Source organism: Arenibacter certesii DSM 19833 (assembly GCF_000429545.1).
In the GTDB taxonomy this organism is placed as follows: domain Bacteria; phylum Bacteroidota; class Bacteroidia; order Flavobacteriales; family Flavobacteriaceae; genus Arenibacter; species Arenibacter certesii.
In genome coordinates this window covers 1-57,671 of the sequence record NZ_AUCB01000023.1, presented here as the reverse complement: position 1 = coordinate 57,671, position 57,671 = coordinate 1, and the positions used below count along the sequence as shown (strand labels likewise).

At 36.9% G+C, this 57,671-nt stretch carries 52 protein-coding genes (1 of these 52 running past the window's edge); 35 read left to right on the top strand and 17 right to left on the bottom strand.

The features are described from left to right. A protein-coding gene (locus G466_RS0112845) for an acyl-CoA reductase (RefSeq protein WP_026814036.1) crosses the window boundary here: on the bottom strand, positions 1–964 show its 5' portion. The gene continues 98 nt to the left of window position 1, outside the view; only the first 964 of its 1,062 coding nucleotides appear in the window; its start codon is at positions 962–964; the stop codon falls past the left edge of the window. A gap of 84 nt (positions 965–1,048) precedes the next feature. Here G466_RS0112845 and G466_RS0112840 point away from each other — a divergent pair, with 84 nt between their 5' ends. After that, on the top strand, positions 1,049–1,399 hold the full coding sequence (locus tag G466_RS0112840) for a 4Fe-4S dicluster domain-containing protein (RefSeq protein WP_026814035.1): 351 nt from the start codon (positions 1,049–1,051) through the stop codon (positions 1,397–1,399). Between the two features lie 118 nt (positions 1,400–1,517). On the opposite strand, the gene G466_RS0112835 is transcribed toward G466_RS0112840, so the two are convergent. Further along, positions 1,518–4,193, bottom strand: a complete 2,676-nt coding sequence (locus G466_RS0112835; protein WP_026814034.1) for a TonB-dependent receptor — start codon at positions 4,191–4,193, stop codon at positions 1,518–1,520. Positions 4,194–4,363: 170 nt separating this feature from the next. Between G466_RS0112835 and ychF the strand changes: the two genes are divergently transcribed. The 5 genes from ychF (at position 4,364) to G466_RS0112810 (ending at position 11,925) form a co-directional block, all read left to right on the top strand. After that, complete coding sequence (gene ychF / locus G466_RS0112830) at positions 4,364–5,458, top strand: redox-regulated ATPase YchF (protein ID WP_026814033.1); 1,095 nt, start codon at positions 4,364–4,366, stop codon at positions 5,456–5,458. Positions 5,459–5,837: 379 nt separating this feature from the next. Continuing rightward, on the top strand, positions 5,838–7,694 hold the full coding sequence (locus tag G466_RS0112825; protein WP_026814032.1) for a DNA topoisomerase IV subunit B: 1,857 nt from the start codon (positions 5,838–5,840) through the stop codon (positions 7,692–7,694). Between the two features lie 31 nt (positions 7,695–7,725). After that, positions 7,726–10,407 carry a DNA gyrase/topoisomerase IV subunit A gene (locus G466_RS0112820; protein WP_026814031.1) on the top strand — a complete coding sequence of 894 codons (2,682 nt, stop codon included), beginning with the start codon at positions 7,726–7,728 and terminating at the stop codon, positions 10,405–10,407. Positions 10,408–10,425: 18 nt separating this feature from the next. After that, positions 10,426–10,857: a large-conductance mechanosensitive channel protein MscL gene (gene mscL, locus G466_RS0112815; RefSeq protein ID WP_026814030.1), complete on the top strand. Its 432-nt coding sequence runs from the start codon at positions 10,426–10,428 to the stop codon at positions 10,855–10,857. Positions 10,858–10,968: 111 nt separating this feature from the next. Beyond that, positions 10,969–11,925, top strand: a complete 957-nt coding sequence (locus G466_RS0112810; RefSeq protein ID WP_026814029.1) for a sterol desaturase family protein — start codon at positions 10,969–10,971, stop codon at positions 11,923–11,925. 85 nt (positions 11,926–12,010) lie between these two features. Here G466_RS0112810 and G466_RS0112805 read toward each other — a convergent pair whose 3' ends face one another. Both G466_RS0112805 and G466_RS0112800 read right to left on the bottom strand, forming a co-directional pair. Continuing rightward, on the bottom strand, positions 12,011–12,394 hold the full coding sequence (locus G466_RS0112805) for a hypothetical protein (RefSeq protein ID WP_026814028.1): 384 nt from the start codon (positions 12,392–12,394) through the stop codon (positions 12,011–12,013). A 110-nt stretch (positions 12,395–12,504) separates the two neighbouring features. Next, on the bottom strand, positions 12,505–12,879 hold the full coding sequence (locus G466_RS0112800; protein ID WP_026814027.1) for a helix-turn-helix domain-containing protein: 375 nt from the start codon (positions 12,877–12,879) through the stop codon (positions 12,505–12,507). Between the two features lie 294 nt (positions 12,880–13,173). Here G466_RS0112800 and G466_RS0112795 point away from each other — a divergent pair, with 294 nt between their 5' ends. Then, entirely contained in the window at positions 13,174–14,277 is a 1,104-nt protein-coding gene (locus G466_RS0112795) for a M14 family metallopeptidase (RefSeq protein ID WP_026814026.1), read from the top strand. Positions 14,278–14,387: 110 nt separating this feature from the next. Further along, positions 14,388–14,867 (top strand): Lrp/AsnC family transcriptional regulator, encoded by a 480-nt coding sequence (locus G466_RS0112790; RefSeq protein WP_026814025.1) that lies wholly within the window; start codon positions 14,388–14,390, stop codon positions 14,865–14,867. A gap of 194 nt (positions 14,868–15,061) precedes the next feature. Here the strand turns inward: G466_RS0112790 and G466_RS21985 are convergent, their stop codons facing one another. Both G466_RS21985 and aroB read right to left on the bottom strand, forming a co-directional pair. After that, the gene (locus tag G466_RS21985) at positions 15,062–15,322 is read right to left on the bottom strand and encodes a hypothetical protein (RefSeq protein ID WP_051315650.1); all 261 of its coding nucleotides are present in this window, start codon (positions 15,320–15,322) and stop codon (positions 15,062–15,064) included. A 161-nt stretch (positions 15,323–15,483) separates the two neighbouring features. Then, positions 15,484–16,545, bottom strand: coding sequence for a 3-dehydroquinate synthase (gene aroB, locus G466_RS0112780; RefSeq protein WP_026814024.1), 1,062 nt, complete (start codon positions 16,543–16,545; stop codon positions 15,484–15,486). A 93-nt stretch (positions 16,546–16,638) separates the two neighbouring features. Between aroB and G466_RS0112775 the strand changes: the two genes are divergently transcribed. Further along, on the top strand, positions 16,639–17,805 hold the full coding sequence (locus G466_RS0112775; RefSeq protein ID WP_026814023.1) for a proline dehydrogenase family protein: 1,167 nt from the start codon (positions 16,639–16,641) through the stop codon (positions 17,803–17,805). Between the two features lie 107 nt (positions 17,806–17,912). Here G466_RS0112775 and G466_RS0112770 read toward each other — a convergent pair whose 3' ends face one another. From G466_RS0112770 to porX, 4 genes are all read right to left on the bottom strand, one after another. After that, positions 17,913–18,296 (bottom strand): hypothetical protein, encoded by a 384-nt coding sequence (locus tag G466_RS0112770; protein ID WP_026814022.1) that lies wholly within the window; start codon positions 18,294–18,296, stop codon positions 17,913–17,915. Positions 18,297–18,299: 3 nt separating this feature from the next. Continuing rightward, positions 18,300–19,499, bottom strand: coding sequence for an alanine dehydrogenase (locus G466_RS0112765; RefSeq protein WP_026814021.1), 1,200 nt, complete (start codon positions 19,497–19,499; stop codon positions 18,300–18,302). Between the two features lie 278 nt (positions 19,500–19,777). Then, complete coding sequence (gene tsaE, locus G466_RS0112760; RefSeq protein ID WP_026814020.1) at positions 19,778–20,206, bottom strand: tRNA (adenosine(37)-N6)-threonylcarbamoyltransferase complex ATPase subunit type 1 TsaE; 429 nt, start codon at positions 20,204–20,206, stop codon at positions 19,778–19,780. 14 nt (positions 20,207–20,220) lie between these two features. Continuing rightward, positions 20,221–21,765: a T9SS response regulator signal transducer PorX gene (gene porX / locus G466_RS0112755; protein ID WP_026814019.1), complete on the bottom strand. Its 1,545-nt coding sequence runs from the start codon at positions 21,763–21,765 to the stop codon at positions 20,221–20,223. Between the two features lie 30 nt (positions 21,766–21,795). Between porX and G466_RS0112750 the strand changes: the two genes are divergently transcribed. The 19 genes from G466_RS0112750 to G466_RS0112655 all read left to right on the top strand — a co-directional run bounded on the left by G466_RS0112750 (position 21,796) and on the right by G466_RS0112655 (position 41,969). Continuing rightward, entirely contained in the window at positions 21,796–23,025 is a 1,230-nt protein-coding gene (locus G466_RS0112750; protein WP_026814018.1) for an HD domain-containing protein, read from the top strand. Positions 23,026–23,048: 23 nt separating this feature from the next. After that, positions 23,049–24,065, top strand: a complete 1,017-nt coding sequence (gene lpxD, locus G466_RS0112745) for a UDP-3-O-(3-hydroxymyristoyl)glucosamine N-acyltransferase (RefSeq protein WP_026814017.1) — start codon at positions 23,049–23,051, stop codon at positions 24,063–24,065. Between the two features lie 2 nt (positions 24,066–24,067). Beyond that, positions 24,068–25,468, top strand: a complete 1,401-nt coding sequence (locus tag G466_RS0112740; protein WP_034235579.1) for a bifunctional UDP-3-O-[3-hydroxymyristoyl] N-acetylglucosamine deacetylase/3-hydroxyacyl-ACP dehydratase — start codon at positions 24,068–24,070, stop codon at positions 25,466–25,468. Positions 25,469–25,471: 3 nt separating this feature from the next. Then, the gene (gene lpxA / locus G466_RS0112735) at positions 25,472–26,257 is read left to right on the top strand and encodes an acyl-ACP--UDP-N-acetylglucosamine O-acyltransferase (RefSeq protein WP_026814015.1); all 786 of its coding nucleotides are present in this window, start codon (positions 25,472–25,474) and stop codon (positions 26,255–26,257) included. A 5-nt stretch (positions 26,258–26,262) separates the two neighbouring features. Continuing rightward, a complete protein-coding gene (gene efp / locus G466_RS0112730; RefSeq protein WP_026814014.1) occupies positions 26,263–26,826 on the top strand; it encodes an elongation factor P in 564 nt (187 codons plus the stop codon). Positions 26,827–26,862: 36 nt separating this feature from the next. Beyond that, on the top strand, positions 26,863–27,795 hold the full coding sequence (locus tag G466_RS0112725) for a UDP-3-O-(3-hydroxymyristoyl)glucosamine N-acyltransferase (protein WP_026814013.1): 933 nt from the start codon (positions 26,863–26,865) through the stop codon (positions 27,793–27,795). A 72-nt stretch (positions 27,796–27,867) separates the two neighbouring features. Then, the gene (gene sucD / locus G466_RS0112720; RefSeq protein WP_026814012.1) at positions 27,868–28,740 is read left to right on the top strand and encodes a succinate--CoA ligase subunit alpha; all 873 of its coding nucleotides are present in this window, start codon (positions 27,868–27,870) and stop codon (positions 28,738–28,740) included. Between the two features lie 187 nt (positions 28,741–28,927). Further along, positions 28,928–29,677 (top strand): 3-oxoacyl-[acyl-carrier-protein] reductase, encoded by a 750-nt coding sequence (gene fabG, locus G466_RS0112710; protein WP_026814011.1) that lies wholly within the window; start codon positions 28,928–28,930, stop codon positions 29,675–29,677. Positions 29,678–29,795: 118 nt separating this feature from the next. Beyond that, positions 29,796–31,829 (top strand): vWA domain-containing protein, encoded by a 2,034-nt coding sequence (locus G466_RS0112705; protein ID WP_026814010.1) that lies wholly within the window; start codon positions 29,796–29,798, stop codon positions 31,827–31,829. Between the two features lie 12 nt (positions 31,830–31,841). Then, complete coding sequence (locus tag G466_RS0112700) at positions 31,842–32,657, top strand: prohibitin family protein (protein WP_026814009.1); 816 nt, start codon at positions 31,842–31,844, stop codon at positions 32,655–32,657. A 259-nt stretch (positions 32,658–32,916) separates the two neighbouring features. Further along, positions 32,917–33,774, top strand: a complete 858-nt coding sequence (hisG, locus tag G466_RS0112695) for an ATP phosphoribosyltransferase (RefSeq protein WP_026814008.1) — start codon at positions 32,917–32,919, stop codon at positions 33,772–33,774. Positions 33,775–33,827: 53 nt separating this feature from the next. Next, positions 33,828–35,108 carry a histidinol dehydrogenase gene (gene hisD, locus G466_RS0112690; protein WP_026814007.1) on the top strand — a complete coding sequence of 427 codons (1,281 nt, stop codon included), beginning with the start codon at positions 33,828–33,830 and terminating at the stop codon, positions 35,106–35,108. A gap of 71 nt (positions 35,109–35,179) precedes the next feature. Next, complete coding sequence (hisC, locus tag G466_RS0112685) at positions 35,180–36,238, top strand: histidinol-phosphate transaminase (protein ID WP_026814006.1); 1,059 nt, start codon at positions 35,180–35,182, stop codon at positions 36,236–36,238. A gap of 2 nt (positions 36,239–36,240) precedes the next feature. Beyond that, entirely contained in the window at positions 36,241–37,419 is a 1,179-nt protein-coding gene (hisB, locus tag G466_RS0112680; RefSeq protein WP_051315649.1) for a bifunctional histidinol-phosphatase/imidazoleglycerol-phosphate dehydratase HisB, read from the top strand. Positions 37,420–37,443: 24 nt separating this feature from the next. Next, positions 37,444–38,031, top strand: coding sequence for an imidazole glycerol phosphate synthase subunit HisH (gene hisH / locus G466_RS0112675; RefSeq protein ID WP_026814004.1), 588 nt, complete (start codon positions 37,444–37,446; stop codon positions 38,029–38,031). 14 nt (positions 38,032–38,045) lie between these two features. Next, complete coding sequence (gene hisA, locus G466_RS0112670) at positions 38,046–38,783, top strand: 1-(5-phosphoribosyl)-5-[(5-phosphoribosylamino)methylideneamino]imidazole-4-carboxamide isomerase (RefSeq protein ID WP_026814003.1); 738 nt, start codon at positions 38,046–38,048, stop codon at positions 38,781–38,783. A 66-nt stretch (positions 38,784–38,849) separates the two neighbouring features. Next, positions 38,850–39,605, top strand: a complete 756-nt coding sequence (gene hisF / locus G466_RS0112665) for an imidazole glycerol phosphate synthase subunit HisF (RefSeq protein WP_026814002.1) — start codon at positions 38,850–38,852, stop codon at positions 39,603–39,605. An 82-nt stretch (positions 39,606–39,687) separates the two neighbouring features. Further along, positions 39,688–40,308, top strand: coding sequence for a bifunctional phosphoribosyl-AMP cyclohydrolase/phosphoribosyl-ATP diphosphatase HisIE (gene hisIE / locus G466_RS0112660; protein ID WP_026814001.1), 621 nt, complete (start codon positions 39,688–39,690; stop codon positions 40,306–40,308). Positions 40,309–40,556: 248 nt separating this feature from the next. Next, positions 40,557–41,969 carry a Gfo/Idh/MocA family protein gene (locus G466_RS0112655; protein ID WP_026814000.1) on the top strand — a complete coding sequence of 471 codons (1,413 nt, stop codon included), beginning with the start codon at positions 40,557–40,559 and terminating at the stop codon, positions 41,967–41,969. A gap of 710 nt (positions 41,970–42,679) precedes the next feature. On the opposite strand, the gene G466_RS0112650 is transcribed toward G466_RS0112655, so the two are convergent. Both G466_RS0112650 and G466_RS0112645 read right to left on the bottom strand, forming a co-directional pair. Continuing rightward, positions 42,680–43,510, bottom strand: a complete 831-nt coding sequence (locus G466_RS0112650; protein ID WP_026813999.1) for a DUF1853 family protein — start codon at positions 43,508–43,510, stop codon at positions 42,680–42,682. Between the two features lie 222 nt (positions 43,511–43,732). After that, a complete protein-coding gene (locus tag G466_RS0112645) occupies positions 43,733–45,454 on the bottom strand; it encodes a sulfate adenylyltransferase (protein WP_026813998.1) in 1,722 nt (573 codons plus the stop codon). 437 nt (positions 45,455–45,891) lie between these two features. Here G466_RS0112645 and G466_RS0112640 point away from each other — a divergent pair, with 437 nt between their 5' ends. The 3 genes from G466_RS0112640 (at position 45,892) to G466_RS0112630 (ending at position 49,070) form a co-directional block, all read left to right on the top strand. After that, positions 45,892–46,188: a cupin domain-containing protein gene (locus G466_RS0112640; RefSeq protein ID WP_026813997.1), complete on the top strand. Its 297-nt coding sequence runs from the start codon at positions 45,892–45,894 to the stop codon at positions 46,186–46,188. A 184-nt stretch (positions 46,189–46,372) separates the two neighbouring features. After that, entirely contained in the window at positions 46,373–47,521 is a 1,149-nt protein-coding gene (locus tag G466_RS0112635; RefSeq protein WP_026813996.1) for a vWA domain-containing protein, read from the top strand. Positions 47,522–47,600: 79 nt separating this feature from the next. Further along, positions 47,601–49,070, top strand: coding sequence for a magnesium chelatase (locus tag G466_RS0112630; RefSeq protein WP_026813995.1), 1,470 nt, complete (start codon positions 47,601–47,603; stop codon positions 49,068–49,070). A gap of 11 nt (positions 49,071–49,081) precedes the next feature. On the opposite strand, the gene G466_RS0112625 is transcribed toward G466_RS0112630, so the two are convergent. Then, positions 49,082–49,564 carry a hypothetical protein gene (locus G466_RS0112625; protein ID WP_026813994.1) on the bottom strand — a complete coding sequence of 161 codons (483 nt, stop codon included), beginning with the start codon at positions 49,562–49,564 and terminating at the stop codon, positions 49,082–49,084. A gap of 393 nt (positions 49,565–49,957) precedes the next feature. On the opposite strand from G466_RS0112625, the gene truA reads away from it, so the two are divergent. Beyond that, positions 49,958–50,743, top strand: coding sequence for a tRNA pseudouridine(38-40) synthase TruA (gene truA / locus G466_RS0112620; protein WP_026813993.1), 786 nt, complete (start codon positions 49,958–49,960; stop codon positions 50,741–50,743). A gap of 188 nt (positions 50,744–50,931) precedes the next feature. Continuing rightward, positions 50,932–52,038, top strand: a complete 1,107-nt coding sequence (corA, locus tag G466_RS0112615) for a magnesium/cobalt transporter CorA (protein ID WP_026813992.1) — start codon at positions 50,932–50,934, stop codon at positions 52,036–52,038. Between the two features lie 134 nt (positions 52,039–52,172). On the opposite strand, the gene cysM is transcribed toward corA, so the two are convergent. After that, a complete protein-coding gene (gene cysM, locus G466_RS0112610) occupies positions 52,173–53,057 on the bottom strand; it encodes a cysteine synthase CysM (RefSeq protein WP_026813991.1) in 885 nt (294 codons plus the stop codon). Then, positions 53,047–53,841, bottom strand: a complete 795-nt coding sequence (gene epsC, locus G466_RS0112605) for a serine O-acetyltransferase EpsC (protein WP_026813990.1) — start codon at positions 53,839–53,841, stop codon at positions 53,047–53,049. Before epsC ends, cysM begins: the two co-directional genes overlap by 11 nt. Before the next feature lie 92 nt (positions 53,842–53,933). Between epsC and G466_RS0112600 the strand changes: the two genes are divergently transcribed. Further along, the gene (locus G466_RS0112600; RefSeq protein WP_034235559.1) at positions 53,934–54,620 is read left to right on the top strand and encodes a DUF2461 domain-containing protein; all 687 of its coding nucleotides are present in this window, start codon (positions 53,934–53,936) and stop codon (positions 54,618–54,620) included. 9 nt (positions 54,621–54,629) lie between these two features. On the opposite strand, the gene G466_RS0112595 is transcribed toward G466_RS0112600, so the two are convergent. Then, a complete protein-coding gene (locus G466_RS0112595; protein ID WP_026813988.1) occupies positions 54,630–55,043 on the bottom strand; it encodes a hypothetical protein in 414 nt (137 codons plus the stop codon). Positions 55,044–55,396: 353 nt separating this feature from the next. On the opposite strand from G466_RS0112595, the gene G466_RS0112590 reads away from it, so the two are divergent. Beyond that, on the top strand, positions 55,397–55,786 hold the full coding sequence (locus G466_RS0112590) for an acyl-CoA thioesterase (RefSeq protein WP_026813987.1): 390 nt from the start codon (positions 55,397–55,399) through the stop codon (positions 55,784–55,786). A gap of 2 nt (positions 55,787–55,788) precedes the next feature. On the opposite strand, the gene G466_RS0112585 is transcribed toward G466_RS0112590, so the two are convergent. Next, positions 55,789–57,078, bottom strand: coding sequence for a dipeptidase (locus tag G466_RS0112585; RefSeq protein WP_034235555.1), 1,290 nt, complete (start codon positions 57,076–57,078; stop codon positions 55,789–55,791). Between the last annotated feature and the right edge of the window lie 593 nt (positions 57,079–57,671).

The following is a 57,671-nucleotide window of genomic DNA, read 5'->3' as shown; positions in this document are numbered from 1 at the left end:
ATCCATCCGCAACTATACACTGTAATTTGTCAGTATCATTTTCTAATGTAACCTTCAATTCTGCCAAAGAATTGTATTTTTCGTAGAATAAGGTTGCTATAGGGGAGGCGTAACTAGTATCTTCCTTAAGCATTAGAAAGCCATTTTCTAATATAGGGAACAAACTCATTAAATATACAGCTTTATTGTAATCGTAATTATTGGCATACTTTGCATGCTCCACTATATTATTGTAAGGATAAATTGCCTTGAAAAACAAATCGAAATTATAGTCTTTAGGTACAAATATTTTAGAAACACTTCTACATCCAAGACCATAATATCTAAAAATGTCCTCTCCCAAGGCTTGTAATTGTGCTTCTGTTTCACGTCCTGTAAGTACAGCTACAGAATTACGGTTTCTACGTATTATGTTGGGTTTTTTTCCAAAATAATGTTCAAAATAACGAGAAGTATTATCACTCCCAGTAGCGATTACAGCATCAAAATTTTCTAGCTTACCATCAGCAAATTCTATTGCATCCTTCAGGCTGGGTTCAACTTCTATTAAATAACTACAAATAAATGGCAATAATATCTTGTCATTGGAAGAGAGTTTCATAATTATGTTGTTCCCAGTTATAAGGGTGCTCAAAAAATCATGAAACCCAACTAAAGGAATATTTCCGGCCATAATAACAGCCACTGATTTAGCGGAGTTATTTCCAGGATCGTAAGGAGACAGCCAGTTGTTTAATTCTGTATGCTCTAGCAGTTCTCCCCAAGTTTTAATACTAAAGAGAATATTATCTGGTGTAAACCATCCATTCTTATGTCCAGCAAGGGTAATTGTTTCATCAAATGCTTTAAACCAGGGATTAGAATTTAAGTCTAATTGGGGGTTATTTTTAGCATATTCGTAGTATTCTTTGAAAAAAATGCCCAGCTTAACCAAAGCATTTAATCTTATTGAGTGCTTAGTCATTATATTTGTAAAAGATTTTATAAGGCTTTATATTTGTGCAAAAGTATTGATCCTGATTTAATTCAGCATATAAAAGAATAGAAAATGGCAATTATAATAACAGATGAGTGTATAAATTGTGGCGCATGTGAACCAGAATGTCCGAATAACGCAATTTATGAGGGGGCAGATGACTGGCGCTATAGTGACGGTACCCTGTTAAAGGGTAGGGTTAAATTGCCAAATGGCAAAGAAGTGGATGCCGACGAATCTCAGGAGCCAGTTAGTGATGAAGTGTACTATATAGTCCCGGACAAATGTACTGAGTGTAAAGGCTTCCATGACGAGCCTCAGTGTGCTGCGGTTTGTCCAGTAGATTGTTGTGTGCCAGATGATGAACACGTAGAAACAGAAGAGGAATTGCTTGGTAAACAAAGATTTATGCACCCAGATTAGGGAGGTTGCCTATTTTGAACATACTGTAAAAGTATATTAAAAGCACTTAATGCTTGTAAGTTAAAAGACCTGTACATTTAAAATGGACAGGTCTTTTTCAATTTATAAGTATAAGTTACTAAAAACTAAATCCTAGTTTAGCATAGTAATAGGCACCTCCAAAGCCCATTTGTACTGAATCCCAGTACCCTCCGCCTTCTACCCAATCGTCTTGTTGGTCAGGATATATATTGAAAAGATTATTGGAGCCAATATTTAGTTTTAAGTTTTCTGACAATTGATATCCAAAGACGAGATCTGTCACCAATTTAGGATCATAGGTATCGGTTGATTGGTTTATTTTATCCTCAAAGCTCGCATAATCCGAAGTGGGCTCTAGCATTTGGTAATCCAAAAGTTCTACCTTACTAAAGTGAGTAAATGCCAAACCTGCATCAAATTTGTTTTTACTGTAGTTCATATTCAAGGTAAGCTTGCTTTTGGGAGCGGAAGCCAATAGGAATCCCTTATCTCTTTCACCAAAAAATGTCTCGGCATCTAGACTGCCATTATTCACCTTGTCTATTTTCATATCATTTATATTTCCAATAAAGGCAGCAGATAACCTGCTGTCATTGATGGTTTTTCTCCAAGATAAAACAATGTCCAAACCTGTAGTTTTGGTATCCACTCCATTAACGAAGAACTGAGCAGCTTCTACGTTGGGAATCTGTGGCGCATCAAAATTTCCTGTTAGTACAATACGATCGTCTACTTTAATATAATACCCATCTACGGTGGCGGTAAAATCTCCGAAGCTTGCTGTGAAGCCTAGTCCTGCGTTAAGCGCTTTCTCCTCTTTTAATTGGCCAATGCCAAAAGAGGCAGTAACTGGGCTGTTGTTTGGGGATAGTAATTGATCTACGGCATCACCACCTATAAAATTGGTGAAGCGAAGATTATAATAAATCTGGGCAAGGGAAGGAGCTCTAAAGCCGGTACTTACCGAACCTCTAATATTTACATTGTTAGATGCTTTTAGTCGAGCTGCCAGTTTCCCATTCAAAGTGCTGCCAAAATCGCTAAAATTCTCAAATCTGGCTGCGGCACTTAGAAGGAAAGACTCTGTAAATTCAAACTCGCCATCTGCGTACAGAGAAAAGTTACTCCTTCCACGGTCTACCTCGTTAGCGGGTCCATAACCAGGAAATCCTTGAGAACCTCCAGGGCGTAGTTCCCCGCTTATGGGATCTGTGGGTTGGGTTTGGTTAGAGGGATCGGTAATCAGTAGTCCATTTACATCATAGGTTCCCCAGGTACCTTCCTCTCCGGCAAATATGATAAAGTTTTCAGTCCTGTATTCTGCACCGAAAGCTAGGTTCATTCCCTCTAAAATATCGTCATAATACTTTGAGAAATCTAAATTCAACGTATTTTGCATCAAATTATGTCCGCCAGCATCAAAATCGGTGGGAGAAACCTCTTCCAAAGAAGCATTTAAGGTTCCTTTTATATAATAATGAAAACTATTCATCCCATAAGTATTACTGAAATCTAGTTTCCATCCGCTATCCAAAACGGTCCTAAAACCTGCGGAAAGTGAATTATCTACAATATTAGAGGTTATTCTAGGGTTAAATCCGTTGGGATAAATGGATGGAATTACTCTATTTCCATCATTTCTAGTAAATGCAAAAGCATCTGTATCTCGGTAATTTCTACCCCCAAAAACATAAAATTCAGCCGTTTCTGAAAGGGGAACGGAGGCATTCACCATGAGGTTGAAGCCTTCTATGGCAGCCTCTCCAAATCCTCTTCTAAAATCGAACCCTGGTCTTAAGGTCTTATTCTTCTTAACATACTCTGTTGTAACGTTTATAAATCCACCGTTATTTCCAATGGCGGCACCGAAATTAACTCCTGCTTTAACAGAACCACCGTCTACACTTTTATCGCTCCCTATTGCATTTCCATCCTTATCGGTGTCCAGTCTATTGCCATCTGTATTTGGGGTTCCCGCAGGAAAATCACCTGGCGCATTGGTGTTGTAGGCACCATAATTAATAAAACCGTTTACCTTGTCTGTATTGTCTTTTAGGACGATATTTATTACTCCGGCTATGGCATCAGAGCCATATTGTGCTGCTGCTCCATCCCGTAATATTTCAATTCTTTTTATGGCGGAAGCGGGGATTGCGTTTAAATCGGTACCTGTATTTCCTCGCCCTTTGGTGCCAAATATATTCACTAAGGAGGATTGATGTCTTCTTTTCCCATTTATGAGGACTAGGGTCTGATCTGGCCCCAAACCCCTTAAGGTAGCTGGATCTATATGATCTGCGCCATCAGAACCGGATTGTTTGTTGGCGTTAAATGAGGGGGCTGCATATTGCAGAAGTTCATTAACTTCTATCCGTCCACTTTGGGTAGTAATCTCTACAATGTCTATTACATCCACAGGTACCGCCGTGTCGGTAGAAGTTCTTTTAGGGCTTCTGGAACCTACTAATTGCACTTCGTCTAATAACATCCCTTCGGTCAAGGAAATATTAATAGTCTCTCTGCCAGAAACTGCTTCCTCTGTAGTGTTATATCCTATATAGCTGAAGACCAGAGTTGCATTGTCAAATACAGAAATCTGATAGTTTCCATCAAAATCCGTCGATGAGCCATTTGATGTTCCTTTCTCTACAATATTCACTCCAACTAATGGGAGGCCATCTTGATCAGTAACCTTTCCCGCTATCGATGTTTGGGCGTTTATAAAGGAAAAACTGAGTAGAGTAAGCAGTGTCAAAAATCCAAGTGGTTTCATAGTGGTTGATTTTTTAAGGTTTTATTAAATGTACTGAATTTATTTTGCACATAATTTATAATCGATAAAATAGATAAAGGAAGGCTTAGAAATAGTATCTTTGCCGCTGTTTAAAAAGCTTATGGGGAAAGCTGAACTGCTTTCCTTCTACTTTATAATTTATTAAAACCATGAAAGCAGGTATCGTAGGATTGCCCAATGTAGGTAAGTCCACTCTTTTTAATTGTTTGTCCAATGCTAAAGCGCAGAGCGCCAATTTTCCATTCTGTACTATTGAGCCCAATATTGGGGTGGTAAACGTGCCGGACCCCCGTTTGGAAAAACTGGAAGAACTTGTAAAGCCAGAAAGAGTATTGCCAGCAACCGTAGAAATCGTAGATATTGCTGGATTGGTGAAAGGTGCCAGTAAGGGTGAAGGTTTAGGAAATCAATTCTTGGGCAATATTCGGGAAACGGATGCTATTCTGCATGTGCTCCGCTGTTTTGATAATGATAACATTGTTCACGTAGACGGTTCTATAGATCCTATACGCGATAAGGAGACCATTGATATGGAGCTGCAACTAAAAGACTTGGAAACTGTTGAAAAAAAGTTGGATAAGGTAAAACGTGCCGCTAAAACTGGTAATAAAGAGGCTCAGAAAGAAGAAGCGGTACTACTCAAGATAAAAGAGGGCTTGGAAACGGGTACCTCGATTCGTGCATTGGATATATCCAAAGAAGATAGGGCAGAATTTGTAAAGCCATTGCAGTTTATTACCGATAAGCCAGTAATGTACGTTTGTAATGTAGACGAGGAAGCTGCGACTACAGGTAATGCTTATGTAGAGCAAGTTAAAGCAGCTGTTGCCAAGGAAAATGCCGAAGTGATCTTTTTGGCAGTGGGTACAGAGGCCGATATTACCGAGTTGGATAGCTATGAGGAACGCCAACTATTTTTAGAAGATATTGGACTCTCGGAACCTGGTTCTGCAAAACTGATACGTGGTGCCTATAGACTATTGAATTTGGATACTTATTTTACCGCAGGGGTAAAGGAAGTCCGCGCTTGGACCATTCCCGTTGGGGCTACGGCTCCACAAGCTGCTGGTGTAATCCATACCGATTTTGAGAAAGGTTTTATTAGGGCAGAGGTAATTGCTTATGACGATTTTGTGGCATACGGAAGCGAAGCTAAAGTAAAGGAAGCTGGAAAAATGAGGGTAGAAGGGAAGGAATACATTGTTAAAGATGGGGATGTAGTACACTTCCGTTTTAACGTATAACCCAATACGCAAGTTTCCCTCTTCGGTATAATCTAGTATTTTTGCTTTGTGGATCGCTATTCAATCTTGTTGTCCGTACTAGAAGTGTCCTAACTCTAGTTGTCATGACTTGGTTCATGGATTATATAGTAGTTAATTCTTACCCTTTGCAATATTGTGAATTAGGGGATGAATATTGGATTATTTTTAGTATTATAGGCTTGTATTGCAGCAATGGATGGTAGGGAGGTTTATTTCAAGAGATTTCATTATTTTTGTCTTTAGAAGCCTTGCTGTCAACAAATCTTTAGCTTGTATTGTTAATTACTTTAACAGTTAGAGGTTTCATCTTTTTATAACCATTGCTATATTAGCGATACTTTCATTTAAAGCCCTGAAAATGTTAGAAAATACCCAGTATACAGAAGATAACATCCGCTCATTAGATTGGAAAGAACATATTAGGATGCGTCCTGGTATGTACATAGGGAAGTTGGGAGATGGATCCTCGGCAGATGATGGGATATACATTCTTTTAAAGGAGGTAATAGACAATTGTATTGATGAGTTTGTAATGGGGTCTGGGAAGACGATTGAGATCGGAATCCGGGACAATGTTGTAAACGTCAGGGATTACGGTCGTGGAATTCCTTTGGGGAAAGTGGTTGATGTGGTCTCTAAAATGAATACAGGGGGTAAATATGACTCCCGAGCATTTAAAAAATCAGTAGGACTAAACGGGGTTGGTACTAAGGCGGTAAATGCACTTTCTAGCTTTTTTAAAGTAGAATCTTCCCGTGAAAATAAGCTGAAGACCGCTGAATTTACCCAAGGAAATTTAGTTGCAGAAAATGAACCAGAGGATACTACTAGGCGTAAGGGAACAAAAGTGAGTTTCATCCCTGACGAGGAAATCTTTAAAAAATATAAGTATAGGAACGAGTATGTTGAGCGAATGCTCAAGAATTATGTGTATTTAAATCCTGGGCTTACCATCATTTTTAACGGTGAAAAATTTCATTCTGAAAACGGATTAAAGGACTTATTGGAGGATAATAACAGCCTAGATGATATGGCTTATCCAATTATACACCTAAAAGGCGAAGATATTGAAGTTGCCATTACCCATAGTAAAACCCAATATAGCGAGGAATACCATTCTTTTGTAAACGGTCAAAATACAACTCAGGGAGGAACGCATCAAGCAGCTTTTCGAGAAGCGATTGTAAAAACAGTGCGTGATTATTATGGAAAAAGCTATGAGGCTTCGGATATTAGGAAGTCTATCATTTCTGCCATAGCTATAAAAGTAATGGAACCCGTTTTTGAGAGTCAGACAAAGACGAAATTAGGGTCTACGGAAATGGGGGGTGAGCTCCCTACTGTAAGAACCTACATTAATGATTTTGTAGGGACGCAACTGGATAATTTTCTACATAAGAACCCCGATACGGCAGAAAAACTGCAACGCAAGATTATGCAGGCAGAACGGGAGAGAAAAGAACTATCCGGAATCCGTAAACTGGCTAGGGATAGAGCGAAGAAAGCTAGCTTGCACAATAAAAAATTACGCGATTGTAGAGTTCATTTAGGGGACTCTAAGAATGAACGTTGTTTAGAAAGCACCTTATTTATTACGGAGGGAGATTCTGCATCGGGCTCCATTACTAAATCTAGGGATGTAAATACGCAAGCGGTATTTAGTCTTCGAGGGAAGCCGTTGAACTCATACGGGATGACTAAAAAGATTGTTTATGAAAATGAAGAGTTCAATTTGCTGCAAGCAGCTTTGAATATAGAGGAATCTATTGAAGATCTGCGGTATAATAAAATTGTGATCGCTACGGATGCGGATGTAGATGGGATGCACATACGGTTATTGTTAATTACCTTCTTTCTTCAATTCTTTCCCGAACTTATAAAGGAAAATCATTTATTTATCTTACAGACACCACTTTTTCGTGTCCGTAATAAAAAGAATACCTATTACTGCTATAGCAATGAAGAGAAGCAAGAAGCTATGGAAAAGGTAGGCAGTAATCCCGAAATCACGAGATTTAAGGGGTTGGGTGAAATTTCCCCGGACGAATTTAAGCATTTCATTGGTCAGGATATAAGACTAGAGCCTGTGATGCTAGATAAGTCCATGTCCATAGAAAGCTTATTGGAATTCTATATGGGAAAAAATACCCCCGACCGACAAGAATTTATTATAAACAATCTTAGAGTAGAACTTGACCTCATAGAGGATATCTAATTATGAACCAAACTAATACGAATCTTTCTGAATGGAAGAGAATGAAGATCTGAACCAAATACCACAAGACAATAAAGAAGAACCTCAAGATGCACTGACCAAGGTAACCGGTATGTATAAAGACTGGTTTCTGGACTATGCATCCTATGTTATTTTAGAGCGTGCGGTACCTGCAATAGAAGATGGCTTTAAGCCCGTGCAGAGAAGAATTATGCATGCCCTAAAAGAATTAGATGACGGAAGGTATAATAAAGTTGCAAATGTAGTGGGACACACCATGCAATATCATCCGCATGGGGATGCCAGTATAGCCGACGCAATGGTCCAAATTGGCCAAAAAGACCTATTGATCGATACCCAGGGGAACTGGGGTAACATTTTAACAGGGGATAGTGCGGCCGCCTCTAGGTATATAGAAGCCCGACTCACCAAATTCGCTTTGGAGGTGGTTTTTAGTCCAAAAATCACCGAATGGCAAAAATCATATGACGGTAGAAAAAAAGAGCCGGTAAATCTTCCAGTTAAATTTCCGCTACTCCTTGCGCAAGGTGCCGAAGGGATTGCAGTGGGACTATCCACTAAGGTGCTGCCCCATAATTTTATAGAGCTGATAGATGCTTCTATAAAACATTTAAAGGGTCAGCGTTTTACTATTTATCCCGATTTCCCTACAGCGGGTATTATTGACGTTAGTAATTATAACGACGGAATGCGTGGAGGTAGGATCCGAGTAAGAGCACGTATTGGTCAGTTAGATAAAAACACGCTGGTTATAAGTGAGATACCTTTTGGGACAAATACCTCTTCTTTAATAGATACTATCCTTAAAGCAAACGACAAAGGGAAGATTAGAATCAAGAAAATTGAGGACAATACGGCTCAAAATGTAGAGATTTTAGTCCATTTGCCTAATGGCATTTCTCCAGACAAAACCATAGACGCCCTTTATGCTTTCACCGCTTGTGAATCTTCAATATCGCCTCTGGGTTGTATTATTGAGGATAATAAGCCCCTTTTCATCGGAGTGACAGAAATGCTGAAGGAATCTACTGACAATACGGTAGCATTATTAAAGGCTGAGCTAGAAATTCAATTAAAGGAATTGGAGGAGCAGTGGCATTTTGCCTCCTTAGAGCGAATATTTATAGAAAATAGAATTTATCGGGACATTGAGGAAGAAGAGACATGGGAAGGTGTGATTGCAGCTATTGATAAAGGTTTGTCGCCATTTACCAAACACCTAAGAAGGGCAGTTACAGAGGATGATATAGTTCGATTAACAGAAATAAGGATTAAAAGAATCTCTAAGTTCGACTTGGATAAAGCTCAGCAGCTCTTAGATAGCCTTGAATCTAGAATTGCTGAGATTAAGCACCATTTGGCAAATCTAATCGATTTTGCCATTGCCTATTTTAAATCACTTAAAGAGAAGTATGGAAAAGGCAGAGAGCGAAAATCAGAAATTCGAATTTTTGATGATATTGAGGCAACAAAGGTTGTAATCCGGAATACCAAACTTTATGTAAATAGAGAAGAGGGGTTTGTTGGTACATCATTAAAACGAGATGAATACGTAACGGACTGTAGCGATATAGATGATATAATTGTCTTTACGCGTGAAGGAAAAATGATGGTTGCCAAGGTGGACAGTAAAATCTTTGTAGGTAAAAACATTATCCACGTTGCAGTTTTTAAGAAAAAAGATAAGCGCACCATTTATAATATGGTGTATAAAGATGGTAAGGGAGGAGCTAATTACATTAAGAGGTTTAACGTTACCAGTGTAACTAGAGATAGGGAATACGATCTTACCCAAGGGAAGCCCCAATCAGGAGTGTTGTACTTCTCTGCCAATCCCAATGGGGAAGCGGAGGTGATTACAGTGTTATTGCGACAAGTTGGGAGTGTTAAGAAGCTTAAATGGGATATAGACTTTGCAGATGTATTGATAAAAGGAAGAGGAGCTAAAGGAAACTTGGTAACCAAATACTCTGTTAAGCGAATTGAACTGAAGGAGAAAGGGGTTTCTACTTTAAAACCGAGGAAAATTTGGTTTGACGAGGTCGTACGTAGGTTAAATGTTGATGGACGAGGAGAATTGTTGGGTGAGTTTAGAGGGGATGATATGTTATTGGTGGTAACCCAAAAGGGAATTGCAAAAACCTTCACTCCCAATCTTTCCACCCATTTTGATGACGACATGTTGGTGTTAGAAAAGTGGAATCCAGAAAAACCTTTATCAGCCGTGTATTATGATGGGGAAAAGGAACGGTTTTATGTAAAGCGCTTCTTGATTGAAAGCGAAAACAAAGAAGATTTGTTTATTTCAGAGCATCCAAAATCGTATTTAGAAATCGTAAGTACGGATTGGAAACCAGTTATAGAAATAGAATTTGTTAAGCCTAGAGGTAAAGAAGTGAAGCCTAATCAAACTGTTGAGCTGGAGGAGTTTATATCTATAAAAGGAATTAAAGCTTTAGGTAATCAATTAACAACTGAGAGGGTGAAGAATATAAATATTCTAGATCCTATCCCGTATGAGGAGCCAGAAGAACTTAAGCCGAGCGACATGGAAGTGGTGGATGAAGAGAACGTAGATGCAAAGGAGTCTGGTGATTCTAGTGATCAAAACAGTGAAAATAAAAAGTCCAAAGCTAAAGGGAAGGGAAGGTCTTCGGAAGAGGATGATGAGTCGCAGATAAAACTGTTTTAAAAAATAAGTGTCTAGATAATGATTAAGTTTATTAAAGAATTCAAAGAGTTTGCTGTTAAGGGCAATATGATAGATATGGCAGTTGGGGTCATTATCGGAACCGCCTTTAATAAGGTGGTTAGCACGTTGGTGAACAAAGTGATTATGCCTCCTTTGTCGCTATTGACAGATGATGTGCATTTTGCTGATAAACAATACGTTTTAAGGAAAGGGCATGGAGAAATAGAGGAAATTGCATTAGGTTATGGTGCTTTGATCGAGGTTTTGATCGATTTTCTGATTATTTCTTTGACCATCTTTATGGTAGTAAAGTTTATAAATAGATTTAAGGCGAAAGCCGAAGATCCTAAAAACAAGGACGTTGCTACTCCTAGGAATATTGAGTTATTGGCTAATATGGAAAAGTTATTGCAGGAACAAAATGAATTAATAAAACAGCGAAGCAAATAATTTGAAGCTGTAAGGATTGGTCTTGGGCAATTATAAATTTAAGTGCTATTTGAAGGAGATCCCAAGTTTTCCTTCTTTAATGTCATATATTTACCGGAAAATTATTTTTATATGGAGTTGACTAACCCCCTAGTCTATGGAGTACCCTGTTTTATAGCATTTATATTGCTTGAGCTGACATATAGTAAAACACATGGGGATGATGAACTATACGATTGGAAAGATTTTGCAGCAAGTGGCTTTATGGGTATCGGTTCTGCAATCATTGCTCCTTTAATCAAGGTTGTTTTTGCCATTGTTGTATTTGAATCTGCATATGCGTTATTTAATCCAATAGTGGACGGTGTGCGGACCAATATTCTTGGGTATGCTTCTTTTGGGTATGCTTGGTACGTTTGGCTGCTTTGTCAGTTGGCAGATGATTTTACCTACTATTGGTTTCATAGGGCCAACCACGAAGTGAGACTCTTTTGGGCGGCACATATTGTACATCATTCTTCCGATAACTTTAATTTAGGTACGGCGGTTAGAAACGGATGGTTCACTCTTCTTTATAAGCCTTTATTCTATATGTGGATGCCTATGATAGGCTTTGCGCCAGAGATGGTTGTTATATGTTTAGGAATACAGGCATTATGGCAATTTCAGTTGCATACGGTGTATGTTCCCAAATTGGGCTTTTTGGAAAAGATTTTCAACACCCACACCATGCATCAAGTGCATCATGCTCAAAACTTAGAGTATTTAGATAAGAATCATGGAGGGTTTTTAAATATATTCGATAAAATGTTTGGCACTTGGAAGGAATTTGATGAGAAGATAGAGGTGAAATTCGGAGTTACCAATGCCCCGGATTCTCATAACCCTATAGTTATATTAACTCATGAGTTCAAGGACATTTACAACGATGTTAAAAAGTCCAAGAAGCTTTCCCATGCGCTAATGTATATCTTTGGCCCTCCAGGGTGGAGTCCGGATGGAAGCACTCTAACTGTGAAGCAGCAACAGCGGTTGTTGGAGAAGGAGAAACAGTTAAGTGCAGAGCGGGTCTATAGCAGCACTAATTAAATTTGTTGCTACTAAATAAAAAACCGCCTTATGGGCGGTTTTTTTGTGCTCTAGCGTTGAGCGTTGAGTTTTGTATATATTGGTGTTATTCTACCCTTATTGCGGTTCCTACGGACCTGTTAGCGCTTCCAACTAGTCTATACTCAAAGGTGTAGGAATCTTTCGTGGTAGATAGTATTTTCATGTGAATGGACTTTTCCTCGGCCATATTCTTTGGATGTAGTTTTTTAACGACATACTCACAGGGATTTATCCATCTTACTGAGGAGGTATCTGTTTTCCCTTCAAAGTGATCGATTTCAATATTTCCTTTCCTCTCAAAGATAGTAGTGTGCTCCTCTCCATCTATTGATGCAGTAAAGGAGAATTTTCCATCTTTAAAACTGGCGCAATTACGTTCTGGCTCATAACATGAGCTTATAGTTGTTGTTAAGAGGATTGCCAATCCAAGTGATATTCTTTTATTCATAGCGCAAAAATAATGGTTTTAGGGATTATAAATCCTCAAAAATACCACAAATTAACCGCAATCCGATAAGGGTTTTTGGATAAGTATATTCTAATATGTGTTAATGAATTTTACTTTTCGGTATACGCTTTAAAGCTACCGTCTCTATAAAAAATAATTATTTTCTCTACTGTCCCCGCACCTGAAGGAGCGGTTTTTTTTGCCTCCGTCGTAATCGATCCTGAGGTTGGAGTAACTGTAGGTGAAGGAGACTTTGGTTTGTGTGGAAAAGAGCCTTTTCCGTAGAGCAGCCAGTAAAGATCTACTTCAGGGAAAGCTTCTGCCGTTCTCATTACAAAATCCAAACTTGGTTTATTTCTGCCCGATAAAAGGTGAGAGATGCTAGAGCGTTGTACGCCAATTTTATCCGCAAAAATTGAGGCGGAAAGGTCGTAGAACTTAAGTATCCTTTCTATTCTTTTAATAAAGTCCAGGTTGTTTATCATTGTAAATTAATTGATTCAAAAGTAATAAATTAAAAATTAGTAGATAAGTAAATAGTATGTAAATTACTATTTTTCAATAAATTAAAGATTTAAATAAAGTAATGTAAAATGGTGAATATAAAGAATTTAAACATTAATTATAGATTTTGTGTATACTTGCGTTATGAGTCGTTACAGATGTAACAATACTTAAGCGTACCTAGGCGTTATTTGTTTACAAAAGTAAATTTACGATTTACATTTGTAATTTAAAATGAAAGTATATTTGTCGTCAATTCCATATTAAATAGTCAGATGTTTAAATATAATTACAGTGCTGTTAAAGTAAACCAGGTAGAAGGAAGGGTTGTTACCAATAATGATGTTGAGCCATTTTTGGAATCTCTTCCATCTGTCTTTCTAGTTTCCATTGTTGGTAAATCCGTTCAAGGCCTACCTATAAAAACAATTACCATAGGGACGGGAAAAACCCGTATTCTTATGTGGTCACAAATGCATGGAAATGAATCTACCACCACAAAAGCTGTTCTGGATTTAATTAATCTATTAAAAGAAGGCTCGGATCTTGCTTCTGTTATTTTAGAAAATTGTACCCTAAAAATAATTCTTATATTAAATCCAGATGGCGCATTGGCTTATACTCGGGTCAATGCAAATTGGGTAGATTTAAACAGAGATGCTCAAGAGAGAACGCAGCCAGAGAGTGTAGTGTTAAGGGAGGTGTATGATGATTTTAAACCTGACTATTGTTTTAATTTACACGATCAGCGAACTATTTTTAATGTTGGGGCGACATCCATGCCGGCAACGGTTTCGTTTTTAGCGCCTGCTAGTGATCCAGAAAGAAGTATCTCTGAAAATAGAGAAGTGGCAATGAGGTTAATTGTAGCTATGAATGTTGCCTTGCATAAGTTAATTCCAGGACATGTGGGAAGGTATGATGACTCGTTTAACAGTAATTGTGTGGGGGATGCGTTTCAAATGTTAGGTACTCCTACCATTCTCTTTGAATCTGGTCACTATCCGGATGACTATGAACGCGAGCAAACTCGATATTATATTTTTATCGCTTTGATGGAGGCAATCGAAACTATTGCAAGGAATAAAATTGAAAAATTTTCAATGGATCCGTATTTTGATATACCAGAAAATAGCAAATTATTCTTTGATATAATTATTCATAATATGGATCATTTGGATGCTAAATATAGCGCAGGGGAAAGTGTGGGTATTCTATATGTTGAAACCTTAGTTGGAAGTAAAATTGAATTTGTACCAAAATTGGAGAAAATAGGAGATTTAAGTGGGTTCTATGGTCACAAAACATATAATTGCTTAAATTCTAAGGACTTAGAGGTTATCCAAAAAACTCCAAACCTTATAAATGTGCTCAAATAAATCGGGATGCTTTTTAAATATCCAAAATTCTTACACATTTCATATAAAAATGACACATTCATTACATTTAATTCGATTATTTGTTATTTTTGCATTTAAATTTAATACTGATGAGTAAAGTAAAATTAGACGAAATAGACCACCAAATCCTAGATATGTTAATAGATAACACTAGGACGCCATTTACGGATATAGCGAAAAAATTATTGATCTCTGCGGGAACGGTGCATGTACGTGTGAAAAAAATGGAAGAGGCTGGAATTATAAGAGGCTCTTCACTTACATTGGATTATATAAAGCTGGGGTACTCTTTTATTGCCTATGTGGGTATATTCCTTGAAAAAACTCATCAGACCAAATTTGTTCTGGAGAGATTAAACCAGATTCCCAATGTTACCGTAGCTCATATCACAACAGGAAAATTTAATATATTCTGTAAAATCCGAGCGAAGGATACTAATCATGCTAAAAATATCATTTTTAAAATAGATGATATAGATGGAATCAGTAGAACGGAGACCATGATTTCATTAGAGGAAAGCATTAACGATAAGAAGCGCTTAATGCATACCATTTTTAATGAACTATAGTAAGATTCAAATTAATTATTCATCCCATTCATATTTTGAATGGGATTTTTTTTTATTAGAAGATGTGTAAATACGAAAAATAGTTTCTATCTTAAAGTAGATCTGAATTTTTCATTCCCCTTTTAGTAAAAGCCATCCATAAACGGCTAGTAAACGAAAGTTAACGGCTACTTTTAGTAAGGTAATATTTTTAATTATTCTTCACCCGATCCCAGCATTTCTGGAAGTGGGAGGTAATGTTGATGTAGGGGGAAGTCTGGGATGTTATGTTGCTCTTTATCATCGTCAAAATTAAAAATAAAATTAGCAAGGCTGTTGCTTATTTTTACGAGATAAATACTATTCTCGGTCCTAACTTCTACCGCTTCTATACTTTCCCCCTTCAGATTTTTAAAGGTAATTATATCCTCGTCCCCATATCCATAAGGATAAGCAACTAGCCATAGCGATATCACTTGTTCGTCTAATTTTTTTGTAGTCCACTAGTTTGCGTATCAAATTTGGATGTTTTTCCCTAGTTATTGTAGGGTGGTTATTAGTATAATCCAAACTAAGATATATTTACCGTACAACGAATAATGTGTTGCAAAAGCGCTGATTCTAGTAGGTGAATATGCTATTTAGCGTAATATTCAAAGGCCTCATGCATTAATTCTGAGGACACTTTAACATCAATGGCCGGTTTTCCGATTTTTTCCAATAGTACAAAGTTGATATTTCCATGAGAGTTTTTCTTGTCAAACTTCAACAAAGTGAGAATGGCTTCAATATCTTTCTTGGTAAAAGCAACTTTCTTATACCTCTTTAAGAAGGTTGTTTTAATATCTTCCAAATCAGGTTCAGAAAGTCCGGTAAGTTGATAAGAGAGATAGCCCTCGAGTATCATACCTACTGCAATGGCTTCCCCGTGTAACAACAATTCGTGGTTTGAACTTTCTAGGAAATAAGATTCAACCGCATGTCCCAAAGTGTGTCCATAATTTAATATTTTTCTCAGGTGTTGCTCGGTTGGATCTTGCACTACTACGTTGTTTTTTATAGATACAGAGGCATGAATAAGGGGATCTAAAGCATTAAAATTAGTGACATTCTTTAAGGTATTCCAGTAATTGGCATCGGAAATTAAACCATGCTTCAACATTTCTGCAAAACCACTTTGAAGTTGCCTTTCACTGAGAGTGTATAAAAACTCGGGATCTACCAATACCAATTGTGGTTGATTGATAACTCCCACCTGATTTTTTAAAGATCCTAAATCTACTCCAGTTTTTCCTCCAACAGATGCATCTACCATTGACAAAAGGGTAGTGGGGATGTTGATGAAATCTATTCCTCTTTTAAAACAAGACGCTACAAATCCTCCTAAATCGGTCACAACGCCACCACCTAAATTAATCATGGCACTCTTCCGGTCGGCGTCCAATTCGGATAGCACCTCCCAAACCTGGGTGCAGGTTTCAATATTTTTATTGACTTCTCCCGCTTCTATCTCTATGATTTCAAAATCATATTCTCCCTCAATATTCCCCATAAATCTTGGAAGACAATGGTTATGAGTGTTCTGGTCAACTAGAATAAATAGCTTAGAATAGTTATTCTTTACCAGTTGGTCATTTAAAATTTCATACCCCTTTTCATTAAAATGTACCGCATAGGAAGCGGTGATAATGGAATCCATAATAGCAATATTTTAAAGCAAAATAAACACTATTTATTGTGATAGGAATACAAAATCAGTACTTATATTTGGATCCTTAATAAAAACACATAAATGAGGGATCTTTTTGAGGATACTGCAACGGCTTTTGCTTTAAAGACCGACTCAGAATTAGAAAGGGCATATTTCCTTTTTAAATTAATAGGGAATGAACCTTTAGTTAGAATTGGTACTGCAGTTACCAATTTTGCAATCAAGGCTAATCTACCGGTAGAACGTTTAATTAGAGCAACGGTGTTTGATCATTTTTGCGGTGGAACCAATGAAGAGGAGTGTCTTGTGGTTGCCGATAGAATGTTCGAAAAAGGGGTGTATACTATTTTGGACTACTCTGTGGAGGGCCAGCAAGTGGAAAATCAGTTGGATTATACATTTGAGAAAACGCTAAAAACCCTAGACTTTGTAAAGGAAAAGGATGCGATTCCTTTTGCTGTTTTTAAGCCTACAGGTTTTGGTCGATTTAAATTATATCAAAAAATTACCGAAGGTGAGCAACTGACTTTTTTAGAGGAGGAAGAATGGCAGCGCGTGGTCAATAGATTTGATAAGGTGTGTAAAAAAGCACATGATCTTGATGTTTCACTACTAATTGATGCCGAGGAGAGTTATATGCAAGATGCCGCAGATAAATTAGTTGAGATGATGATGCGGAAATACAATAAAAAGAAGGCAATTGTTTTTAATACCTTACAGACGTATCGGTGGGATCGTTTGGATTATTTAAAAAAGCTCCATGAAGATGCCAAAAGAGAGCATTTTCACATTGGTATGAAGGTGGTAAGGGGTGCTTACATGGAAAAAGAAAATGATAGGGCAGAAGAACATGGTTATCCTAGCCCTATTTGCCCGTCCAAAAAGGCTACCGATGAAAATTTTAACCAAGTGGTTACTTATATGTTGGACAATCTTGATCTCATGTCTCTTTTTGCAGGTACCCATAATGAGAATAGTTCCTATTTGCTTATGGAGCAGATGCAAGCAAAAAGTATCGCGAAGAACGACCCAAGGGTATGGTTTGGTCAACTTTATGGTATGAGTGATCATATTTCCTATAATCTCTCCGATAGAGGGTATAATGTGGCAAAATATCTTCCGTTTGGCCCTGTTAAGGATGTTATGCCCTACTTAATTAGAAGAGCTGAAGAGAATACTTCGGTGGCGGGACAAACCTCCAGAGAGCTCACTTTACTGAAAAAGGAGCGAAAAAGAAGGCGAATATAAGTTGGTCTTAAATCGGTTCTTATAAAAGAGCTACATAGCGTATATAAAGGGAAAGCGGCTTTGATTCATTCAAAGCCGCTTTCCCTTTTTTTAATAGAAATGAGCGCCTATTGAAAGGTGACTTCCTCCAATATGCTTTTCTCAAGGCAATTACTTACTCTCAGGATTGCTTTTCTGTTGTTTACTGGGGCTTCTATTAAATAGCTCTTACACGGTGAAGATTTAGTGTCGCTATTTTTAAAATCTACACTTCCATCGTGTAAAAAATTAGTTATATCAGTACTGTCCAATTTTTTATCTTTCAGTAGTGAATTTATAGCATCGGAATAGGTTATATCCTTGCTACGTATATCTTTTAAAGTTCTGCAGTTTGGGAAATAACAAAATTCCGTTCCAGTGCCCTCGGTTTTCTGCTTTAAGAATACCGTTAAAAATACAATACCAATAGCTAGGCCTATTAAATAAAAGCCCAAGCGTTTTAAAAATGCCATAAATTAAAATATAAGAAAATTAATATCGCTGTAAGAAAGGTCAAACCATTCCCCAACGGATTTGTTGGTTAAAATACCATGGTAAAGATATAATCCACTTCTAAGCCCTTTGTCAAAACGCAGTGCATTTTCAAACCCTCCGTCCTCACCAATTTTAAGTAAATAAGGAGTAAAAATATTGCTAATAGAAATTGAGGCCGTTTTAGGGTATCTAGAAGGGATGTTGGGAACACCGTAATGTAACACTCCATTTTTAACTACAATAGGATTGTCATGGGTGGTTAATTCGCTTGATTCAAAACAGCCGCCCATGTCAATACTAACATCAATAATTACTGCACCCTTTTTCATATGTTCTACCATGGTATTCGACACTACTACTGGAGATCGATCTTTACCACGCGTTGCTCCAATAGCTACGTCACACCGTTTTAAGGCTTTTAAAAGGTTCTTGGGTTGTATGGTTGAAGTGTAAACCGTTTGCCTTAAGTTGGTCTGTATGCTCCTTAATTTACTTATTGAATTGTCAAATATCTTTATATTGGCACCCAAACCCAAAGCAGATCTCGCTGCGAATTCTCCAACTGTGCCTGCGCCTATTATAACTACTTCAACCGGGGGCACTCCACTAATGTTTCCAAACATTAACCCGTTACCTCTATTGGTGGCTGCCATGATTTCGGAAGCGATTAGAACCGATGAGATTCCTGCAATCTCACTTAATGATCTTACAGCTGGGTATTTGCCTTCATCGTCCCTAATATATTCAAATGCAATGGCAGTAATTCTTTTTTTAGCCAGTTCCTCAAAATACTTCTTACATTGGGTTTTAATCTGCAATGCAGAAATAATAGTAGTTTGTGGATTTATTATTTCAATTTCTTGCAGGGTAGGGGGTTCTACCTTTAATATAATTGGACATCCAAAGACTTTCTTGGTGTCCCTGGTAATTTCTGCTCCTGCATTGGTATATTCAACATCTAAGTAATTTGCTCCCATCCCTGCACCAGACTCCATAAGAATCCGATGCCCATTGGCCGTAATGGCGTTTACGGCATCTGGAGTTAGGCAAACACGTTTTTCCTGGAATTGGTTTTCTTTGGGAATTCCAATAAAAAGTTCTCCTTTTTGCTTGAGAATCTCCAAGGTTTCTTCTTGTGGAAGCAGTTGTTGCTTGCTAAATGGTGAGGAGTATGGATTCATAGGTTGTAATGCTGTCTTGGTAAGCGCCGAAAAACTTCGAAACTTAAAGCTCCAAAATTACAATATTTTTTCTTTTGGTTTTCTTCCATTTTAAAGGCCTTTTGTTTCTTAAGATTGTTTTTTTCCGAGTTTTTTAATTTAGTATGATAAAATTTTAGTCAGTCCTTTGTATGCCAATCTCATCCAGATATTACCATTACCTGCTAATTAAATTTATAATCATTACACCATAATCATTTACTATCTAGCTAGGCAAAGCAATTTGTATCTGTTGGTTTTTACTGTCCAGAATCTTGTGCAATAACCAAACTTCTTGTTTTCTCATCTAAAATAGTAATATAAATATGTGTTGTATTGGCTGGTATTAAAGACGGTATTTTTTCTGGCCACTCCATAAATATCCAAGCATTGGAATACAAATAGTCTTCTAAGCCTAGGTCTAATGCCTCCATCTCATTCTCCAAACGATAGAAATCAAAGTGATAGCCTAGAACGTCTCCACTTTGATGATGATGATATTCGTTAACAATCCCAAAAGTGGGACTACTACTTGTAGTTCCTCCTCCCAGCTTTTTTACCAATTCTTTAATCAAAGTAGTTTTGCCAGCTCCCATATCTCCATGAAAACAGAGGGTTTTTGACTGGGATTCATCGAGTATATATTGCGCTGCGTCTGTTATTTGTGCTTGGGTGTATTTTTTGCTCATTTTTATAATCTATGTTATTTAGGCTCCAAAACCACAAACGGTATAATCATTTCCTCCAAAGAAACCCCTCCATGTTGATAGGTATTACGGTAATAGCTAACGTAGTGGTTGTAGTTATTTGGATAGGCAAAGAACAAATCGTTTTTAGCGAATATAAAGGAGCTGCTAACGTTAATAGTTGGCAAATATAGCTTCTTTGGATCTTTTGCTTCAAAAACATCTTTTCCTTCATAGGTAAGGCTTTTACCAGTCTTATATCTTAGGTTCAGGCTGGTTTCCCTGTCCCCAATTACTTTAGAAGGTTGTTTTACATTAATAGTACCATGATCGGTAGTTACAATTAGTTTTAATCCCAATAGCTGTGCTTGTTGGATTATTTCTAGTAGTGGTGAGTTTTTAAACCAACTCAATGTAAGGGATCTATAGGCTTTATCATCTGCAGCCAGTTCTTTTAGAACGTCCATTTCGGTTTTGGAATGAGAGAGCATATCCACAAAATTATATACGATAACCGTTAAGTCGTTATCTTTTTGAGATCTAAAATTCTGTGCCAATTGCTTTCCTTGCTTTAGGCTACTTATTTTATGGTATTCCCACTTTAGGTCTAACTTTGATCGTTTCAACTGCGCATCAAAAAACTCCTTTTCGTAAAGATTTTTACCTCCGTCATCCGTGTCATTTTTCCACCAATGCGGATAATTTTTTTCCATTTCTAAAGGAGTGAGTCCAGAAAAAATTGAATTTCTTGCATATTGGGTTGCTGTTGGGAGGATGCTATAATAAGGAGTTTCCTTTTGCTTTCTATAATAGGTGTTTAAAGTAGTCTCAAAGGCCATCCATTGATCATATCTAAGGTTGTCTATTACAATTAAGAGAGTTTTACGATCCGTTATTTCCGGTTGAATTAATTTGCCGAACAAGGTGTGCGACATAATAGGTGCATCCTTATTTTGAAACCAATCTTGGTAATGATTGTCTATAAACTTTCCAAACTGTCTGTTGGCCTCTGTTTTTTGAGATTCCAATATTTCGAACATCCCAGAATCCTCTATTTCCTCTAGTCGCAGCTCCCAGTAGATCAATTTTTTATATAGTTCTGCCCATTCTTCGTGACTATCTACCATGCTGAGATCCATGGCTATTTTACGAAATTCTTGTTGATAGTTGGCTGTGGTCTTTTCAGATACTAGGCGGGAATGGTCTAAATTCTTTTTTAGGGATAATAGAATTTGATTTGGATTCACTGGTTTTATCAAGTAATCTGCAATTTTGGAACCAATAGCCTCTTCCATTATTAGTTCTTCCTCGCTTTTTGTAATCATAACTACGGGGAGGGAGCCATGAGTTTCTTTTATTTCGTTTAAAGTTTCCAATCCAGATATTCCGGGCATATTCTCATCAAGAAAAACGATGTCTACTCGCTTCTCTTTTAATGTTTCCAATGCCTCTCTTCCACTTAAACAGGGGACTACTTCATAATTTTTGTTTTCTAAAAAAAGAATATGTGGTTTTAACAAATCTATTTCATCATCTACCCAAAGTATTGTTATCTTGTTCATTATATTTGTCTGCGTAAAAATATTGTGATATTGATTAAATCAAAAAAACTTAAAGTTTTCAATGATCCAATTTACGGATTTATTGGAATACCGAGTGCACTTATTTTTAATCTGATCGAGGAGCCTTGTTTTCAGCGACTTAGAAGAATTTCCCAGATGGGGCTTTCCTATTTGGTGTATCCAGGGGCTCACCACACCCGGTTTCCACATGCTCTGGGAAGTATGCACTTAATGCAGCAGTCCATTCAAGTTTTAAAATTTAAGGGTGTAGAAATTACTAAAGCAGAGGAAGAAGGACTTTTATGTGCTATCCTGCTGCATGATATAGGACATGGCCCATTTTCCCATGCTATGGAACATTCAATAGTAGAAGGTGTAAGCCACGAATATATTTCCCTAATGTTTATGGAGCAACTTAATAGGAAATACAAAGGGAAGCTATCACTTGCGATCTCTATATTTAAGGGTCAATATTCTAAAAAATATTTAAACCAACTTGTATCCAGCCAGTTAGATATGGATCGTATGGATTATTTAAAAAGAGATAGTTTCTACACGGGAGTGGCTGAAGGTAATATTAATTCTGAAAGACTGCTGACCATGTTACATGTGTATAATGGGGAATTGGTTGTAGAGGAGAAAGGAATTTACTCGGTAGAAAAATTTTTAATGGCCAGGCGTTTTATGTATTGGCAAGTATATTTACATAAAACGGGATTAGTAGGAGAACAGTTGTTGATCAGGATTTTAAAGAGAGCAAAAGAACTCTTATTGGCCGGGGAGAAATTACCTTGTAGTAGTGCCTTGCGGTTTTTTATGGAAAATAAAATATCCAAAGAAGAATTTACTCCTGCAATCCTAGATCAATTCGCTAAACTGGATGATGTAGACATTATGTGGGCTATTAAATCTTGGCAGGATCAGAGTGATTTTGTGCTTTCTAGGCTGTGTAAAATGATAGTTAATCGACGCTTATTACATGTTAAACTAAAAAATAAGCCCATTAACCAAGAGAGACTGCAAAAACATTTTTTAAAATTTAAAAAGGAGCACAACTTAACAGACGAGGAGACAGCTTATTTTGTGTTTTCCGGAGAAACGCATAATCAAGCCTATAATGCAGAGTACCAACATATAGGTATACTGAGAGCTAATGGAAAAATTATGGATGTGGCCAAGGCTTCGGATCAACAATATTTAAAAGCCCTTTCAAAAATGGTGGTGAAATATTATATGTGTTATCCTAAAGTGGCAGTTTAACTATTTTTCTTACTTTTGTGCCCATGATATTTACAGCTAGCCAAATCGCAGGTATATTAGAAGGGGATGTGGAGGGTAATCCAGAAATCGCTGTTCATAAATTGTCCAAGATCGAGGAGGGTGAAGAAGGGTCATTGACGTTTCTTGCTAACCCTAAGTACACCTCTTATATATATACTACAAAAGCATCTGTGACAATAGTGAACCGGGATTTTGTACCCGAACACAAATTAACCACTACTTTAATCAAAGTAGACGATGCGTACACTTCATTTTCCAAATTGTTGGAATATTATAATCAGGTAAAAAATAATAAAGTAGGTATTGAAAGTCCGGTATTCTTATCAGATACTGCAAAATATGGTGCGGATTTCTATTTGGGAGCCTTTGCCTATGTGGGGAGTAATGTGAAAATTGGAAACAATGTTAAAATCTACCCTAACGCCTATATTGGGGATAATGTGGTGATAGGTGACAATGCCGTTATATTTGCTGGAGCAAAAATCTATTCAGAGACCGTTATCGGAAAAAATTGTGTGTTACATAGTGGGGTAGTAGTTGGAGCAGATGGTTTCGGATTTACACCTAATGAGAATATGGAATATTCAAAAATTCCACAGACGGGCAATGTTATATTAGAGGATGATGTAGAGGTGGGTGCCGGTACAACCATAGATAGGGCAACTTTAGGGTCCACTATTTTAAGAAAAGGTGTTAAGCTGGACAATCAGATCCAGATAGCCCATAATGTAGAAATAGGAGAGCATACTGTAATTGCTGCCCAGACAGGTGTAGCAGGATCTACAAAGATCGGGAAATATTGTAAGATAGGTGGACAAGTGGGTATTGTAGGGCATATTACTATAGGGGACTATGTGAAAATTCAGGCCCAATCTGGCATTGGCAGGAGTGTTCTAGACAACGAGACCTTGCAGGGGTCACCAGCATTGAGCTATGGGGATTTTAATAAATCTTACGTACATTTTAAAAATTTACCGAAAATTATTAATAGAATAGAAGATATCGAAAAAAAGAATTGACGGTGGGCAAAACAAAAATAAGACAACGGACAATTGCAAAGGAGGTAACGCTCGAGGGTGTTGGTTTGCATACAGGGGAAAATGTTACATTAAAATTTGTACCTGCCCCAGAAAATTATGGATATGCGTTTAAACGTGTAGACTTGGAAGGGGAACCTCTGATAGAGGCAGATGCCAATTTTGTGGTAAATACCCAAAGAGGCACCAATTTGGAAAAACGCGGTGTTAAAATACAAACTTCAGAGCATGTACTAGCTGCTTTGGTAGGATTGGAAATAGACAATGTGATCATTGAGTTAGATTCGCCAGAGCCTCCAATAATGGACGGGTCTTCCAAATATTTTGTAGAAGCTTTGGAAAGCGCCGGGATCCTGGAGCAGGAGGCCGAAAGGGAAGAATACATTGTAAAAGATGTAATCTCGTATAAGGATGAAGCTACAGGAAGTGAGATTACTATTATTCCTTCAGATAAATACCAGGTAACGACCATGGTAGATTTTGGCACAAAAGTCCTTGGGACTCAAAATGCCACATTGGAAAATTTAAGTGATTTTAAAACCGATATTGCGAATGCAAGGACCTTTAGTTTCTTGCATGAGTTGGAAGCTTTATTAGATAATGGTCTTATTAAGGGAGGTGACCTAAATAATGCTATTGTTTACGTAGACAAGGAAATTTCTGAGGCTACGATGAAAAAATTAGAAAAATCGTTCAATAAGAAGAAACTATCCATTAAACCCAATGGAATCTTGGATAATTTAACCTTACATCATCCCAATGAGGCTGCAAGGCATAAGCTTCTTGATGTTATAGGAGATTTGGCATTAGTTGGGACAAGGATTAGAGGGAAGGTGATTGCCAATAAACCTGGCCATTTTGTTAATACCCAGTTTGCTAAAAAGCTCTCCAAAATCATAAAATTGGAAAAAAGGAATTATGTTCCTCAGTACGATTTAAGTCAGCCTCCTTTAATGGATATCCATCAAATTATGGATATGTTACCTCATAGGCCTCCTTTCTTATTGATTGATAGGATATTAGAACTGTCCGATCAGCATGTAGTGGGAATGAAGAACGTAACTATGAACGAGCAGTTTTTTGTTGGGCATTTCCCAGGTGCCCCTGTTATGCCCGGTGTACTTCAAGTAGAGGCAATGGCCCAAACGGGGGGTATTCTTGTATTGAGTACCGTGCCCGACCCAGAGAATTACCTCACCTTCTTTATGAAGATAGATAATGTGAAGTTCAAACAAAAAGTATTGCCAGGAGACACCTTGGTTTTCCATTGTAGCCTTATTTCTCCTATCCGTAGAGGGATTTGCCACATGCAGGCATATGCGTATGCAAACAATAAATTAGTATGCGAAGCAGAAATGATGGCGCAAATAGTTAAAAAGAAATAATCGATGAATCAACCGCTGGCTTATATTCACCCAGGCGCCAAAATCGCTAAAAACGTGGTGGTAGATCCTTTTACCACAATCCACAATAACGTAATTATTGGGGAGGGAACTTGGATAGGATCAAATGTTACCATTATGGACGGAGCTAGGATTGGGAAAAATTGTAATATTTTTCCTGGTGCTGTAATTTCTGCTCCCCCACAAGACTTAAAGTATGATGGGGAGGAGACTACCGTTGTTATAGGGAACAACACTACAATAAGGGAGTGCGCCACTATTCACAAAGGTACATCAGACCGTATGAAAACTGTTATAGGTGATAACTGTCTTATTATGGCCTACTGCCATGTTGCCCATGATTGTCTTGTAGGTGATAATTGTATCTTCTCCAATAATTCTACTCTTGCAGGACATGTAAGTATAGGGGACAACGTAATTCTTGCTGGTCTAGTTGCAGTGCATCAATTTGTGTCCATAGGTAGACATGCCTTTGTTACCGGAGGATCATTAGTGAGAAAAGATGTTCCGCCATTTGTAAAAGCAGCAAGGGAGCCTCTTTCTTATGTTGGCATTAATTCCGTGGGGCTACGAAGACGCGGATTTACCTCTGAGAAGATCAGGGAAATACAGAACATCTATAGGATATTATATCAACAAAATTATAACAATTCTCAAGCGGCTCAAATTATTGAAGCTGAAATGGAGGCTACTCCAGAAAGGGATGAAATCTTACAATTTATAAGAGATTCGCAACGAGGAATAATGAAAGGATACTTTAGTAACAATTAGAAAATATGGCTTCTACATCAGATATAAGAAAAGGATTGTGCATTAGGTACAACAGTGACATTTATAAAATTATTGAATTTCTCCATGTAAAACCAGGGAAAGGACCCGCGTTTGTGAGAACAAAATTGAAGAGTGTTAGTACAGGGAAAGTTTTGGAAAATACGTTTTCTGCAGGACATAAATTGGATGATGTTCGTGTAGAAACTAGGTCTTATCAATTTCTTTATGCAGAAGGGGAAATGTATCATTTTATGAATACGGATGATTACAATCAGATTTCTTTACAGGAAAGTGCACTGGATGCGCCCAATCTGTTAAAGGAAGGAGAAGTTGTTACCATTCTTTTTAATACGGAAGACAGTATGCCATTGTCAGTGGATATGCCTGCAAGTGTTATTTTGGAAGTTACTTACACAGAGCCTGGAGTAAAGGGAAATACCGCTACTAATGCTACTAAGCCTGCTACCGTAGAAACTGGGGCTACCGTGAATGTGCCTCTTTTTATAAATGAGGGAGATAAAGTTAAGATAGACACCGAGAAAGGTGCTTATATTGAGCGGGTTAAGTAATTATTTTTAGCTAGCAGTGAGAAAATATTCTAAAACATGAGATTTCCATCCCCATATACCTTAAAGCAAATTGCTACCATAATTAATTCTGAATATTTGGGGGACGATGATTTTCCTGTATTGGGAATGAATGAGATCCATGTGGTACAAGAAGGAGAAATTGTTTTTGTAGATCACCCCAAATATTATGAAAAGGCTTTGAATAGCAAGGCCACGGTGGTTCTTATTAATAAAAAAGTTGAATGCCCTCCAGGAAAAGCGCTTTTAATCTCTAATGATCCTTTTAAGGATTTTAATGCCTTAACACAGTTTTTTAAGCCATTTGAAAAAGCGCAAAGTGCTATTTCCAGTAGTGCTGTAATCGGAAAAAATACGGTAATTCAGCCCAATTGTTTTATTGGAAATAAGGTAGTAATAGGGGATAATTGCCTTATTCATTCCAATGTTTCTATTTATGATAATTGTATCCTAGGAAACAATATAGTAATCCATGCTGGTACTGTTTTGGGATCCGATGCGTTTTATTACAAAAAAAGACCGGAAGGTTTTGATAAGTTGTTATCTGGCGGTAGGGTAGTTATCCAAGATAATGTAGATATTGGTGCACTTTGTACTTTAGATAGAGGGGTTACTGGTGATACTTTGATTAAAAAAGGAACCAAATTAGACAACCAGGTGCATGTTGGGCACGATACGGTAATTGGAGAAAATTGCTTGATTGCATCTCAGACTGGAATAGCGGGCTGCGTTGTTATAGAGGATGAAGTTACCTTATGGGGACAAGTTGGGGTGACCAGTGCCGCCACAATTGGAAAGAAAGCAGTAGTTTTGGCGCAAACAGGAGTTTCAAAATCCCTAGAAGGGGGGAAGAATTATTTTGGGAGCCCGGCAGAGGAGGCAAGGGAGAGATTAAAACAATTGGCATATATAAAACAGATTCCCGCCATCTTAAGAAAATTAGATAAATAAATAAGCAAAGGAATAGTTTAGAATATCTTTTCAAATCTATATTTTTGCTTTAATAATTAAACGAAAAATATAATGAGCGTTTTAGTAAACAAGGATTCCAAAATTATTGTTCAGGGTTTTACAGGTAGCGAAGGTACTTTTCACGCCGAACAAATGATTGAATATGGTACCAATGTTGTTGGAGGTGTTACTCCAGGCAAGGGAGGACAAGAGCATTTGGGGAGACCCGTGTTCAACACTGTGGAGGAAGCCGTACAAAAGGTAGGTGCAGATACTACTATTATATTTGTGCCACCAGCTTTTGCTGCTGATGCTATTATGGAAGCTGCAAGTGCCGGTATAAAGGTTATCATTACTATTACTGAAGGAATACCCGTTGCCGATATGGTAATGGCATATGACTATATTAAGCACATGGATTGTCGTTTAATAGGTCCAAACTGTCCAGGAGTAATTACTCCAGGAGAGGCAAAAGTGGGAATTATGCCTGGTTTTGTGTTTAAAAAAGGAAGTGTAGGAATTGTTTCCAAATCTGGAACCTTAACGTATGAGGCTGCTGATCAAGTTGTACGTCAAGGACTTGGTATCACTACAGCCATTGGAATTGGAGGGGATCCTATCATTGGAACTACAACCAAAGAAGCGGTTGAGCTTTTAATCAATGATCCTGAAACTGAATGTGTGGTTATGATCGGTGAGATAGGTGGACAGTTGGAGGCAGATGCTGCAAAATGGTATAAAGCCAGTGGCAGTAAAAAGCCTATTATAGGTTTTATTGCTGGAGAAACTGCACCGGCGGGAAGAACCATGGGACATGCAGGTGCTATTGTAGGTGGTAGCGATGATACGGCCCAAGCCAAAAAGGCAATCATGAGAGAATGTGGTATCCATGTTGTTGACTCCCCTGCAGAAATAGGATTAAAGGTTAAAGAAGTAATGGGATAATTATTTATTAATCATACAAAATTCCGTTTGTGCTGAATATTTCCGATTTCCTCGGAAACGTCAGGATAAACGGAATTTTCTTTTCCATAGCGCTTGGGTTTGTAAAAACTTGAGTCCATTATGGATAAAAATTTCAATTCGGGAAAAACAAAACTTATATTTGATCAACAACTAAGAAATTAAACAAATGAAGCTACTAGAAGGGAAAAATGCGATAATTACAGGTGCCAGTAGGGGAATAGGCATGGGTATAGCTCAGGTTTTTGCACAGCATGGCGCAAACGTGGCCTTTACCTATAGTTCCAGTGAAACTCCAGCACTTGCCTTGGAAAAAGAACTAACGGCATTAGGTGTTAAAGCCAAGGCTTATAAGAGTAACGCTGCAAGTTTTGAGGATTCTGAGAAATTAGTGGCCCAAGTCTTGGAAGATTTTGGTGGCGTAATCGATATTTTAATTAATAATGCCGGTATTACCAAAGATAACCTACTTATGAGAATGGGAGAGAACGATTTTGATTCGGTTATAGAAATCAATCTAAAGTCGGTTTTTAACATGACCAAAGCTGTTCAGCGTACTATGTTAAAACAAAGGAAAGGTTCCATTATTAATATGAGTAGTGTAGTAGGAGTAAAGGGAAATGCCGGACAATCAAATTATGCAGCTTCTAAGGCAGGAATGATCGGATTCACCAAATCCATCGCATTGGAACTAGGTTCTAGGAATATCCGTTGCAATGCAATAGCGCCAGGATTTATAGAAACGGAAATGACCGATAAATTAGATGAAAAAGTAGTACAGGGATGGAGAGATGGAATTCCTTTAAAGCGAGGTGGTGCCCCAGAAGATGTTGCAAATGCCTGCTTGTTTCTAGCTTCGGACCTATCGGCCTATATTACTGGGCAAGTATTGAACGTTGATGGAGGGATGCTTACCTAGATTTTGTTAGTGGACCATTACTCAATTGGCTACCTTTAAATAAAATCGCAATTTATAATATATGTCATCTCATTAAAAATCGATTAAGGTTTAAAGTGATGCGCTAACTTTTAATTTAATGCAAACAAATACAGTACTATTTATATTGCTCGCGGCAATAGCTTCGTTGGCACTTGTACTGTTTCAATACAAATACAGGACCAAAGGAAAGGGAAAGTTACTTTGGGGACTTTCCCTTCTTCGGTTTATATCTGTATTTGGACTTTTATTACTTCTTATCAATCCCAAATATGAGCGTAGGACGCTTACAACGGAAAAAGCCAATTTGGTGTTTTTGGTTGATAATTCATCTTCTATCCGAGTTGAGGATGGCGAAAAGGTGGACGCCCTAATATCTGCATTAAAAGCTTCGGAATCTCCTTTGTTAGAAAGGTTTAATCTGGTCACCTATACATTTGGAAATGAATTACAGGAAGGGGATAGTCTTACCCTTAATGAAAATAACACCAATATTTCCAAGGCCTTGGCAGGGGTAAACGGGGTTTATGGTAAGTTGAATACCGCAGTAGTGTTATTTTCTGATGGAAATCAAACTTTGGGAGAGGATTATGAGCATTATGGGAAAAGGCAGAACCTCCCCATTTACCCAATTGTGCTTGGCGATACTACTAGCTATGAGGATATAAGAATAGTACGGGTAAATAGTAACAGATATGCATTTCTCGATAATAAATTCCCTATAGAAATTTTTGTTTCCTACGAAGGAAAGCAGGCTGCTACTTCAGAATTGAGGATACTTGTAAACAATAAATTGGTCCACAAGGAAAAAGTGTCACTTTCTATGGCCAATACTGCTAAGACCGTCAATGCCCAAATATGGGCTAATAGTGTGGGAGTAAAAAATATTCGCGTTCAGTTGACTCCCCTTACAAACGAAAAGAATATTCGTAATAATGAAAGTCGTTTGGCGTTGGAAGTATTAGATGAGAAAACCAATATTGGAATTATATCCAATATTCTTCATCCAGATATAGGAGCCCTCAAAAAAATTGTGGAAAGTAATGAGCAGCGGTCTGCTAATCTCTACAAGCCAAACGTAGATTTGGCCCAACTGGAATCTTTGGACCTGTATATTTTGTATCAACCTGATGCTTCGTTTGATAGAATATATAAACAAATGACAATGCGTAATTCCAACTATCTTATTATTGGTGGTACGCACACCGATTGGCAATTTCTGAATAAAGTACATAAAGGCTTGCATCTGGAAAGTGGGTATCCAGTTCAGGAGGTTTTCGCCGACCTTAATCCCGCGTTCTCCAAATTTGATATATCTGATTTTACTTTTAATGGATTTCCTCCTCTGGAAACAGATGTAGGTCCTGTTATGATTTTTTCTCCACACGAAAGCCTGTTGAATATGAGCAGTAAGGGAATTTCTATGCATATCCCACTATTGGCGGTAATAGAAGAAGGTGTCGTAAAATCTGCCTTTTTATTTGGAGAGAACATTTGGAAGTGGCGGATGCATTCCTTTAAAGAAGAGGGGTCATTTAAGAATTTTGATGATTTTTTCGGAAAACTGATGCTTTATTTAAATACCAATTCTGGGAAGAATAGGTTTAGCGTAGCGTATAATCCAATTTACAATAACAGTAACGATGCAATTATACAGGCTTCCTATTTTGATGAAGCGTTTAGAATGGATCCTAATGCATCCATTAGACTTAACTTAAAGGATTCTACCTTAAATAGTATACAGGAGATACCTATGTTGCTAAAAGGCAACCACTTTGAAGCCGATTTAAGAAATCTAGATCCAGGCAACTATAGTTTTACTGCCACGGTGGAAAAAGAGAATTTAAGCAAGAGCGGTAGTTTTGCTATTTTGGATTTTGATGTGGAAAAACAGTTTACTTCCAGTAATTATAAAAAGCTTTCTAGACTTGCTGATAATACCGGGGGTGAATTATTTTTTCCACAAGAAATGGATAGTTTGCTCAATGCTCTAGGGAGTGCCCAAAGATATGTGCCTACCCAAAAAAGCAAACTAAATGTTGTACCTTTGATCGATTTTAAAATTGTCTTGGGGATAATCGTTCTAGTGCTAGCACTAGAGTGGTTTATTAGAAAATATAATGGATTAACTTAATAAATAACTTGAATGGATAAATTACCTAAAATTGCGTTGCCAGTAGTATTTGCTTTTATTGTAGTAGTAATATTAATTTCTAAATCTGCTGTTACCATAGATTCTGGACAGGCAGGTGTTCTGTACCGAACGTTTGGAGGGGGTGTAGTTACTGATGAGCCACCCTTAGGAGAAGGGTTTAATCTTGTAGCTCCATGGAACAGTGTTACGATCTACGAGGTAAGACAGCAAGAGGTTTTTGAAAAAATGAACGTATTGTCTTCCAATGGATTGGATATTAAATTGGATGCATCTATATGGTTTGAGCCTGTTCGTCAGGAACTAGGGAAATTGCACCAGGAAAAAGGTGAAGATTATGTTCAAAGGGTTCTTTTGCCTGCTATTCGTTCTGCGGCTAGGTCTGTTGTTGGCCGTTATACGCCAGAACAACTGTATTCTAGTAAAAGGGATGCCATTCAGCATGAAATTTTTGAAGAATCAAAGAAAATAGTACAAAACCAATATGTTCAGTTGAACGATATTTTGGTGAGGGATGTTACCTTACCAGCTACTATTAAGGAGGCGATTGAGCGAAAACTAAAACAAGAGCAAGAATCTTTGGAGTATGAGTTTAGACTTGTAACTGCACAAAAGGAAGCTGAAAAAGTTAGAATTGAAGCTCAGGGTAAAGCCGATGCAAACTTAATTCTAAGCGCTTCTCTGAATGATAGGATTCTTCAGGACAAGGGTATAGATGCGACCATAAAGCTATCTGAATCCCCAAATTCCAAGGTTATTGTTATTGGAAGCGGTGAGTCTGGATTACCAATAATTCTTGGGAATCAATAAACATAACTTTAATATAGATTTTATATAACAATTTCGATTCAAATTGTGTTGTATAAATTTCACAAGGTTGAAAATATATTTTACTTTTGTAATAGTATGAAAAACAACAGGAAACATCATCATCATTTCTATACCTTCGTTCAGGCGAGCTAGGAATGTGTTGTTGTACCTATACTATATTCTAACCCGTTTGAGCAATCAAACGGGTTTTCTATTTAAAATTATGATTTGATCTGCTCGGACAAATAAAAAAATACGAATGAATAAAATTAAAATTGCAATTCAAAAAAGTGGTCGTTTAAATGTAGATTCTCTTCAGATTTTAAAAGATTGTGGAATCTCTATTGATAACGGAAAAGATCAACTAAAGGCAAGTTCCAGAAATTTCCCTTTGGAGGTATTTTATCTTCGGAATGGAGATATTCCTCAATATTTACGTGATGGGGTTGTAGATATCGCCATCATAGGAGAAAATGTGCTGATTGAAAAAGGAAATGATATATCCATTGTAGAAAAATTGGGGTTTTCTAAATGTAAGGTCTCCCTAGCGATTCCTAAATCTGCAAATTATAACTCCGTAAAGGATTTCCAAGGAAAAAGAATTGCCACATCCTATCCCAACACAGTAGATAATTATCTTTCGAGCAAAGGGGTAAAAGCAGATCTCCATATAATCACCGGATCCGTAGAGATAGCACCAAACATTGGATTGGCAGATGCCATTTGTGATATTGTATCCAGCGGTAGTACCTTATTTAAAAACAACTTAAAAGAAGTAGAGGTAATGCTAACGAGTGAAGCGGTCTTGGCCGTTTCCCCAAAAATATCTCCTGAGAGCACTCTGTTATTGGATAAATTACACTTTAGGATCAAATCTGTATTACTTGCTAGAAAAAGTAAATATGTATTATTAAACGCACCAAACGATAAGCTAAAGGAGATCATAGATCTTTTGCCAGGAATGAGAAGTCCTACCGTACTCCCATTGGCAAAGGAAGGCTGGAGTTCTGTACATACCGTAATTAATAAGGACAAATTTTGGGAAGTTATCCAAGAGCTAAAAGAGGCGGGTGCCGAAGGTATTTTAGTCTGTCCTATAGAAAAAATGGTACTCTAATTTTAATTATCAATTTTTCCAGTCATCAAATTGGAAAATAGCATATATAACGGATGAACAAGATTTATAACCCCATTAAAAAGGATTGGACCTCCCTTTTAAAAAGACCTACCCAAACTGTGGCCGATATTGAAAAAATGGTAGATCCTATTTTCCTGGAGGTAAAAAATAGCGGAGATACGGCGATTAAAACGTATACTGAAAAATTTGACCGCGTTTCAATTGAAAACTTCTCGGTAACCAAAGAAGAAATAGAAATAGCAGCTTCACAAGTTCCCGAAAATTTAAAATTAGCTATTCAACTAGCTAAAAGAAATATTGAAAAGTTTCATGATGCCCAGCGAACAGATAGAGTGTCCGTAGAGACTTCTACAGGTGTTCATTGTTGGCAAGAGAAGAGACCTATCCAAAAAGTGGGATTATATATTCCGGGAGGAACAGCTCCACTATTCTCTACAGTTCTAATGTTGACCGTACCCGCTAATTTGGCTGGTTGTAAGGAAATTGTACTTTGCTCCCCCCCAAATAAAGAAGGGAAATTGCATCCTGCTATTCTGTATACGGCGAATCTCTGTGGAGTAACTAAAATTTTTAAAGTTGGTGGAGTGCAAGCTATTGCTGGAATGACCTTTGGAACAGAAACTATTCCTCAAGTATACAAAATATTTGGTCCAGGGAATCAATATGTAACCGTTGCTAAGCAGATTGCCACTAAATATGGTATTGCAATCGACATGCCAGCCGGGCCAAGTGAGCTTCTAGTAATGGCAGACGACTCTGCTAATGCGGCTTTTGTAGCATCCGATTTATTGAGTCAGGCCGAACACGGTGCAGATAGCCAAGTAATTCTTGTGTCTACTTCCAAATTGCTGATAAGTGAGGTTGAACGCGAAGTAGAAGAGCAAATAAAACTGTTGCCTCGTCAGGAAATCGCTAAAAAATCTATTGCAAACAGTAAGTTGATCTATGTAGAGGATAAGGATATCGCTGTTGAGCTAATTAATGAATATGGGCCGGAGCATTATATTCTTTGTGTGGAGAATGAGTCATTTTTTTTGGATAGGACCTATAATGCAGGATCCGTGTTTATAGGCAACTATACGCCAGAAAGTGCGGGGGACTACGCGTCCGGAACCAATCATACCCTTCCTACCAACGGTTATGCCAAACAATACAGCGGCGTAAACCTAGATAGCTTTATGAAAGCGATTACTTTTCAAAAGATATCCAAACAAGGTATTCAAGGGATTGGGGAAACTATAGAGTTAATGGCAGAGGCCGAAGGCTTGTTTGCCCACAAGAATGCAGTATCCCTAAGATTAAAAAGTTTATAAATTTAGTAAGGGAAAGATAAGCGAAATGGTATTCGTAAATATGGTTTCCCTATTAGTATTAAAAATTAGAAATGAACCACAACACTTTTGATATAAATAATTTAGTCCGTAAGAATGTAAGGGCATTAAGGCCTTATTCTTCAGCTAGGGACGAATATGTTTCTGACGGATCCCAGATGGTATTTTTGGATGCAAATGAAAATCCATTTGAAACAGGGGTAAATAGATATCCAGATCCTCAGCAAAGAAACTTAAAAGGGGCATTGGCCACTAATAAAGGCGTATCGGCACATCAAATCCTATTGGGAAATGGGAGTGATGAAGTTTTAGACCTATTGTTCAGGGCTTTTTGTGAACCCAAGGAAGATCATATAATTACATTACCCCCTACGTATGGGATGTACCATGTTTTAGCTGGTATAAATAATGTGGAGAATAATAAAATTTTATTAACTCAAGATTTTGAACCTAATGTTCCCGAAATCCTAAAATTAGCTAATGAAAAAACTAAACTGCTATTTCTTTGTTCGCCCAATAATCCTACCGCAAATAGTTTTAATAACCATCTCGTTAAAGAGCTTTTAGAAAATTTTAAAGGACTAGTGGTAGTGGATGAGGCTTATATTGATTTTTCTAAGGAAGAAAGCTGGATCAGTAAATTGGACCAATATCCCAATCTGGTAGTCACCCAAACGTTGTCCAAAGCATTTGGAATGGCAGGAGTAAGATTAGGGATTTGTTACGCTTCCAATGAAATTATTAATGTCCTGAATAAAATAAAGGCTCCCTATAATGTAAATGAATTGAGCCAGAAAAGGGCATTGGAGCGTATTTTAGATGTAAATGCCGTGAATAAAGAAATATCGGATATCTTATTAGAGAGAGAAAGGCTTTCCAAAGTATTAGGGGAATTAAATTTTGTGGAAAAAGTTTATGACTCGGATGCTAATTTCATTCTGGTCAAGGTAGACAACGCTACAAATAGGTATAAGCAGCTATTGGAAAACGGTATCGTAGTTAGGAACAGGACTTCGGAGCCACTTTGTGAGAATACCTTGAGGTTTACCGTTGGGACCAAAGAAGAGAATAAAAAATTGATTCGTGTTTTACAACAAATAACAACCGCTTAATTATGAGTATAGAAGTAAATAAAAATGCTGACCAAGTTGGTAAAATAGGGAAACAGGTCCTTTTTATAGATCGGGATGGAACGATGATCAAGGAACCAGCTGATGAGCAAATCGATTCTTTTGAAAAATTAGAATTTTATCCCAAGGCATTTACTTTTTTAAGTAAGATAGCCAAGGAGCTAGACTATGAGCTGGTAATGGTGACTAATCAAGATGGATTGGGAACAGATTCTTTTCCAGAAGATACCTTTTGGCCTGTCCATAACTTTATAATGAAAACCTTTGAGGGGGAAGGAGTTGTTTTTGATAAGGTTTTTATGGACAAAACCTTTCCACATGAAAATGCAGCTACGCGTAAACCAAGAACAGGATTATTAACGGAATACTTTTCAGAAGCGTACGATCTATCTAATTCTTTTGTAATAGGAGATCGTTTAACAGATATAGAATTAGCCAAAAACCTTGGCGCCCAAGGAATATTCATTAATGATGAGACCAATTTTGGAGTAGGGGAGATTACTGTAAAACGTAAGGACTTGGATTCCCATATAGCACTTGAAAGCAATGATTGGGAGAAGATATATGAGTTTTTAAAATTAAAGAACAGGGTTTCTGAAACCTATAGAAAAACGCATGAAACCGATATCTATATAAAATTAAATTTAGATGGTACCGGGAAGAGTAACATTGATACGGGCTTAGATTTTTTTGATCATATGTTGGACCAGCTGGCTAGACATGGCCAGATGGATCTAGATATTAAGGTTAAAGGGGATTTGGAAATAGATGAACACCATACCATAGAAGATACCGCAATAGCCTTAGGAGAGGTTTTCCATAAAGCCTTGGGAAATAAGCTTGGAATGGAACGCTATGGATTCTGTTTGCCAATGGATGATTGTTTAGCCCAAGTGGCTATCGATTTTGGCGGACGTAATTGGTTGGTCTGGGAAGCAGATTTTAAGCGGGAGATGATAGGAAAGATGCCAACAGAAATGTTTTATCATTTCTTTAAATCCTTTACAGATGGGGCAAAAGCCAATTTAAATATTAAAGCCGAGGGAACCAATGAGCACCATAAGATAGAGGCTATTTTTAAAGCCTTTGCAAAAGCTATTAAAATGGCATTAAAACGTGATGTAGAGAAAATGGTACTACCCAGTACCAAGGGCCTATTGTAAAGTAAGCATCGTTAAAAACGAAGAATGAAAATAGTAATAATCGATTACGGGGCCGGAAATATTCAAAGTATTAAATTTGCTATCCAACGATTGGGATATGAGGCGGTGCTTAGTCATGATGTAAAGGAAATTAAGGAAGCGGACAAGGTTATCTTTCCTGGGGTTGGTGAAGCTAGTAGTGCCATGAAAAAACTACGTGCCAGTAAGCTAGACTCTATTATCCCTGAATTAAAACAACCAGTTTTAGGAATTTGCCTGGGCATGCAACTGATGTGTAAATCTTCCCAAGAAGGCAATACCTTAGGGCTTGGAATTTTTGACGTGGAGGTGGTTAAATTTCCCAAAACCGTAAAAGTACCACAAATCGGATGGAATCAAATCAGTAACTTGAAATCAAAATTATTCAAGGAGGTAAAGGAAAATGAGCATATATATCTAGTACATAGTTATTACGCTCCGGTTTGTAAAGAAACCATTGCCCAGTCTGACTATGCAATAAACTATAGTGCGGCCCTACAAAAGGATAACTTTTTCGGAACCCAATTTCATCCCGAAAAAAGTAGTTTAGTGGGGGAGCGGATTTTGAAAAATTTTCTTGTCCATATCAATTAGAATAAAATAACATAATGAGAATAATACCGGCAATAGATATTATAGACGGAAAATGTGTGCGTCTTTCCAAAGGGGATTACAATACCAAAAAAATATACAATGAAAACCCTTTGGAGGTGGCCAAAGAATTTGAGGCTCATGGTATAGAATACCTGCACTTGGTAGACTTGGATGGTGCAAAGGCGAGCCATATTGTAAATTATAAAGTACTGGAGCGGATTGCTAACCAAACGAGTTTGAAAATTGATTTTGGAGGTGGACTAAAGACCGATGTAGATTTAAAAATTGCATTTGAAAGTGGAGCAAACCAAATCACCGGGGGTAGTATAGCGGTGAAAGACCCAGAAACATTTATAAGGTGGATCACAACCTACGGAGCTAATAAAATTATACTTGGCGCCGATGCAAAAAATGAAATGGTTGCTGTTTCTGGATGGACAGAGGAATCCAAGGAGGAACTAATTCCCTTTATACAAACGTATCAAAAGGAAGGGATAAAATCAGTAATTTGTACCGATATAAGTAAAGATGGAATGTTACAGGGCCCATCCTTTGAACTGTATGAAAGAATTATTGCCCAATGTGGGCCTCAGCTTTTTCTTATTGCAAGTGGCGGTATCTCTACTTTTGATGAGCTTCCCCAATTGGCAGAATTAGGTTGTGAAGGCACAATAATTGGAAAGGCAATTTATGAGAATAGGATTACCTTAAAACAATTGGAAGAATTTATTTTAACTAATAAATCAAATTAAACATAGATATGGCCAATATCAATTCTATCAATAGGAAAAGGAATAATTGGTCTTTAAAAAAATAGTATGCTAACAAAAAGAATCATACCCTGTTTAGATATTAAAAATGGAAGAACAGTTAAAGGTGTTAATTTTGTAGATCTCCGGGATGCAGGGGATCCAGTGGAATTAGCAGAAATATATGCCAAAACAGGAGCAGATGAATTGGTTTTTTTAGATATCTCTGCAACAGAAGAGGGCAGACGTACCTTGGCAGATCTTGTTTTGCGAGTGGCCGAGAAGGTGAATATCCCTTTTACCGTGGGTGGGGGAATATCGTCTGTGGAAGATGTAGATATTCTTTTGCAAAATGGAGCAGATAAGGTTTCCATTAATTCGTCCGCAGTAAAAAATCCACAATTGATCAATGATCTAGTCGCCAAATTTGGTTCACAATGTATTGTTGTGGCTATTGATGCTAAAGAGATAGATGGGGAGTGGATTGTACATTTGGTAGGAGGGAAAGTACCTACTAAGCTCAACCTCTTCAATTGGGCCAAAGAAGTGGAAGAACGTGGTGCAGGGGAAATATTATTTACGAGTATGAACCATGATGGGACTAAGAATGGATTTGCTAACGAAGCTTTGGCAAAACTATCAACAGAACTAAATATTCCTATAATTGCCTCTGGTGGAGCGGGTAAAATCTCCCATTTTACTGACACCTTTATTGATGGGAAGGCCGATGCAGCACTGGCTGCTAGTGTATTTCATTTTAAAGAAATATCTATTAAAGAATTAAAAGAAGAGTTGCATAGAAATGCAATTCCAGTTAGATTATAAATCGTGATGGGGTAATGCCGTAAAGAGATAAAGAATAAAAACCTCTCTTTTTAAAAGCCACCAATACATCAATTTTTAAAAAATGACCATAGATTTTAATAAGAATAAGGACGGATTGGTTCCAGCTATAATACAAGACGCTAAAACGAAGAACGTACTTATGTTGGGCTATATGAATCAGGAAGCTTATGACCTTACTGTAGCGACCAAAAAAGTCACTTTCTTCAGTCGCACAAAAAACCGCCTTTGGACCAAAGGAGAGGAAAGTGGCAACTTTCTTAATTTAATCACGATTCAGTCGGACTGCGATAGTGATACGCTATTGGTAACAGTAGATCCTGTGGGACCTACTTGCCATAAAGGAACAGATACTTGTTGGGGACAAGAAAATACAGGTGGTTTCGAATTTTTAAGTGAATTGGAAAACATTATAGAAAATAGAAAAGCCCAAGCAGACGGAACAGTATCAACTCCCGAAGGTGCTAAATCCAGTTATGTTTCTTCGCTTTTTAAAAGTGGCATTAACAAAGTAGCCCAAAAAGTGGGTGAAGAAGCCGTAGAGGTGGTCATAGAGGCTATGGACAATAATGAGACCCTTTTTAAAGAGGAAAGTGCGGATCTTCTTTTCCATTATCTGATACTGCTTCAGGCAAAAGGATACAAATTAAAGGACGTCGTTAAAGTTTTAGAAGCGAGACATTAAGCTCCAATATAGCATATTATGGAGAATTTCAGTCTGGTTTTTGTGTAATACTGGCTACTGTTGATATCTCAAAAATACAGGATTGTAAATAGATTTTATTAGGACTAATCAAAGGATAGTAATACGAAATGAACTTATCAAGATCCTGGTGTAAAATGTTTAATTTATAACAGGATAATTTTTAATTTAAAAATTAATACTATCTTCAGCCATTAGAAAAATTAAGATTTAAAAAATAAAAATATGCTATGAAATCAAATAGGAGAGATTTTATAAGAAAAACATCCATTGCAGGTATGGGATTGGCAATGGCACAAGGATGGGCAAGTTCTTTATCCAACAAAAGTTTAATTGATGCGCCAACACCAAGTCTAGGTGCTACTTATATGGGTGGTTTTTCTGCTCCAAAATTGGATACAGTAAGATGTGCCTTTATTGGAGTAGGTGCTCGTGGCTCCGGTCACGCTCATCAAATCGCTTCTATTGAAGGTACCGAGGTGGTTGCTATTTCCGATCTTTATGAAGATAATGCTCAAAGATCTGCAGATAAATGCAAGGAGAATGGTAAGGGAACTCGCCACCAAAAAATTAAATTATATACCAAAGGGGAGAACGATTGGAAGAAAATGTTGAAAAGGGAGAAGCCCGATGCTGTTTTCGTTAGTACTCCTTGGGAACTACATGCTCCTATGGCCATTGAGGCCATGAAAAGCGGTGCTCACGTTTTTGTAGAAGTCCCTTTAGCACTTACCATTGAAGAAATGTGGGAGATAGTGGACACTTCTGAAAAGACACAGAAGCACTGTATGATGATGGAAAACGTAAACTATGGTAGGGAAGAGCTTCTATATCTAAATATGTGTAGGCAAGGAGTAATTGGTGAGCTTCTACACGGTGAAGCTTCCTATATTCACGAACTAAGAAGCCAGATGAACGAAGTTGATCGTGGTACAGGTTCTTGGCGTACACCACACTATGCACACAGAAATGGTAATTTGTATCCTACCCATGGTTTAGGGCCTGTTGCGCAGTATATGAATTTAGCTAGAGGAGAGGATAACTTTAAATTTATAAATTCTTTTTCCTCACCTGCTAAGGGCAGGCAACTTTATGCCGCCAAAAATTTTCCAGCTGATCATAAATGGAACCAGCTCGACTATAAAGGGGGGGATATAAATACATCTATTGTTAAGACTACGCTTGGTAGGACTATAATGGTACAATGGGACGAAACTAGTCCAAGACCGTACACTAGACATAATCTAATACAAGGTACTAAAGGAACTATGCAAGGATTCCCAACTAGAATCGCTTTGGAAGGTGGATTTGAAGGGGGACCAAAAGATCACCATTCTTTTGGAGAAGGAGAGCAACTTGCAAAGATTTATGAGAAGTATGAGCACCCTCTATATCTAAGATTGGGAGAATTATCCAGAAAAATGGGTGGACACGGTGGAATGGATTTTATGATGCTTTACCGAATTGTAGAATGTTTGCGTAATGGACAACCATTGGATCAAAATGTATATGAAGGGTGTTACTGGAGTGCCGTTGGTACTTTAAGTGAAGTTTCGGTAGCCCAAAATGGCGCACCGCAAGAATTTCCAGATTTTACTAGAGGGAATTGGAAGACCACTGCACCTTTAGATATTATAGGTTAAACGATTAAGTGTTTTGTTAGAAAAGCCGTTACTTTTCTTAAATGCCTTCCTAAAGGTAAATAAGAAAGTCAACGGCTTTTTTATTTCTATAAGTAATCCTAGATATCCTTAGTAAATAGTAAAGCTCAAGTCAATTACCTCAGGGTAAGTTTTTAAACATCGGCGTAAATTATCTTGAATTGGAACGGCCGGCGAGCGTAAAAGTGTTCACATCTCAGTGTGTAGAAACTATTCACTGGTAGCAATTGCATGTTTATCTAACGCTTCAAGTAATTCTAAACTACCATTTAAAACGTTTTTGCTGTAAAATCTGCCCCGATCCCAATCCGCTGGATCTTAAGCATGCTTTGTAGCTGCCAATATGTGCTTAATTTTATCGGCTAAATCATTGCTGTCGTTTTCTTTTAACATATACAAAATCTTTTCATATGACTTATATGCTTTTTCTGAATAATATAACCTGATGGTCAAAATTATTCGGGTTCACTGCGCTTTAAGCATGATTTAGGGTATAAAAGACTGTAGAATTAACAAGGTCGCAATTATTCCTAGCAGAAGTAGTACCGAAAATAAATTACGAAAACAATATTAGGTAGCGTTTTTTCATAGGAGTAGGTTGGTAATTTGGGTAATGAAAACGAAGAATCAGAAAAGAAATTTTATACCAATCCTAATTAAATAAATTTAAAGTTATTAAAATAATTAGACTTTCAACTTGTGGGATTACGCCAAAGTACAAACATTTTTTCTATAATCGTTTCACTTTTTTTTAACCACAGAAGTGGCGCATTTTTATTTTTTATACGAATGGTAATATCTTCTAAGATGGTAAAATAAGACCTCCATTCTACATTATTATGAGGTGGTAATATCCATTCAAGTTTACTAGGAATATAGTATTGGTATAATTTAAATTCCTCGGAAATAAAATCAGCGCAAGAAATCCAAGTCCCGCTAATACACTGTTGGTTAAAAGGTGTCAGATCTATTTCTCGGTGAAAATATGGGGTAAACAATTGGGACTTAAAACAAACCTGGGGAGTTAACCCAGTAGGGTCTATCCCATGTTCAATTAAGGTTTCTTTTCCTTCTTTACTTCCTGATAGCGTTAACTGATGGTTAATTAATTTGTCTTTCTTTTGTAAAAAGGTATCCCTATGGTTTGGACCAATAAGTTGCTCGTCTAATTGGGTGGTTTTATCTCCTGTAACAATATAAAACTTATAGGTGAGCTCCAGATGTATAAATTGCTTGTTATCAATATTTTGAAGAATAAAATCCATTTCTCCTTGAGTGATTTTGTTCTTCCTTATAGGTATACTGTTACCAAGTACTTTATAAGTATTGGAATGTAATAGTAACTGGTGAAATATAAATTCTAATTGATGGCCTAGTCTAAGCTTTTCAGGGATAAGAGGTGGCTCAAATTCCTGTACAGGGTTAGGCGTAAAAATAAATTGTTCCAATCCCTCATAGCTGTTATACCATAGAGGAGGGGTACTTTTAAATGCCTGATATAATGATAGATTTTGGTTGTTCATATACTACAGTTTCCTGATCCCTTCAAAAGTAGGCGCACCGTGGTTGTCCACAAAATAGTTTAATGCTAAACTATTTAATAGGCTTAAAATATTAATGTCAACCCTAAAAACCCCCTCAAGGGTTTAGAAAAGGTAACCTGAAAGTGTTGGAAAAAATTCTTTAAGGTTACCCTAATATTGAATTTTCAATTTTTCTCTATAACTGATACGCAAAGACTTTTGTTATTTATCTTTATTTGGTTCATCACTTCCTCTATAGCGTTTATATGGCAAGAGATTCCAAGTGCGATATTTTAGATCTTCCTTACGAATAGGATAAGGAATGTCTTTTAGAATCTTTTTTGCAACCTCTAATTCGTGAGCCGCTTCCTTCTTATCTTGGTACATAAATTCGTCTGAAGCGGTATCCGAAGCTTGTTCTACTTTCTCTTCTAAATCTTGTATTACTAGTTCTTGTTGTAATTGGGCTGCTTCACGAGCCTCTGTTATCCAGTTAGGTTGTAAATTTCTATTGATATCACTGCTACTGCTATACTCTTCAAAAATGTTTCTATAAATTCGATCAGCATTCGAACGGACATCCATATTAACCAATTCTAAATCGGTATTTGTTAAATCGTCCCATTTCAATGGTTTACTACGTTTTCTACCTCCTAAAGCATTTAGTTCCGCGTAAAAAGGGAAAATGGCTTTAATTGTTTTTCCAACTGGAGAAATAGAATTATTGTTTTCGTCAAGACCTTTAGGTTGGACTCCCTGCATTGCTATCCGTGCAGATTCTGGCCTAACAATTTCTTTTGGAGGCATAATCCCATGGCGTAGCATTTCTCTAATTCCCGTACCTGAAATATTAATCCGATATCTTTCATCATGAGGACAAGATTGATTTGTTGCTAAAGTGTTACAGCGTGTGCAATGAAAAACTTCATAGAACAATCGGATATCGATCCCTAATTCTTTAGGGGAAAATTCATCAAAAATAGAATGACTTGCATATTTATCGTAGAAATCACCAATTCCCGCATGGTCTCGGCCAATTAGTGCATGTGTACAGCCGTAGTTCTTCATAATTAATGCGTGTAGCACTGTTTCCCGAGGTCCGGCAAAAATATAGGTTACCCTTAAAGGAGATAGAATTGCTCTATCTTTGGGGTAGTAGGTATCTAGAACACTTCGGTAAGACAGCATCCGGAATTCATGACGAGTGTATTCACGTTTAGCCATCTCTACTAATGGTTGAATTAACAAGCCATCAATCTCTTCTAAGGCATTTCTATGGATATATTCATGCCCTCTATGGAGTGGGTTGGCTCCCGTAATAAATCCGGCAACAGATCGGAATTTTTTCTCTTCATAAAATTGTTTCCATGTATCCTTTGGTTCTAACCTCAGTTTTTCAAATGGCCCCCAATCAACTCGGCGTAACAATTTAAGCGTTCCTCCCAATGCTGTATTCCCCATTCTTCGATAGATTGCATCCACCCCAGGATGATTTCGATCTGTGGTTCCAAAAAGTTTTGAAGCTCTATACTCTCTATCGTAAGAAAAAATATCGTTCAGTAAAAGAATAGCAATCGGATTTTTATTCTCATCAATTAAAGCTACTTCATCCCCAATTGCCAGTGTATCTACTACCTCTTTGTTACGGTCGCCTGTAGGAGCAAAACTTAAAGGTACTGGCCAAACAAGGCCATTTTCTAAACGCCCTTTACTAAGTACCGATTTGTAGTTGGCTTCATTCATAAAACCCTCATTGGGAGATAACACCCCTGTTGCGATCATCTCTACCGTAATCACGGCCTCCATGTCTATCATAATTGCAGGTAGATATGTCGCTTTCTTTAGCGCTATTTCTAGCTCTACTCCCTTTAAAACTAAATCGACTAATTTGCCACCATGTGGCTGTTGCGGATAATTCCCGAACTTTTCTTCTTTTTTAAACATAATTTTTTACTTCATTTTTTCTTCGTTTCAATTCGGGTTTCCACACTTTTATTCCAATTCAGTTAAATGAATCAAAGTGTTATGGAAATTACCGATACATTAAATACCGAATCATTAAACTAACGAGGTACTAGCTTAATTAGGCACCCTCCTAAATTGATTAAACCTTTAAGATACCCTATTTACTAACAATCTCAAATTTTTTGGCAAATGTTCTAACTTAGAAAAATCGCCGGCGCTTATTAAATTTTAAGGATTTATAATAAGAGATGGCTAACCGCCATTTTATAACACCGATGGGTGTTGTTAGATTAAAAAACCAATCATAAAGAGGTTAGCTTTCAATAATCTTAACAAAGTCCGTCATTTGTCTTTTAGAGGATAATTGGTTATATTAATTATTTACGCAAACATTTAAATGTTACTTAAAATAGTCAATGGAAAAAATTACAAATCCCAACGTAAAGTTATTAGCTAAAGGAGAGTTATTTAATGCAAAACAAATGGCTGCTAAGGCAGGAGAATTGTTGCCAAAACATAAAGCAAACAAAGAATCTGTACTTGTTGTATTAGAGGGAGAATGCGTTTTAACATTAGCAGATACAGAACATACTTTAAAGCAGGGAGACAGTTTTATTGTACCATCTGAAATAGTTCACCAGATTAAAGTAGTTAAAGATTTTAGGGCGGTGCATATAATGACTAATGATATTGAGTTCAAATTCTTCAAATAATATAAACTGGTGAAGCCGAGTGTTTTTGGAACATGTTAGAAAGCAACAATTTTATCGGTTTAATTCAATCAGATTATACAAAGAGGAACACCCCTTAACTAGATTATTTGTGGCTACTATTCCCTAATAGTTAAGTTTTCTTAAAAGGGAGGCGGAAGTATTTTAAATGTATTAAATTTATGATATGACTATAAATAGAAGAAAAGGCATTCGTTTTTCCACCTATATTGCACCTGACCAAAGCCCGTTCGAGAAACTTTTCGATATTTTTAAGGAACTGATTACCCATACCTCAGGTGATGTAGATGAAGCGCTGGATTGGTTAAGGGAATTGGATAAAGAATATAGTCTAACTGATGAAAACTATACTATTGAGGATTTTATAGAAGACCTCAAGGCCAAGGGATATCTGCGCGAAGAATTTAAAATAGGGGATAAGGATGGTGCTGGTGAAGGAACTTCCGAAGCAGATTTGGCAATAACGGCTAAAATGGAACGGGTCATCCGAAAAGCTGCACTGGATCAAATTTTTGGAAAGATTAAACGTAGTGGTTCCGGAGATCATAAAACGGGAAAGCCAGGTAGAGGAGATGAGCATACCGGAGAATATAGGGAATATCGTTTTGGAGATAGCTTGGAGCGTATTTCCATAACGGAAAGTTTAAAAAATGCACAAATAAACCATGGCATTGGAAATTTTAACTTATCCGAAGAAGATCTAGTAGTAGAGGATACTCAGTTTAAGGCCCAGATGAGTACGGTACTTATGATCGATATAAGCCATAGTATGATTCTCTATGGAGAAGATAGAATTACACCGGCTAAGAAGGTTGCCATGGCGCTTGCCGAGTTAATAACTACTCGATATCCTAAGGACACACTAGATATATTGGTCTTTGGAAACGATGCTTGGCCCATTCCCATAAAAGAATTGCCCTATTTAAGAGTAGGTCCCTACCATACCAATACCGTAGCAGGATTACAATTGGCCATGGATATGTTACGTAGAAAACGTAATACCAATAAACAGATCTTTATGATAACAGATGGGAAGCCTAGCTGCATTAGATTGCCAGATGGCACCTATTACAAGAACAGTGTTGGCTTGGATGATTATATTGTTGAGAAATGCTATAATATGGCCCGTCAAGCGAGAAAATTGCACATACCTATAACCACCTTTATGATTGCTAAAGATCCTTATTTAACACAATTTGTGAGGCATTTTACAGAAGCAAATAAGGGGAAGGCTTTCTTTACAGGAATAAAAGGTCTTGGAGAGATGATATTTGAGGATTACGAACAGAATAGAAGAAAAAGATTAAAAGGTTAAAGAATCCTGAGTTTAAAAAGTTAATTTGATTTGTCAGCGTTAGGAAATCTTAAACCAAATAAAATATAATTTATACTTTATGAAAGTGAACGATCAGGAAATGCTAACCATAGGAGATCTTAAGAAATCAGGTTATAAAACAAAGAAGATTAAAGATGAATTAAGGGATAATCTCTTAATGAAAATTAAATCGAAAGAAAATGCATTCCCAGGGGTATATGGGTATGAAAACTCCGTTATCCCGGAACTAGAAAGTGCAATCCTTTCTAGGCACAATATAAATTTATTAGGGCTAAGGGGGCAGGCTAAAACCCGGTTAGCGCGACTAATGATTAATCTTTTGGATGAATACATTCCGATCGTTTCTGGGTCCGAAATTAATGATGATCCCATGAGTCCTATCTCTAGATACGCCTTTGAAAAGATAAAAGAACTTGGAGACGATACGCCAATTAGTTGGATACACAGAAGCGAACGGTTCTTTGAAAAATTGGCTACACCAGATGTAACGGTCGCTGATTTAATAGGGGATGTAGACCCCATAAAAGCGGCCAACTTAAAATTATCCTATGCAGATGAAAGAGTGATTCACTACGGAATGATTCCAAGGGCCAACAGAAGTATTTTTGTAATTAATGAATTACCAGATTTACAAGCTAGGATACAGGTGTCTCTTTTTAATATTTTGCAAGAAGGAGATATACAGATTAGAGGTTTTAAACTTCGCTTACCGTTGGATTTACAATTTGTATTTACTGCAAACCCAGAAGATTATACGAATAGAGGTAGTATTGTTACTCCACTAAAAGATAGAATAGGATCTCAAATTCTTACGCATTACCCAGAAGATATTGCTACGGCACGTAAGATTACCGAACAGGAATCTAGATTAGATTCTAGGCAGTTAGACATGGTTTACGTCCCGGATATGGCTAAGGATCTATTAGAGCAAATTAGTATAGAAGCCCGGAAGAGCGATTACGTAGATCCCAAAAGTGGTATTAGCGCCAGAATGAGTATTACGGCATTTGAAAACTTGTTAAGTACTGCTGAGCGTAGAACCCTGAAAAATGGAGATACAGCCACCCAAGTGCGTTTAATGGATTTTATGGGGGTAATTCCCTCCATTACAGGTAAAATAGAATTGGTGTATGAGGGAGAACAGGAGGGTGCCGGGAGTGTTGCAGAAATTCTGATCGAAGATGCAGTTAAAACCCTTTTTGCACAGTACTTTCCTAAAATAGAAAAGCTAGAACATAAAGATGTGGAAGGGCCCTATGACAATCTGATGAGCTGGTTCTTTGACGGGGAAGGATTTGAATTGCTCGATGATGCAGTTGATAGCGAATACAAAGCTAAATTGGATAGTATACCTGCGTTAAATCAACTTATAGAGGAATATCAATCAGATTTCAACAAAAAGGATATATACTTTTTAAAGGAACTGCTTTTATGGGGCTTAGTAGGCTACAAGAAATTGAGCAAACAACGTTTTGTAAAAGGGTATCAGATTAAAGATGTTTATGGAAGTTTTATAAGGGGGCTGTAGTCCAAAAAGACCTAACCCCAAGTATTCTCATGATTGTTTAAGTAATCAAAGTCATATTGCCCTACTTTTCTTTTCCTGAGAAAAAAGGACCATAATGTACAGATAGAAAGAAGAATTTGAAGGCTAATTATTAAAATCCCTATGGGGTGGAATGTACTAGGAATAATATGACCTTCAAATTGTTGGTATGAGTTTAAAATTAAAGCTGTTTCTATAATTTCGTATAGGTAGAATATAAAAACCCCATACATCACATACTCTATGTTTCGCATGATAATATCAGGATATTCGTTTTCGGATACTTTAAACCATAGGATATATATGTAAACAAAATGCACCAATGATAAAATGGGTAAAATATAACTTTCCACCTTATTAAAATGTAACTGATCACTATATAAGCCATAAAAGCTAAAATAGACTAATGCGATTAAAATAATAATCGATAAAATTAGATTAACTCTAATAGCTCCTAATTTATTTTTGGTACCCATATATATGATATTCTTAATATTTTTTTAGCATATTTACGATATAATTGCTTTCTATATTGAAAATATCGATGAAGTGTAGGAAATTCAAGACGGAAGAATAGTTCATGACTTAATTGTAAAATTTAGTGCTTCTTACATTAATAAGTAATCGATCTTCTCTGGTCAGGATAGAAAAATCAACAATTGTAGAGGATTTTTCCGATAATTTATTCAAAAGACAGTCTTTGTTCTAATTAAATATGTAGCTCGCCTGTTGGAGTCATTTGTAGTAAGCGGAGTTTACTTTTATTATATTGGGCGTTTTAGTGCTATAAACGGAATTATCGTTATAATTGTTACAGTAGCAACGCTGTTTTATCGTGTGGGTAGTCAAGAATTTATTTGAAAGTTAAAATGCATAAAAAAAGATATTATTACCTAATACGCATACAATATTTAGGATTTAGATTCAGTGGTTGGCAAAAACAACCCCAACATAAAACTGTTGAGGGCATGCTCACAAAGACCTTGAAGTTTATTTTACCCGACACCAAATTTAAAATATTAGGTGCCGGTAGAACGGATGCAAAAGTTTCTGCGTTGGACATGGCATTTGAGTTATTTCTGTTTGATACGCCAATAGAGGATTTGGATAAATTTAAAACCGAATTTAATAGAAATCTACCTTCAGATATTCGCATTACTGGACTAGATGAAGTAAACAAGGAGTTTAATATTATTAAAGATAGTAGACAAAAAGAATATGTATATCTTTTTTCTTTTGGGGAGAAAAATCACCCCTACTGCGCTCCTTTCTTAACCAATATTGTTGATGATCTAGATATTGATCTTATGATTAAAAGCGCAGAATTGTTTATAGGTACGCACGATTTTTCTGCATTTACTGCGCGGTTACAGCCAAGCACCAAGGTGGTAAGGACCATTGATTCATGCCAAATAAAAAAGAACACTGTCTTAAAAGCCAATTTTTTTCCAGAGGTCAGTTATGCCCTGCACATAAAAGGAGCAGGATTTATGAGATATCAAATTAGGATGATCATGGGAGCTTTAATACAACTGGGTAAAGGAGAACTACTTTTATCCGATATTAAAGAAGCGCTAAACAATAACAATACTACAACCCTAACCTATGTAGCACCCGGATCGGGTTTAATGCTCTATAATTTAGATTTTGAATAACTACTATTTCTGTTTTCAATTTTATTGAAACTTAAATTGGTTCTCCTTATCTAATTTATTTTAATCTGTACATTATGTCCTTTTATTTAAAAAAAATTAAAACTCTAACAACTGATAAAAGCATCTTCCTGAATGCTTATTTTAGTAAACCAAAGACCTATTGCAGCAAATTTTAAGAGTAAAATATTATGGGTAAAAAAAAGAGAACAGCTAAGGTTACCAATAAAAAACAATCGAGACGCGCCAAAAAGATGGGCAAGGCTCCCGGGAGTGTTATATATATGGGGAATAGGGAAGGCGAGAAGAGTAGTGTGCATATATTGGAATACCAAGAACATCAAATAGATGAATTTGAATTTGATGTTTATAAGCAGGAGGACTTTGAAAAAATAATAGAATTCAAAAACAGTCCTTCAATCTCATGGATTGATGTAATTGGCCTTAGTGACGAAAAATTAATTGAAAAGCTTGGAACTTCCTTTGGCCTTAATCTACTTTCAATAGAAGATGCTGTGAATACTAACCAGCGTCCTAAGATTGACGAATATGATAATTATATTTTCGGTGTTTTTAACATGCTCTATTTAGATCATAATAATGAACTGGTGGCAGAGCACGTCGCTATTGTTCTTATGGAAAACACGGTAATCGTCTTACAAGAACTCAAGGACGACGTTTTTGACGGTATTTATAATAGAATTAAAAGCAAAACGGGCAGGATAAGAGAAAAAGGAGCCGATTACCTATTCTTTGCCTTACTCGATGCCATTATAGATAACTATTTTGTAATCCTAGAAAACATAAATTCTAAGATTGAAATTTTGGAAGAAGATGTTTATCTGCATCCTACACCGGAAATAGCACAAGATATTCAATTGTTAAAAAAAGAAGTGCTAAGAATTAGGAGGTGGATTTATCCAGTTAAAGAAATGATAAGCAAGTTAATAGATACTGAGCATCCTCTAATCACAAAGGACACTAAGCTTTTTCTTAGAGATGCTATGGATCATAGTATAGAAATAAATGAAACGCTGCAGGTATACAGAGAAATGTCTATGAGTCTCATGGAAATGTATATTAGCAACGTTAGTAATAAGATGAATGAGGTTATGAAAGTATTGACTATTATGGCTTCCATCTTTATTCCGCTTACTTTTATAGCAGGAGTTTATGGTATGAATTTCGATTATATCCCAGAATTACACCTGAAATACGGGTACTTTTATGTCTGGGGATTAATGATTCTTATTTTTGTTGGATTACTTTTCTATTTTAAAAGAAAAAACTGGTTGTAATTTACAAAGCCCAAATTGTATTATTAAATGGCTTTTTTTCCTTACTAATCCTAATTAGGGTTTAGGTTTATTATTTAGCCTTTACCTAGGAATGTCTAGTATCTTAACCCTCAACTTATTTTGAAGCCGGTCTTTTATAAAAACAGATCCGATGAAAGGTAGCGGTCCCCTCTATCGCAAACGATGGATACAATTACTCCGTTTTCTAATGTCTGCGCCAATCTTACTGCTGCGGCTGCGGCTCCTCCGCTACTCATTCCTGCAAATATCCCTTCTTCCTTTGCCAGACGCTTGGTCATTTCAACAGCTTCTAACTCATTCACTTCCAAAACAGAATCCACTTTTTTTGCATCAAATATTTTAGGGAGATATGCTAGTGGCCACTTGCGTATACCAGGTATTTTGGCATCGTCGGAAGGTTGCACACCAACGATTTGGATCTTGGAGTTCTTTTCTTTTAAAAATGTTGAAGTTCCCATAATAGTTCCAGTGGTGCCCATTGAAGATACAAAATGGGTAATATTTCCATGTGTTGCATGCCAAATTTCGGGACCAGTACTTTGATAGTGAGCCTTCCAGTTGTCATTATTAGAGAATTGGTTTATCATATAAAACCCTTCCTCTTTCACCTTATTCTCCGCGTAATCCCTAGCCCCTTCAATACCCACATCGGCAGGAGTAAGTGTAACCTTGGCCCCATAGGCTCTCATGGTCTGAATTCTTTCTTTGGTAGAGTTTTCTGGCATTACCAATTCGATATCCAAGCCGTATAGACCTGCAATCATGGCCAATGCTATGCCTGTGTTACCACTTGTAGCCTCAATTAACTTGGAATTGGAATTAAAATCACCCCTCTCTAATCCTGCTTTTATCATATTTAAGGCAGCTCTATCCTTAACACTACCACCAGGATTATGACCTTCTATTTTAAAATAAAGGGATACGTTTGGATTAGGATTGATATTTTTCGATAGTACTAAAGGAGTATTTCCTATAGTATCCAATAAGCTATGAGACATTTGGAGTAGTTTTTATTTTAATTTCTGGAGAATGAAATACCGTTGAATTGGCGGGAACAGAAGTAGTTAACCATGCATTTCCACCAATAATGGAATTCTTGCCAATTATGGTTTCCCCTCCAAGAATAGTGGCATTGGCATAAATGGTGACATTATCCTCTATTGTGGGATGTCGTTTTGTTTTTTGTAGGTTTTTGGCAACGTACAAAGCGCCTAAAGTAACTCCCTGATAGATTTTTACATTATCTTTAATTATAGCGGATTCCCCTATGACCACTCCAGTGGCGTGATCTATAAAGAAGGATTTTCCAATTTTCGCCCCTGGATTTATGTCCACTCCAGTTAGTTTATGGGCATATTCCGTCATTAATCTTGGTACGAGAGGAAAGCCTTCTTGGTATAACTCGTGCGCCAATCTATAAATGGCAACGGCATGAAAACCAGGATAGGCTAAATATACTTCTTCAATGGATAAGGAAGCAGGATCACACTCTACAATAGCTTGGGCATCTAGATTTAATTTCTCTAGAATTTCAGGTAATAATTTTACGTATCGGTTCCAAACATCACAACAAGGCGTATCCGACTCCCAACAGGCTAATTCTACCAATTCCTTAAATTCCCTTTCCAGAATATCTAGGTTTTTTTCTACAGGTGTATCAATGTCGAATAAAGTATAAAACAATCGGTCTGTAAATTGTTCTGTCTTTTCCTTTAAAATAAATCGAAGGTTGGGCTGCTTTTTGTGTTGTTTAATATTTTTTATGATCAATGCTTTATCCATTTGCTTTATTGATTGTAGAAACTCAAAATTAACTATTATTTCAAAATCCTCTGATGTGAATTTGGTTAACTTTAGCACAAAGTTAAAATCAAATGAGTCGTACACAACAGGAACTAATTACGAAAGAGGTCTTTCAATTTTTAAATTCCCTCAAAGATAATAATACAAGAGAGTGGTTTTCCGACCACAAGTTAGCATTTAAAACACAGGAAACCACAGTTAAAAATTTCTTCACTCAGCTTAAAAACAAATTAAAATTACATGATGATATTGAAAGACTAAAAATGTTCCGGATTTATAGAGATGTGCGCTTTTCAAAAGATAAAACACCCTATAAGGTGCATTTTGCAGCTTCATTTTCTAGAGCCGGAGTACATTTACGAGGTGGATATTATGTGCAATTAAAGCCGGGAGAATCATTTATAGCAGGGGGTTTTTGGGAGCCTAACAAAGAGGATCTCTTGAGAATAAGGAAGGAATTTGAAATGGATGCCTCCGAAATTCGGAGTATTATAAATAACAAAGAGTTTAAAGAAGTATGGGGGGAGATGCAAGGTGATGAATTAAAAATAGCACCAATGGGTTTTGATAAAGATCACGAGAATATAGACTTGATTAAAAGAAAACAATTTATTTTTATAAGAAAAATGACTGATGAGGAAGTGTTATCGCATGGTTTTATAGATAATATAAATAATTCCTTCCAAAAAATTCGTCCGTATTTTGATTATATGAGTGAAGTTCTTTCCACCAATTTAAATGGGGAATCCCATGTATGATTAAAAGAGTTATAAAGAGGCAACTATATTATCTTCAAATAACAAAATTTGATCTTTTAAACGCCCTATAACCATTTGCATCATCCGTTTGTTTAGGGCCGATGAATTTTGAGTATACAGCTGATACTCCTCCTCGGTATACTGCCCAATAATGATGCCTTTTAAAGAATTTCTAAATTTAATGTCCTTTTGAATGGAATTCTCTACAAAACTCAGGCGTTCCTCTAAACTTAATTCATAAAATCCGTTTTTGTGCTTAGTGATATAATTTTTAAAGACCATTACCAAAAGTGCGTTCTGCAATTTTAATATGGGACGTAATGTTTTATTCTGAAACTTTTCGCCCATACTCATATTGTCGGTAACAACTGCATTAGGAATGACAGGTCTAATCTCCAAAAGACAATCCGTTCTATAGTTCATAACAAAGGTGTTTTTATAAAGATAGGTCATAACATTTGTGGGAGAAAGGTAGGAGAGTTATAGTTTTTAACGAGGTTATGAACATTAGGTATAAAATGGTTGCTTAAATAACCGGAAATGGCGATAAGCGGAAAAAGTAAAGCCCTACGATTTTTTATATTGTCTTTTAAACGAAATCGATCACAACTATTATTTTTCAAGGATTATTATCTCCCTTATAATATCCCTATTATTTTTTCATACCGAATAAATTAAAGGTTCGTAATTTAGATATATTTAAATCTCAATACTTTTCTACCCTGTAATTGCCTTGGGTTAATTACTTTAACTAATTTTCAAAAAAATAGAAAAAGATGAGATTTCATACAAGAAAATGGGTGAAACCAGAGGATTTAAATGCTAATAATACGTTATTCGGAGGGAAGCTTCTGGCGTGGATAGATGAAGAAGCCGCTCTATACAGCATTATTCAATTAGAGAATAAACGGGTGGTTACCAAATATATGTCAGAAATCAACTTCATGAGCACTGCATTAAAGGGCGACATCGTTGAAATTGGCATAGATGTGGTCAATTTTGGGAGAACTTCCTTAACACTTAAATGTGAAGTCCGCAATAAAATGACCAGGGAAACTATTATAACCGTAGAGAATATTATAATGGTAAATCTTGGCGCTGATGGAAAACCTACGCCACATGGAAAAACCAAAATAGAATTCGTAAGGGACCGTTTATCCTCTTAAGCCTAATTTGTAGCGGAAGCGTTAGCCACTTGTTGTACCTGATCCATTACCCTAAGTAGATTTTCTCCCCAAAGCTTGGCGATTTCTTCTTTAGAATACCCTCTTTTAACCAATTCTAAAGTCACGTTTGGTGTTTCCGAGGCATCTGTCCACCCCACAATTCCACCGCCTCCATCAAAATCAGAACTTATACCAACATGGTTAATTCCTATTAAATCTACCATATAATCTACGTGATCAACAAAATCGGATACACTGACTCCCTCTGGAGCGTTTTGATCTTTTGCAGCTTTTGCATTGACTATTTCCACTACGGTGGGATAGTTCTTTCTATAATTGGCACGCTTCTCTTCTGATAGGCCTGCCAATTGCCACCTTTCGTACCAATCCACTCCAAGTGAGTCTGCCACCTGAATGTGTAGTTCTTTCATATACTTCTGATGCGTCTCATGCTTTTCTGTATTTAGGTAAGAACTAAAAGCAACGGTCTGTACTACGCCGCCATTTTCTTTTATCATTAATAACTGCTCATCGTCTAAGTTTCTACTATGACCACAAAGTGCTCTAGCAGAGGAGTGAGAGGCTATTATAGGTGCTTTAGTCAGGGCAATCATTTGTTTCATGGCTTCTGCTGAAGGATGGGACACATCTATCATTATGCCCAATCGATTCATTTCAGCTACTGCCTGTTTGCCCAGTTCACTTAGACCGTTATGGAGCCATACATTATCTTCTTCCCCTGTGTTGGAATCACAAAATTGACTATGGCCATTATGGGATAGGGAGATATATCTAGCCCCTAAATTGTAATAATTTTCAAATTCGGATAAGTCCTCTCCAATTGGATAGGCATTTTCCACACCAATCATAGCTACTTTTTTACCCGATTTTACAATTCTACGTACATCATCAGAGTTATAAGCTAACTCTATTTCCTCTGGGGCAATTTCATTGCAAAGTCTATGGATAGCGTCAAATTTGGACATGGCATTTTCTTTTGCTTTCGCATAGCCCTCGGCATTAAGTTCACCTTGGCCAGTGTATACAATTAACCAAGAAACATCTAGGCCTCCTTCTTTTAACTTAGGTAAATTTACTTGATTGTCTAAGCGCTGAGTATAATTTATACTATCTGTGAAATTGGCAACATTGATGTCTATATGGGTGTCAATAGTAATTACTTCCTCATGGATCTGAGATGCTTTCTCCTCTAGGGAATTCGCTTTATTTACCTGCTTTTCCTTACAGCCCATTATAGCTAGTAAGCACATAATTCCGATTATTGGTCTCATAATATTTGGTTTAAGACCTACAAATAACGCCAATTGACAATAGAAAACGAAACCTCGGGTACATTTAATTATCCGCTTTAAAAGAAAAAATAAAAATTTAAGAGTAGGGTATAAGTCAATAAGGTTGTTATATTAAAAAAAATAGTAAAGACACTTTGTTGACCGTTGATTTTAAGTTGCGTTGGGTTTAGAGACGAATATACCATTGGCAACTTGTAATATTGGAGGGAATAATTTGTTTGAAAATATAAAAATTGTAACCAAAAAGAATTAGATAACGGCGATTAAAATAATTTCTCCCCTAAATAAGGGGAATTTGACAACAAAATTAAACAAGTTCACCACATTTTATTGTATAAATTCCAGATTGTAGATATATTTACTACCTGATAATTGCCCCAAAAATTAACCAATTAAACCAGTCTTACTTATGTTGTATGATACCTACGGTGAGGAATACCTAGCATTCCTTCAGGATTTAAATGAAATCTTAAGTTTAAAGGCGCATTCAGAATTGACGCAACTGCTTGTTTATCAGGTATTTAATTCGTATATTTAGATATAATAAAACCCCGAAAACGAGTCTCTAGCTC

Excerpts from the sequence above, each read along its gene's own strand:
- G466_RS0112775 (WP_026814023.1), top strand. The coding sequence starts at position 16,639 with ATGAGGGATCTTTTTGAGGATACTGCAACGGCTTTTGCTTTAAAGACC.
- G466_RS0112590 (WP_026813987.1), top strand. The coding sequence starts at position 55,397 with ATGAGATTTCATACAAGAAAATGGGTGAAACCAGAGGATTTAAATGCT.
- G466_RS0112705 (WP_026814010.1), top strand. The coding sequence starts at position 29,796 with ATGCAAACAAATACAGTACTATTTATATTGCTCGCGGCAATAGCTTCG.
- G466_RS0112840 (WP_026814035.1), top strand. The coding sequence starts at position 1,049 with ATGGCAATTATAATAACAGATGAGTGTATAAATTGTGGCGCATGTGAA.
- G466_RS0112800 (WP_026814027.1), bottom strand. The coding sequence starts at position 12,879 with ATGATAAACAACCTGGACTTTATTAAAAGAATAGAAAGGATACTTAAG.
- efp (WP_026814014.1), top strand. The coding sequence starts at position 26,263 with ATGGCTTCTACATCAGATATAAGAAAAGGATTGTGCATTAGGTACAAC.
- truA (WP_026813993.1), top strand. The coding sequence starts at position 49,958 with ATGCATAAAAAAAGATATTATTACCTAATACGCATACAATATTTAGGA.
- G466_RS0112770 (WP_026814022.1), bottom strand. The coding sequence starts at position 18,296 with ATGGCATTTTTAAAACGCTTGGGCTTTTATTTAATAGGCCTAGCTATT.
- G466_RS0112765 (WP_026814021.1), bottom strand. The coding sequence starts at position 19,499 with ATGAATCCATACTCCTCACCATTTAGCAAGCAACAACTGCTTCCACAA.
- hisD (WP_026814007.1), top strand. The coding sequence starts at position 33,828 with ATGAACAAGATTTATAACCCCATTAAAAAGGATTGGACCTCCCTTTTA.
- G466_RS0112650 (WP_026813999.1), bottom strand. The coding sequence starts at position 43,510 with ATGAACAACCAAAATCTATCATTATATCAGGCATTTAAAAGTACCCCT.
- epsC (WP_026813990.1), bottom strand. The coding sequence starts at position 53,841 with ATGGATAAAGCATTGATCATAAAAAATATTAAACAACACAAAAAGCAG.
- G466_RS0112790 (WP_026814025.1), top strand. The coding sequence starts at position 14,388 with ATGAGTAAAGTAAAATTAGACGAAATAGACCACCAAATCCTAGATATG.
- hisA (WP_026814003.1), top strand. The coding sequence starts at position 38,046 with ATGAGAATAATACCGGCAATAGATATTATAGACGGAAAATGTGTGCGT.
- G466_RS0112810 (WP_026814029.1), top strand. The coding sequence starts at position 10,969 with ATGGAGTTGACTAACCCCCTAGTCTATGGAGTACCCTGTTTTATAGCA.
- G466_RS0112835 (WP_026814034.1), bottom strand. The coding sequence starts at position 4,193 with ATGAAACCACTTGGATTTTTGACACTGCTTACTCTACTCAGTTTTTCC.
- G466_RS0112820 (WP_026814031.1), top strand. The coding sequence starts at position 7,726 with ATGGAAGAGAATGAAGATCTGAACCAAATACCACAAGACAATAAAGAA.
- G466_RS0112635 (WP_026813996.1), top strand. The coding sequence starts at position 46,373 with ATGACTATAAATAGAAGAAAAGGCATTCGTTTTTCCACCTATATTGCA.
- porX (WP_026814019.1), bottom strand. The coding sequence starts at position 21,765 with ATGAACAAGATAACAATACTTTGGGTAGATGATGAAATAGATTTGTTA.
- G466_RS0112655 (WP_026814000.1), top strand. The coding sequence starts at position 40,557 with ATGAAATCAAATAGGAGAGATTTTATAAGAAAAACATCCATTGCAGGT.
- tsaE (WP_026814020.1), bottom strand. The coding sequence starts at position 20,206 with ATGAGCAAAAAATACACCCAAGCACAAATAACAGACGCAGCGCAATAT.
- G466_RS0112795 (WP_026814026.1), top strand. The coding sequence starts at position 13,174 with ATGTTTAAATATAATTACAGTGCTGTTAAAGTAAACCAGGTAGAAGGA.
- G466_RS0112585 (WP_034235555.1), bottom strand. The coding sequence starts at position 57,078 with ATGAGACCAATAATCGGAATTATGTGCTTACTAGCTATAATGGGCTGT.
- ychF (WP_026814033.1), top strand. The coding sequence starts at position 4,364 with ATGAAAGCAGGTATCGTAGGATTGCCCAATGTAGGTAAGTCCACTCTT.
- hisG (WP_026814008.1), top strand. The coding sequence starts at position 32,917 with ATGAATAAAATTAAAATTGCAATTCAAAAAAGTGGTCGTTTAAATGTA.
- hisC (WP_026814006.1), top strand. The coding sequence starts at position 35,180 with ATGAACCACAACACTTTTGATATAAATAATTTAGTCCGTAAGAATGTA.
- G466_RS0112700 (WP_026814009.1), top strand. The coding sequence starts at position 31,842 with ATGGATAAATTACCTAAAATTGCGTTGCCAGTAGTATTTGCTTTTATT.
- hisH (WP_026814004.1), top strand. The coding sequence starts at position 37,444 with ATGAAAATAGTAATAATCGATTACGGGGCCGGAAATATTCAAAGTATT.
- G466_RS0112640 (WP_026813997.1), top strand. The coding sequence starts at position 45,892 with ATGGAAAAAATTACAAATCCCAACGTAAAGTTATTAGCTAAAGGAGAG.
- sucD (WP_026814012.1), top strand. The coding sequence starts at position 27,868 with ATGAGCGTTTTAGTAAACAAGGATTCCAAAATTATTGTTCAGGGTTTT.
- hisIE (WP_026814001.1), top strand. The coding sequence starts at position 39,688 with ATGACCATAGATTTTAATAAGAATAAGGACGGATTGGTTCCAGCTATA.
- G466_RS0112825 (WP_026814032.1), top strand. The coding sequence starts at position 5,838 with ATGTTAGAAAATACCCAGTATACAGAAGATAACATCCGCTCATTAGAT.
- corA (WP_026813992.1), top strand. The coding sequence starts at position 50,932 with ATGGGTAAAAAAAAGAGAACAGCTAAGGTTACCAATAAAAAACAATCG.
- aroB (WP_026814024.1), bottom strand. The coding sequence starts at position 16,545 with ATGGATTCCATTATCACCGCTTCCTATGCGGTACATTTTAATGAAAAG.
- mscL (WP_026814030.1), top strand. The coding sequence starts at position 10,426 with ATGATTAAGTTTATTAAAGAATTCAAAGAGTTTGCTGTTAAGGGCAAT.
- cysM (WP_026813991.1), bottom strand. The coding sequence starts at position 53,057 with ATGTCTCATAGCTTATTGGATACTATAGGAAATACTCCTTTAGTACTA.
- G466_RS0112725 (WP_026814013.1), top strand. The coding sequence starts at position 26,863 with ATGAGATTTCCATCCCCATATACCTTAAAGCAAATTGCTACCATAATT.
- G466_RS0112595 (WP_026813988.1), bottom strand. The coding sequence starts at position 55,043 with ATGAACTATAGAACGGATTGTCTTTTGGAGATTAGACCTGTCATTCCT.
- G466_RS0112600 (WP_034235559.1), top strand. The coding sequence starts at position 53,934 with ATGAGTCGTACACAACAGGAACTAATTACGAAAGAGGTCTTTCAATTT.
- fabG (WP_026814011.1), top strand. The coding sequence starts at position 28,928 with ATGAAGCTACTAGAAGGGAAAAATGCGATAATTACAGGTGCCAGTAGG.
- hisF (WP_026814002.1), top strand. The coding sequence starts at position 38,850 with ATGCTAACAAAAAGAATCATACCCTGTTTAGATATTAAAAATGGAAGA.
- lpxA (WP_026814015.1), top strand. The coding sequence starts at position 25,472 with ATGAATCAACCGCTGGCTTATATTCACCCAGGCGCCAAAATCGCTAAA.
- lpxD (WP_026814017.1), top strand. The coding sequence starts at position 23,049 with ATGATATTTACAGCTAGCCAAATCGCAGGTATATTAGAAGGGGATGTG.
- G466_RS0112625 (WP_026813994.1), bottom strand. The coding sequence starts at position 49,564 with ATGGGTACCAAAAATAAATTAGGAGCTATTAGAGTTAATCTAATTTTA.
- G466_RS0112805 (WP_026814028.1), bottom strand. The coding sequence starts at position 12,394 with ATGAATAAAAGAATATCACTTGGATTGGCAATCCTCTTAACAACAACT.
- G466_RS0112645 (WP_026813998.1), bottom strand. The coding sequence starts at position 45,454 with ATGTTTAAAAAAGAAGAAAAGTTCGGGAATTATCCGCAACAGCCACAT.
- hisB (WP_051315649.1), top strand. The coding sequence starts at position 36,241 with ATGAGTATAGAAGTAAATAAAAATGCTGACCAAGTTGGTAAAATAGGG.
- G466_RS0112630 (WP_026813995.1), top strand. The coding sequence starts at position 47,601 with ATGAAAGTGAACGATCAGGAAATGCTAACCATAGGAGATCTTAAGAAA.